At 36.6% G+C, this 57671-nt stretch carries 58 protein-coding genes and 2 pseudogenes (1 of these 60 cut by a window edge); 14 read left to right on the top strand and 46 right to left on the bottom strand.

Annotated elements, in window-relative coordinates; translation table 11 throughout:
• From proB to ACIQ2D_RS15530, 4 genes are all read left to right on the top strand, one after another.
• Window positions 1-1069 carry the 3' portion of a glutamate 5-kinase gene (proB, locus tag ACIQ2D_RS15545; RefSeq protein WP_402865569.1) on the top strand. The gene continues 26 nt to the left of window position 1, outside the view, so the window shows 1069 of its 1095 coding nt (coding positions 27-1095); its start codon lies beyond the left edge, outside the window; the stop codon is at window positions 1067-1069.
• 12 nt (window positions 1070-1081) lie between these two features.
• Window positions 1082-2347 (top strand): glutamate-5-semialdehyde dehydrogenase, encoded by a 1266-nt coding sequence (locus ACIQ2D_RS15540; RefSeq protein ID WP_402865567.1) that lies wholly within the window; start codon window positions 1082-1084, stop codon window positions 2345-2347.
• An 84-nt stretch (window positions 2348-2431) separates the two neighbouring features.
• The gene (locus ACIQ2D_RS15535; protein ID WP_402865565.1) at window positions 2432-3319 is read left to right on the top strand and encodes a DMT family transporter; all 888 of its coding nucleotides are present in this window, start codon (window positions 2432-2434) and stop codon (window positions 3317-3319) included.
• Window positions 3320-3323: 4 nt separating this feature from the next.
• Window positions 3324-4286 (top strand): carbohydrate kinase family protein, encoded by a 963-nt coding sequence (locus ACIQ2D_RS15530; RefSeq protein WP_402865563.1) that lies wholly within the window; start codon window positions 3324-3326, stop codon window positions 4284-4286.
• Window positions 4287-4371: 85 nt separating this feature from the next.
• Here ACIQ2D_RS15530 and ACIQ2D_RS15525 read toward each other — a convergent pair whose 3' ends face one another.
• From ACIQ2D_RS15525 to ACIQ2D_RS15475, 11 genes are all read right to left on the bottom strand, one after another.
• The gene (locus ACIQ2D_RS15525; protein WP_402865561.1) at window positions 4372-4728 is read right to left on the bottom strand and encodes a hypothetical protein; all 357 of its coding nucleotides are present in this window, start codon (window positions 4726-4728) and stop codon (window positions 4372-4374) included.
• A gap of 207 nt (window positions 4729-4935) precedes the next feature.
• Window positions 4936-5763 (bottom strand): ABC transporter permease, encoded by an 828-nt coding sequence (locus ACIQ2D_RS15520; protein WP_402865559.1) that lies wholly within the window; start codon window positions 5761-5763, stop codon window positions 4936-4938.
• A 15-nt stretch (window positions 5764-5778) separates the two neighbouring features.
• Window positions 5779-6720: an ABC transporter permease gene (locus ACIQ2D_RS15515; protein ID WP_402865557.1), complete on the bottom strand. Its 942-nt coding sequence runs from the start codon at window positions 6718-6720 to the stop codon at window positions 5779-5781.
• Window positions 6721-6735: 15 nt separating this feature from the next.
• Window positions 6736-8304, bottom strand: a complete 1569-nt coding sequence (locus ACIQ2D_RS15510) for an ABC transporter substrate-binding protein (RefSeq protein ID WP_402865556.1) — start codon at window positions 8302-8304, stop codon at window positions 6736-6738.
• A gap of 19 nt (window positions 8305-8323) precedes the next feature.
• The gene (locus ACIQ2D_RS15505; protein WP_402865554.1) at window positions 8324-9289 is read right to left on the bottom strand and encodes a P1 family peptidase; all 966 of its coding nucleotides are present in this window, start codon (window positions 9287-9289) and stop codon (window positions 8324-8326) included.
• A gap of 13 nt (window positions 9290-9302) precedes the next feature.
• Window positions 9303-10298 carry an ABC transporter ATP-binding protein gene (locus tag ACIQ2D_RS15500; RefSeq protein ID WP_402865552.1) on the bottom strand — a complete coding sequence of 332 codons (996 nt, stop codon included), beginning with the start codon at window positions 10296-10298 and terminating at the stop codon, window positions 9303-9305.
• Complete coding sequence (locus tag ACIQ2D_RS15495; RefSeq protein ID WP_402865550.1) at window positions 10273-11301, bottom strand: ABC transporter ATP-binding protein; 1029 nt, start codon at window positions 11299-11301, stop codon at window positions 10273-10275. The genes ACIQ2D_RS15500 and ACIQ2D_RS15495 overlap by 26 nt, the downstream gene beginning before the upstream one ends.
• Window positions 11302-11316: 15 nt before the next feature.
• Window positions 11317-12771 (bottom strand): aldehyde dehydrogenase family protein, encoded by a 1455-nt coding sequence (locus tag ACIQ2D_RS15490; protein ID WP_402865548.1) that lies wholly within the window; start codon window positions 12769-12771, stop codon window positions 11317-11319.
• A gap of 10 nt (window positions 12772-12781) precedes the next feature.
• Window positions 12782-13528, bottom strand: coding sequence for an SDR family NAD(P)-dependent oxidoreductase (locus ACIQ2D_RS15485; RefSeq protein WP_402865547.1), 747 nt, complete (start codon window positions 13526-13528; stop codon window positions 12782-12784).
• A 1-nt stretch (window position 13529) separates the two neighbouring features.
• A complete protein-coding gene (locus ACIQ2D_RS15480) occupies window positions 13530-14621 on the bottom strand; it encodes a tartrate dehydrogenase (protein ID WP_402865656.1) in 1092 nt (363 codons plus the stop codon).
• Window positions 14621-15853, bottom strand: a complete 1233-nt coding sequence (locus ACIQ2D_RS15475; RefSeq protein ID WP_402865545.1) for a M20 family metallopeptidase — start codon at window positions 15851-15853, stop codon at window positions 14621-14623. The genes ACIQ2D_RS15480 and ACIQ2D_RS15475 overlap by 1 nt, the downstream gene beginning before the upstream one ends.
• 368 nt (window positions 15854-16221) lie before the next feature.
• Here ACIQ2D_RS15475 and ACIQ2D_RS15470 point away from each other — a divergent pair, with 368 nt between their 5' ends.
• Window positions 16222-16611 (top strand): RDD family protein, encoded by a 390-nt coding sequence (locus ACIQ2D_RS15470; protein WP_402865543.1) that lies wholly within the window; start codon window positions 16222-16224, stop codon window positions 16609-16611.
• Window positions 16612-16718: 107 nt separating this feature from the next.
• On the opposite strand, the gene ACIQ2D_RS15465 is transcribed toward ACIQ2D_RS15470, so the two are convergent.
• From ACIQ2D_RS15465 to ACIQ2D_RS15440, 6 genes are all read right to left on the bottom strand, one after another.
• Window positions 16719-17153, bottom strand: a complete 435-nt coding sequence (locus tag ACIQ2D_RS15465; protein ID WP_402865541.1) for a GNAT family N-acetyltransferase — start codon at window positions 17151-17153, stop codon at window positions 16719-16721.
• A 361-nt stretch (window positions 17154-17514) separates the two neighbouring features.
• Complete coding sequence (locus tag ACIQ2D_RS15460) at window positions 17515-18633, bottom strand: conserved virulence factor C family protein (protein ID WP_402865540.1); 1119 nt, start codon at window positions 18631-18633, stop codon at window positions 17515-17517.
• Between the two features lie 12 nt (window positions 18634-18645).
• The gene (locus tag ACIQ2D_RS15455) at window positions 18646-20532 is read right to left on the bottom strand and encodes an ABC-F family ATP-binding cassette domain-containing protein (RefSeq protein ID WP_402865538.1); all 1887 of its coding nucleotides are present in this window, start codon (window positions 20530-20532) and stop codon (window positions 18646-18648) included.
• Entirely contained in the window at window positions 20532-21152 is a 621-nt protein-coding gene (locus ACIQ2D_RS15450) for an HD domain-containing protein (protein ID WP_402865536.1), read from the bottom strand. Before ACIQ2D_RS15450 ends, ACIQ2D_RS15455 begins: the two co-directional genes overlap by 1 nt.
• Window positions 21153-21975: 823 nt before the next feature.
• Window positions 21976-22617: a hypothetical protein gene (locus ACIQ2D_RS15445; RefSeq protein WP_402865534.1), complete on the bottom strand. Its 642-nt coding sequence runs from the start codon at window positions 22615-22617 to the stop codon at window positions 21976-21978.
• A 291-nt stretch (window positions 22618-22908) separates the two neighbouring features.
• Window positions 22909-23361 (bottom strand): MarR family winged helix-turn-helix transcriptional regulator, encoded by a 453-nt coding sequence (locus ACIQ2D_RS15440; RefSeq protein WP_402865532.1) that lies wholly within the window; start codon window positions 23359-23361, stop codon window positions 22909-22911.
• A gap of 160 nt (window positions 23362-23521) precedes the next feature.
• Here ACIQ2D_RS15440 and ACIQ2D_RS15435 point away from each other — a divergent pair, with 160 nt between their 5' ends.
• The 3 genes from ACIQ2D_RS15435 (at window position 23522) to hmpA (ending at window position 29112) form a co-directional block, all read left to right on the top strand.
• On the top strand, window positions 23522-24844 hold the full coding sequence (locus ACIQ2D_RS15435) for an MATE family efflux transporter (RefSeq protein ID WP_402865530.1): 1323 nt from the start codon (window positions 23522-23524) through the stop codon (window positions 24842-24844).
• Window positions 24834-27131 carry a bifunctional glutamate--cysteine ligase GshA/glutathione synthetase GshB gene (gene gshAB / locus ACIQ2D_RS15430; protein ID WP_402865528.1) on the top strand — a complete coding sequence of 766 codons (2298 nt, stop codon included), beginning with the start codon at window positions 24834-24836 and terminating at the stop codon, window positions 27129-27131. The genes ACIQ2D_RS15435 and gshAB overlap by 11 nt, the downstream gene beginning before the upstream one ends.
• Window positions 27132-27903: 772 nt before the next feature.
• Complete coding sequence (gene hmpA, locus ACIQ2D_RS15425; protein ID WP_402865526.1) at window positions 27904-29112, top strand: NO-inducible flavohemoprotein; 1209 nt, start codon at window positions 27904-27906, stop codon at window positions 29110-29112.
• A gap of 242 nt (window positions 29113-29354) precedes the next feature.
• Here hmpA and ACIQ2D_RS15420 read toward each other — a convergent pair.
• The 5 genes and pseudogenes from ACIQ2D_RS15420 to ACIQ2D_RS15400 all read right to left on the bottom strand — a co-directional run.
• Window positions 29355-29654: pseudogene (locus ACIQ2D_RS15420) on the bottom strand (transposase); the annotation flags it as partial.
• A 126-nt stretch (window positions 29655-29780) separates the two neighbouring features.
• Window positions 29781-30638, bottom strand: coding sequence for a PhzF family phenazine biosynthesis protein (locus ACIQ2D_RS15415; protein WP_402865524.1), 858 nt, complete (start codon window positions 30636-30638; stop codon window positions 29781-29783).
• 196 nt (window positions 30639-30834) lie between these two features.
• On the bottom strand, window positions 30835-31086 hold the full coding sequence (locus ACIQ2D_RS15410) for a histidine phosphatase family protein (protein ID WP_402865522.1): 252 nt from the start codon (window positions 31084-31086) through the stop codon (window positions 30835-30837).
• A 124-nt stretch (window positions 31087-31210) separates the two neighbouring features.
• Window positions 31211-31678: a DinB family protein gene (locus ACIQ2D_RS15405; RefSeq protein WP_402865520.1), complete on the bottom strand. Its 468-nt coding sequence runs from the start codon at window positions 31676-31678 to the stop codon at window positions 31211-31213.
• A 135-nt stretch (window positions 31679-31813) separates the two neighbouring features.
• On the bottom strand, window positions 31814-32554 hold the full coding sequence (locus ACIQ2D_RS15400) for a hypothetical protein (RefSeq protein ID WP_402865518.1): 741 nt from the start codon (window positions 32552-32554) through the stop codon (window positions 31814-31816).
• A 174-nt stretch (window positions 32555-32728) separates the two neighbouring features.
• Here ACIQ2D_RS15400 and ACIQ2D_RS15395 point away from each other — a divergent pair, with 174 nt between their 5' ends.
• On the top strand, window positions 32729-33022 hold the full coding sequence (locus tag ACIQ2D_RS15395) for a hypothetical protein (RefSeq protein WP_402865516.1): 294 nt from the start codon (window positions 32729-32731) through the stop codon (window positions 33020-33022).
• 543 nt (window positions 33023-33565) lie between these two features.
• On the opposite strand, the gene ACIQ2D_RS15390 is transcribed toward ACIQ2D_RS15395, so the two are convergent.
• From ACIQ2D_RS15390 to ACIQ2D_RS15375, 4 genes are all read right to left on the bottom strand, one after another.
• Window positions 33566-34141, bottom strand: coding sequence for a YdcF family protein (locus ACIQ2D_RS15390; protein ID WP_402865514.1), 576 nt, complete (start codon window positions 34139-34141; stop codon window positions 33566-33568).
• 152 nt (window positions 34142-34293) lie between these two features.
• Window positions 34294-34569, bottom strand: coding sequence for a hypothetical protein (locus ACIQ2D_RS15385; RefSeq protein WP_402865512.1), 276 nt, complete (start codon window positions 34567-34569; stop codon window positions 34294-34296).
• 376 nt (window positions 34570-34945) lie between these two features.
• Window positions 34946-35116 carry a hypothetical protein gene (locus ACIQ2D_RS15380; protein ID WP_402865511.1) on the bottom strand — a complete coding sequence of 57 codons (171 nt, stop codon included), beginning with the start codon at window positions 35114-35116 and terminating at the stop codon, window positions 34946-34948.
• Window positions 35117-35660: 544 nt separating this feature from the next.
• Entirely contained in the window at window positions 35661-36128 is a 468-nt protein-coding gene (locus ACIQ2D_RS15375) for a MarR family winged helix-turn-helix transcriptional regulator (protein ID WP_402865509.1), read from the bottom strand.
• A gap of 285 nt (window positions 36129-36413) precedes the next feature.
• Between ACIQ2D_RS15375 and ACIQ2D_RS15370 the strand changes: the two genes are divergently transcribed.
• Window positions 36414-36803 carry a hypothetical protein gene (locus ACIQ2D_RS15370; RefSeq protein ID WP_402865507.1) on the top strand — a complete coding sequence of 130 codons (390 nt, stop codon included), beginning with the start codon at window positions 36414-36416 and terminating at the stop codon, window positions 36801-36803.
• A 333-nt stretch (window positions 36804-37136) separates the two neighbouring features.
• Here ACIQ2D_RS15370 and ACIQ2D_RS15365 read toward each other — a convergent pair whose 3' ends face one another.
• Entirely contained in the window at window positions 37137-38165 is a 1029-nt protein-coding gene (locus ACIQ2D_RS15365; RefSeq protein ID WP_402865505.1) for a sensor histidine kinase, read from the bottom strand.
• Window positions 38162-38836, bottom strand: coding sequence for a response regulator transcription factor (locus ACIQ2D_RS15360; RefSeq protein ID WP_402865504.1), 675 nt, complete (start codon window positions 38834-38836; stop codon window positions 38162-38164). The genes ACIQ2D_RS15365 and ACIQ2D_RS15360 overlap by 4 nt, the downstream gene beginning before the upstream one ends.
• A gap of 227 nt (window positions 38837-39063) precedes the next feature.
• Here ACIQ2D_RS15360 and ACIQ2D_RS15355 point away from each other — a divergent pair, with 227 nt between their 5' ends.
• Together ACIQ2D_RS15355 and ACIQ2D_RS15350 are read left to right on the top strand one after the other, a co-directional pair.
• Complete coding sequence (locus tag ACIQ2D_RS15355) at window positions 39064-39831, top strand: ABC transporter ATP-binding protein (protein ID WP_402865502.1); 768 nt, start codon at window positions 39064-39066, stop codon at window positions 39829-39831.
• Window positions 39818-41698, top strand: a complete 1881-nt coding sequence (locus ACIQ2D_RS15350) for an FtsX-like permease family protein (protein WP_402865500.1) — start codon at window positions 39818-39820, stop codon at window positions 41696-41698. The genes ACIQ2D_RS15355 and ACIQ2D_RS15350 overlap by 14 nt, the downstream gene beginning before the upstream one ends.
• 386 nt (window positions 41699-42084) lie before the next feature.
• On the opposite strand, the gene ACIQ2D_RS15345 is transcribed toward ACIQ2D_RS15350, so the two are convergent.
• The 3 genes from ACIQ2D_RS15345 to ACIQ2D_RS15335 all read right to left on the bottom strand — a co-directional run bounded on the left by ACIQ2D_RS15345 (window position 42085) and on the right by ACIQ2D_RS15335 (window position 44305).
• A complete protein-coding gene (locus tag ACIQ2D_RS15345; RefSeq protein WP_402865498.1) occupies window positions 42085-42573 on the bottom strand; it encodes a hypothetical protein in 489 nt (162 codons plus the stop codon).
• A 404-nt stretch (window positions 42574-42977) separates the two neighbouring features.
• Window positions 42978-43388, bottom strand: coding sequence for a ClpX C4-type zinc finger protein (locus tag ACIQ2D_RS15340; RefSeq protein WP_402865496.1), 411 nt, complete (start codon window positions 43386-43388; stop codon window positions 42978-42980).
• A gap of 275 nt (window positions 43389-43663) precedes the next feature.
• Window positions 43664-44305 carry a GDSL-type esterase/lipase family protein gene (locus ACIQ2D_RS15335; RefSeq protein WP_402865494.1) on the bottom strand — a complete coding sequence of 214 codons (642 nt, stop codon included), beginning with the start codon at window positions 44303-44305 and terminating at the stop codon, window positions 43664-43666.
• A gap of 166 nt (window positions 44306-44471) precedes the next feature.
• Here ACIQ2D_RS15335 and ACIQ2D_RS15330 point away from each other — a divergent pair, with 166 nt between their 5' ends.
• Window positions 44472-44921 carry an SRPBCC family protein gene (locus tag ACIQ2D_RS15330; RefSeq protein WP_402865492.1) on the top strand — a complete coding sequence of 150 codons (450 nt, stop codon included), beginning with the start codon at window positions 44472-44474 and terminating at the stop codon, window positions 44919-44921.
• Between the two features lie 154 nt (window positions 44922-45075).
• Here ACIQ2D_RS15330 and ACIQ2D_RS15325 read toward each other — a convergent pair whose 3' ends face one another.
• The 12 genes from ACIQ2D_RS15325 to ACIQ2D_RS15270 form a co-directional block, all read right to left on the bottom strand.
• Window positions 45076-45546: an HAD family hydrolase gene (locus ACIQ2D_RS15325; RefSeq protein ID WP_402865490.1), complete on the bottom strand. Its 471-nt coding sequence runs from the start codon at window positions 45544-45546 to the stop codon at window positions 45076-45078.
• Between the two features lie 157 nt (window positions 45547-45703).
• Entirely contained in the window at window positions 45704-46372 is a 669-nt protein-coding gene (locus tag ACIQ2D_RS15320; protein ID WP_402865488.1) for a hypothetical protein, read from the bottom strand.
• 842 nt (window positions 46373-47214) lie between these two features.
• Window positions 47215-47625, bottom strand: a complete 411-nt coding sequence (locus tag ACIQ2D_RS15315; RefSeq protein ID WP_402865486.1) for a hypothetical protein — start codon at window positions 47623-47625, stop codon at window positions 47215-47217.
• Between the two features lie 58 nt (window positions 47626-47683).
• Entirely contained in the window at window positions 47684-48010 is a 327-nt protein-coding gene (locus ACIQ2D_RS15310) for a hypothetical protein (protein WP_402865484.1), read from the bottom strand.
• 116 nt (window positions 48011-48126) lie between these two features.
• Window positions 48127-48492, bottom strand: a complete 366-nt coding sequence (locus tag ACIQ2D_RS15305; RefSeq protein ID WP_402865482.1) for a hypothetical protein — start codon at window positions 48490-48492, stop codon at window positions 48127-48129.
• Window positions 48493-48898: 406 nt separating this feature from the next.
• Entirely contained in the window at window positions 48899-49315 is a 417-nt protein-coding gene (locus ACIQ2D_RS15300; protein ID WP_402865481.1) for an NUDIX hydrolase, read from the bottom strand.
• Between the two features lie 231 nt (window positions 49316-49546).
• Window positions 49547-50965 (bottom strand): polysaccharide deacetylase family protein, encoded by a 1419-nt coding sequence (locus ACIQ2D_RS15295; RefSeq protein ID WP_402865479.1) that lies wholly within the window; start codon window positions 50963-50965, stop codon window positions 49547-49549.
• A gap of 262 nt (window positions 50966-51227) precedes the next feature.
• A complete protein-coding gene (locus tag ACIQ2D_RS15290; protein WP_402865477.1) occupies window positions 51228-51524 on the bottom strand; it encodes a TIGR04104 family putative zinc finger protein in 297 nt (98 codons plus the stop codon).
• Between the two features lie 192 nt (window positions 51525-51716).
• Window positions 51717-51965, bottom strand: a complete 249-nt coding sequence (locus ACIQ2D_RS15285; protein WP_402865475.1) for a DUF3953 domain-containing protein — start codon at window positions 51963-51965, stop codon at window positions 51717-51719.
• A gap of 245 nt (window positions 51966-52210) precedes the next feature.
• Window positions 52211-52507: a putative quinol monooxygenase gene (locus ACIQ2D_RS15280; protein ID WP_402865473.1), complete on the bottom strand. Its 297-nt coding sequence runs from the start codon at window positions 52505-52507 to the stop codon at window positions 52211-52213.
• A 33-nt stretch (window positions 52508-52540) separates the two neighbouring features.
• On the bottom strand, window positions 52541-52969 hold the full coding sequence (locus ACIQ2D_RS15275; RefSeq protein WP_402865471.1) for a MarR family winged helix-turn-helix transcriptional regulator: 429 nt from the start codon (window positions 52967-52969) through the stop codon (window positions 52541-52543).
• Window positions 52970-53228: 259 nt separating this feature from the next.
• Window positions 53229-53798 (bottom strand): hypothetical protein, encoded by a 570-nt coding sequence (locus tag ACIQ2D_RS15270; RefSeq protein WP_402865469.1) that lies wholly within the window; start codon window positions 53796-53798, stop codon window positions 53229-53231.
• A 603-nt stretch (window positions 53799-54401) separates the two neighbouring features.
• Here ACIQ2D_RS15270 and ACIQ2D_RS15265 point away from each other — a divergent pair.
• Entirely contained in the window at window positions 54402-54713 is a 312-nt protein-coding gene (locus ACIQ2D_RS15265) for a DUF3817 domain-containing protein (protein WP_402865467.1), read from the top strand.
• Between the two features lie 360 nt (window positions 54714-55073).
• Here the strand turns inward: ACIQ2D_RS15265 and ACIQ2D_RS15260 are convergent, their stop codons facing one another.
• From ACIQ2D_RS15260 to ACIQ2D_RS22380, 3 genes and pseudogenes are all read right to left on the bottom strand, one after another.
• Window positions 55074-55931: an MBL fold metallo-hydrolase gene (locus ACIQ2D_RS15260; RefSeq protein WP_402865465.1), complete on the bottom strand. Its 858-nt coding sequence runs from the start codon at window positions 55929-55931 to the stop codon at window positions 55074-55076.
• 4 nt (window positions 55932-55935) lie between these two features.
• On the bottom strand, window positions 55936-56385 hold the full coding sequence (locus ACIQ2D_RS15255; protein ID WP_402865463.1) for a MarR family winged helix-turn-helix transcriptional regulator: 450 nt from the start codon (window positions 56383-56385) through the stop codon (window positions 55936-55938).
• Between the two features lie 458 nt (window positions 56386-56843).
• Window positions 56844-57671 (bottom strand): annotated as a pseudogene (locus ACIQ2D_RS22380) (hypothetical protein); the annotation flags it as partial.

Genomic DNA, 57671 nt, shown 5'->3' with positions numbered 1-57671 from the left:
AATCGGCAGTAGCTCCTTAACAAATGCTAAAGGGGAAATCGATAAAGTCCTTTTAATGGATCATGTGCAAGCCATTGCAGAGCTAAAAAAGTACGGACATGAAGTACTTCTCGTATCATCGGGTGCAGTTGCAGCAGGGTTTAAACAGCTTGGCTACCCTACCCGCCCAGTCACTGTAAAAGGCAAGCAGGCTGCGGCAGCTGTTGGGCAAAGCTTACTTATTCAAACATACCATGCGCTATTTAGCATTTACGATATCCTTCCGGCACAAATTTTACTGACACGTACCGATTTCTCAAAAAAAGAACGCTACAAAAACGCCTATGCAACATTTGAAGTTCTATTAGAACGTTCAATGCTACCAATCATTAACGAAAATGATACGGTTTCTGTAAGCGAATTAACATTTGGCGATAATGATATGCTATCGGCTCTAGTAAGTGGCTTAGTGCATGCAGACCAACTGATTATTTTAACGGATATCAACGGCTTATACGACGCCAATCCAAATAAAAACCCCGAAGCAAAACGCATTGATCGTTTAACAGAAGTAACGGAAGAAATGCTTGGCTTTGCAGATGGCGCTGGCTCTAAAGTTGGCACAGGTGGTATGGAATCGAAGCTTTTAGCAGCGAGAGCAGCGTTAAATGCTGGTGTCAAAGTGTTTATCGGGAATGGATCAGGTGCGACAAAGCTTGTGGACATCGTAGAAGGACGCGGTGACGGTACGTATGTCGAGCATGACGACCTAGCAGTATTAACAAACAACAAACAGTGGATTGCACTAACTGAAGTATCTGGTAAAATTTTTATAGATGAAGGTGCAGAATCTGCCCTTTTATTAAATGGAAAAAGTTTATTACCTGCTGGCATTTATAAGTTCGAAGGTGAATTTGAACATGGTGATGTTGTCGAAGTGTACGGTGTAAATGGTTTACTTGGGCGCGGTGAAGTACTTTATTCTTCAGAAGAACTTGAAATTTCAATGGGAAAACGTACAGACGAATTAACAAAATGCCCAATCGAAGTCATTCATCGAGATAAATGGTTGAAAATGCAAACAAATTAAGGAGGACTATATATGACTCAATTAACAACACAAAGTGAAGTACAACGTAAAGGAAAGCTAGCAAAAGCGGCCAGCTACTTATTAAATATCAAAACGACGGCTGAAAAAAATGATGCCCTAACAAAAATCGCAGAACAATTAGTACTCGACCAAGACTATCTAATTGAAGAAAATGCAAAAGATTTAGCGAACGGACAAGAAAAAGGTATGCCAACATCTACACTTGACCGTATTATGTTAAACAAAGAGCGTATTGAAGCGATGGCTGATGCGATCCACCTACTAGTGGAATTAACAGACCCTGTTGGAAAATTGATCGAGCGCATTGAAAAAGAAAATGGTCTAATTATTGAAAAGAAATTAGTGCCTATTGGTGTGATCGGGATGATCTATGAAGCGCGTCCAAACGTAACAATTGATGCAGCAACATTATCTCTTAAAACGGGTAACGCAGTAATTTTACGTGGTAGCTCTTCAGCAAAATTTTCAAACATAGCGCTTGTCGCAAGTATTCACCGTGCACTTGAAAAGACAGCCCTACCTGTAGATGCTGTACAATTAATTGAAGATACAAATCGTGAAACAGCTAAAGAATTATTCCATTTAAATGAATATTTAGATGTTTTAATTCCACGCGGTGGCAAAGCACTTATTGATTTAGTTGTGCGTGAAGCATCTGTACCAGTTCTTGAAACAGGTGCTGGTAACTGTCATATATACGTCGATGCGACAGCAGACTATACAAAAGCGGAGCCGATTGTCATCAATGCTAAAACACATCGCCCTTCTGTTTGTAATGCTGCGGAAAGCTTACTTATTCACCGTGATTGGTTTACTGAGCATGGCGAAAAGCTATTACAAGCTATTCACAATGCAGGTGTATCAGTTATTGGTGATGAAACAGTTTGCCAAACAGTAGACTTTGCTGAGCTTGCAACAGATGAAGATTATGCTTCAGAGTATTTAGACTTAAAAATTAGTGTGAAAATCGTAGAGAATGTCTATGAAGCTGTAGAACATATTAATCGATACGGTACAAAACATTCAGAAGCAATAATTACTGAGGATCCACTTGTAGCAGATTGCTTCTTAAACAATGTCGATGCAGCAGCAGTTTACCACAACGCTTCAACGCGCTTTACGGACGGCTTTGAATTCGGCTATGGCGCAGAAATTGGTATTAGTACACAAAAATTGCATGCGCGTGGACCAATGGGTTTACCTGCGCTTACATCAACAAAATACTATATTCACGGTGACGGTCAAATTCGCGAATAACAAAAACGCATTTAAATGTGAAGCCGGCAGATGTCATGTACTCTGCCGGTTTTTTCTATACTTTTCTATGAAAGAAGGTTGGATATGAACGTTTCAGCTATGATTAAACTTTCGGTGTCCATGGCTATCTTCGGGTCCATTGGATTTTTCACAATTCATACAGGTTTGCCTGCTATTGAACTTGTATTTGTACGCTGTATTTGTGCAACGCTTTTCCTAGGCGGTATATGGCTTGCAACAGGCGGACACAAAACGGAACTTTGGGAGAAGAAAGAAGTTATTCGTACGCTCATATGTGGTGTATTTATCGTCTTAAATTGGGTGTTTCTTTTTAAAGCATTTGAAGAAATGTCAATTTCGATAGCCATTTCCATCTATAATTTAGCACCAATCTTCGTGCTTATTTTAGGTTCTATTTTCTTAAAAGAGAAAATGACCATTCAAGCTTTAATTGCTACAGTCACTTGCTTTATCGGCAGTATTTTCATAATTGGTTTGAACAATTTTTTATCATTGGCTGATTTCATGCAATCTGGCTTTATTTGGGCTCTATTATCTGCAATTTTTTATGCACTGACAATGTTAACAAGTAAAACTATTAAAAATTTCAGTGCCTATGCCCTAACCTTCACGCAAACAACAGTCGGGATTGTGATGCTACTTCCTTTAGTTGATTTTACGCTATTCAATGGATTAACAACGACGAACTGGTTGTATATTTTAGGAACTGGCTTTATTCATACAGGTTTTGTTTATTATTTATTTTTTGATAGTATTCGTAATCTATCGACGATTGTTGTTTCTGTATTAGTATTCGTTGATCCGGTTGTCGCCATTTTACTAGATATGGCGCTACTAGATTTCATGCCTACCCTACTACAGACATTCGGGATTCTTCTGATTTTTGGTGGAATTTCATATACTTTGTATACACCAAGACAAAAAACAAAACAGCTTTTGACGGAGGAATAAATTCATGAATAAGCTTGTAACGATCGGAGAATGTTTAATCGACTTTACGCCAAGCGAACAAGTTGGTGCCCTTGCTGAAGTGAATGGTTTCACCAAAAATGCGGGTGGTGCACCTGCCAATGTCGCAGCAGTTGTTGCCAAGCTTGGACAACATGCAGCTCTCCTATCACAAGTAGGTCAAGATGCATTTGGGGATTTTCTCATCAAAACGATAGAGATGGCTGGTGTTGACACAACGTATATCGCTCAAACAACGGAAGGTGAAACAAGCCTTGCCTTTGTCTCGTTGACAAACGACGGCAACCGCGACTTCTTGTTTTATCGTCGAAATGCAGCAGATTTACTTTTTCGAAAAGAACAGCTTCCAAAAGATCTGCTAATAGCTGGGGATATTCTTCACTTTTGCTCTGTGAATTTAGTCGAGAGTCCTATGAAACATACACATGAGGCTGTAATAAAACAAGCCCATGATGCGGGTTGCCTTGTCTCTTTTGATCCTAATGTACGTCTTCCTCTTTGGCAAGACGCAGAAGCTTGTCGTCAAACCATTTTAGATTTTTTACCAAAGGCACACATCGTTAAACTCTCTGATGAAGAGCTGACTTTCTTAACACATATCGAAGATGAACAACAAGCAGTTCATACATTATTACAAGAAAAGATACAAGTACTTTTCGTCACACATGGAGCAGACGGCGCTACGCTTTATACTAAACAGCAATATGTAAAAGTTAGTGGAGACATCCTACAAGCAATTGACACAACTGGCGCTGGAGATGCATTTATCGGTGCAGTTTTAAGTATTTTACTAGAGAATAATATCACACCTATAACACTCGAACAATTTTGCCAAAGCCAGGCAAAATCCCTGCTCTCCTTCGCTAATCAGTACGCAGGAGCATCCACGCAAAAGCATGGTGCGATTGCTTCTTATCTTGCTAAGGATGAACTACCTTTTACGTTCTAACTAAAAATAGAGTTGCACCTACTTTACTAGGTCAACTCTATTTTTGTTAATCGAGAAGCGAAAAAATATCAAACACCGATTTGATTTATATACCTGTCACTACATCAAATGGAATTTCCTCGCCATTTTTATTCAAATACATATATTCATAATCTTTATCTTTTGTTAATTTAAAAATATACTGCTTGATCTCTTCATTTTGACCTTCTACTTCTTCAATGTTCACAAAAATTTTATCATCATTACTTTCGACACTGGCTGTAACTGTGCCTTTTGTATTAACAGCAATATACGCAATTTCTTCACCATCGTTAACCAGTTGAATATAATCGTCCATCCTAAGCTGATCTAGTACTTTTTGTAATTTTTTTGGTACCGAGTTCAATTCTGTGATTGCTAATTCTGAGTTACAAGCTGTCAATGCAAGTACAACTACTAGCAAAATACCCATTAACCTTTTCAGACTAACAGCCCCCTTCTCTCAATTATAAATGTCTTTCTACAAATATTACCAAAAGTATTTGCATTTGAGAATCTAAGCTCTTAACACTCAGACGGGGACAACGATTTACATAGTCTTAATTAACTAACCCCCAAAAAATATTATCAATAACAACTCTTCCCTTTCGACAATTCAACTGACAAATCCCTATGATTTCGAACGCGGATCCATAAAATCACGAAATGCGTTACTCAGCATGTAAAGCCCAAGAACAAGTAATGTAATAGCTCCCCCCGGTGCATAGATGTACCAAGGTGCGCTCATTATATATGATTGGGAGTCTTTTAACATACGTCCCCAACTTGGGTTTGGCGGTTGTACACCAAGTCCTAAATAACTAAGTGCGGCCTCCGCTAGCATTGCTGCAGCAAAGGTCACCGTAGCTGCCACAATAATTTGCGATGAAATATTCGGTAATATATGCCGGAACATAATTTTAAAAGGATTTACACCAATAAGTTTAGCAGCAAGTACATATTCTGCATCTCGGTGCTGTACGAAGCCACTACGTGCAATTCGCGCAATGCCTGGTATAGCAATAATGCCTAACGCAATCGCTGTATTAACAATACCTGGTCCAAAAATTGCCACTAGCATTAATGCTAAAATAATTCCTGGAAAAGCCATTAGCGCATCCATGAAACGCATGAATATCTCATCAATCCAGCCACCAACATATCCAGCAATAGCACCGATTAAAATGCCCAATGTCACACCTATGACTACCGTTAAGATACCCACCGCAAAGGCTGTTTGTGTCCCTTTCATAATACGGCTAAATATATCCCGACCAAATTCATCGGTCCCAAAGAAATACGCATTACTTGGCCCTCGTAATTTTTCTGGAATATTCATAGAGTTCACATCAAAAGGCGTATAAAAAAAGCTTACAATCATGACTATGAAAAATCCGAAAACGATCAGTAGACCAATGATTAAGTTAATATTCTTTGCGTATCTTTGTATATTTTTCATCGTATCCACCTTCTCTCATCGTAATCGGATTCTCGGATCTAATACTGAATATAAAATATCCACGATAAAATTTATGACGACTACTGCAACGGTAATATACATGACAATCCCTTGTACTAAAGGAAAGTCACGGTTACTAATGGCTGTAATGAGTAGCTGGCCTATACCCGGAAGTGAGAATACTTGCTCCACAATAATTGTCCCTGCTACTACCTCAGCCATTATGAGCCCAAAAACTGTTAGAATAGGAATCATTGAGTTTTTTAACACATGCTTATACATTACATTTTGCTCAGACATCCCTTTACTGCGAATCGTACGTACATAATCGAGCTGGATCTGCTCTAAAACGGCGGTTCGTACATAACGGAAGTTGACAGCAATTTGCGGAATAGCAATGGTTAACGCTGGTAACACCAATGTACTGAGAGCACCTGTCACACTTTCTGTCCACGGAATATAACCACTGATTTTAAAGAAATCAAACTTCATCCCAACGTATAAAATCAGTATCATCCCTAACCAAAATGATGGGACGGCCATACCTATTTGTGTCACTGTTGATAATGACACATCGCTCAATTTATTTTGTCTACGCGCAGCGAACATCCCTAATGGTATGGAAACAATTAATACTATGCTAAGGGTGAGTGCTGCGAGAGACATCGTTACAGGGAGCCTATCAAATAATAAGTCTTTTACAGGCATTGAAAATCGTATTGAATTACCTAAATCACCTGTCAATAACCCCTTCATCCAATCAAAATATTGTTCATAAAGGGGACGGTCTAAACCAAGCTCAGACCGCAAATTTTCAATTTGAGTAGCATCCGCTTCTGTACCTAACATTGTACGAACGGGATCACCAGGTAAGATTTGAAAAACTCCAAATGTAATCATCGACACTAGAATGATAGTTGTTATTAACAGGATGAATCGACGTAATAAATACATCATAGTGTTCATCCTTTCCTAGTTAGAGAACTGTACCTCAGACATATCATGGAACCAGAACGGATAGCTCTTCAGACCTGTTACTTGCTTATCGGAACCCCAAACAATTTGATAATCAGCAATATAAACAGCCGCTGCTTGTTCGGCTAAAATTTCTTGTGCTCGTTGGTAGTACCCCACTTGCTTCGCCGCATCTGTTTCTTTTAAAACATCTGACATGACTTGATCAAATTCTGCATTCTTAAATAAGAAGAAGTTTTCGCTATCATTTGTAGAAATGTAGTCATTTAATACTTCATATGCAGATGGACGTCCTGTTAAATCGATCGTCGTCATGGCATAATCGCGACCGAAGTAAACACGATCTAACCAAATTCCCCATTCTACTACTTCTATTTCCACATCCACGCCAATTTCTTTTAAATTTTCTACTACAATTTGAGCGATATTCGAATACATATCATTGTGTGAAGAAACCGTAATTTTTGTTTTAAAGCCGTCTGGATAGCCTGCTTCAGCAAGTAATGCTTTTGCTTTTTCCACATCACGTTCATACATTTTGTCTAAGCCTGTTTTTTGGAAATCTCCCATTGCTGGACTCATATTTGAGCCAAGTGGTGTTGCATAGCCAGCAAAGACAGAGTCAATAATATCCGATTTACTTATTGCATGGTTAATAGCTTGACGGACTTTTACATTATCAAAGGGTGCTTTGGTTTCATTAAATGTAACGACTAACGAAGAGTTATTGTTTTGATGCGATAAATTATAACTTCCTTCCACTTCCCCAACACGATGCCACGGCACACTTGTTACATCAACTTCATTAGCAATTAAGCTCATAATGGCAGCTTGGTCATCTGATTGGAACGCGAATGTTACTTTATCTAAATATGGCAAGCCTTCTTTCCAGTAATTTTCATTCTTTTTTAGTTCAAGATTTGTGCCTGGTGAATATTTCACATATGCGAATGGACCTGTTCCGATTGGATTTTCGTTATGCTTGCCTTCATTACTTTTTGGCACAATGCCTGATTGCAATGCTGTTAATGAATATAAGAAGTTAGAGTTTGGTTCTTTTAATGTGATCACAAATGTACTTGCATCAGGTGCTGCTGTGGACGCGACGTTATCGAAGTTATTTGACATCTTCTCGCCACCGCTTTTACCCATTAAACGGTCAAATGTATATTGTATATCTTCCATCGTTAAATCATCACCATTGTGGAATTTCACGCCTTGACGAATTTTAAATGTATACGTTAAGCCGTCTTCTGAGACCTCATAGCTTTCGGCAATTGCTTCTTTTAAAGAACCATCTGTTTCCGGTGCCATTAGCCCTTCAAATATATTTAAAAGCATCTGGAACGAAATTGATGCAGTAGCTTTATGTGGATCTAAAAAATCAGGGTCATCATTGACACGCACAACGATTTCTTTCGGTACTTCACTTGCAGGCTTGGCATCTCCATCTTTGTTTCCTTGGTTTGTTGTGTCATTGCCACCATCACTTGAAGAACATGCACTTATCACAAGAATAGTTAGCATTGTTAATAAAAATAAAAACCAACTCTTTTTCATCTTCATAACCTTCCTCCCCTTTGCATTATGCATTTTGTATGCTTGAATAGCTTTCTACACCAGCTAGTTTGTAAGCTGATTTGACACCTGATAGTATTGCCTCTTCCATTACCCGTGTGGCTAAGTGACCAATATAGTCAACAGAGTAGGATTTGTCTCCAGTACCTAACACAAAAATCGTATCGCCATCTAGCATCGTGTGGACGGGATAAATCGTACGTGCAAGTGCATTTTGTGTTAGCTGCGCAATTTTTTTCGCCTCTGACTTCGTTAAGTATGCATTCACTGCAATGACACCAATTGTAGTATTTGTTCCTTGCAATGCCTGTGATTGTGCATTTTCTGCCAAGTAAGCACAACTATCAATCCAGCTGCCCGTTTCTAGGTTGCGAGCACCTGCTATTATCTCTCTAGTATTAGGGTCTCTCACATCTCCCACTGCATTGACTGCGACAATCGCTCCGACAACAAGGTCTTCTTTTCCAGTGATAGATGCACTTCCTAATCCTCCTTTCATGCAAAATTGTGGTCCTGCCATTTTGCCAACTGTTGCGCCATATCCCACACCAATATTTCCGTTAGCGAAAGCTCCAACTCTCGCACTTTTTGCCGCTTCATAGCCCATTTTCGCTGTAGGTCTTACGTGAGCATCTCCAATAAATAAATCAAACAGTACCGCACTTGGCACTATTGGAATTTTTGTGACTCCTGCATCTACACCGATGCCTTTTTCCTCTAAATAATGCATTACACCTGTCGCAGCATCTAAACCAAATGCGCTGCCACCCGCTAAACAAATACCATGCACATGATCGATTGCATTTATAGGATCAAGAGCATCCGTTTCCCGTGTACCTGGAGCAGATCCTCGTACATCGACACCGCATACCGCACCGTTCTCAACAAGAAGTGCTGTACATCCGGTAATTGCATTTTTGTTTTCTGCATGTCCAACTTTCACACCTGGAACATCCGTAATGTTGCCATACATCTGACCCACTCCCTTAGATTGAATTTTCACTCTGTTTTTCATATAAAAAGCAGGCGACACGTTGATTTTCGTTCATATATTGAATGATTGGCCGGTCTTGATGACACTTCTCCATCACAAATGGACATCTTGTATGAAATACACAGCCAACCGGTGGATTCATCGGACTAGGTAGTTCCCCTTGTAAAGGAATGGCCTCCTTTGGCTCATCGAAATTGACAACTGGAATCGCAGATAGTAGCGCCTGAGTATATGGATGAAGTGGATTGGCAAACAATTCTTTTTTTGACCCAATCTCTACAATACGCCCCAGGTACAGTACAGCTACACGATCACTAATATGCTTAACAACACTTAAATCGTGCGAAATGAATAAATAGGTTAATTGAAATTCATCTTGTAGATCCATCAGTAAATTCAGTACTTGTGATTGCACCGACACATCGAGTGCTGAAACCGGCTCGTCTGCGATGATGAATTCTGGATTGATGGCAAGTGCACGCGCAATGCCAATTCGCTGACGTTGGCCACCCGAAAATTCATGTGGATATTTTTGCATCGCATCTTCTGCTAGGCCAACCTTTTGCAAAAGCTCCTTGACACGTTTCTTGCGTTGCTCATTTGTAAGTGTCAGTTGTAGCGCCATCGGTTCCTCAATAATGGCACCAATCCGCATACGTGGATTAAGAGAAGCAAACGGATCTTGAAATATCATTTGCATTTGATTGCGATACTTTTGTAATTTACTGCCCTTTAAATGTTGGATTTGCTGACCCTTATACAAAATCTCACCTTCTGTTGGTTCGACAAGCTTCAATATCGTACGCCCAAATGTTGATTTACCTGACCCTGACTCTCCCACAATGCCAAGTGTCTCACCGCGGTAAATTTCAATGGAAACATCATCGACAGCCTTCACGACCTTTTTTTCTTCCTTCATCGACTTTCTCTTCACTGGAAAATAGGCTTTTAAATGGTTGATTTCAAGTAAGACTTCCTTGTTGGTCAAAAGCTCGCTCCCCTTTCTCTGAAAATAAGTGGCAACGAACTTTATGTGTTTCATCAATCACTAGTAGCTCTGGTTGAATCGTGTGACACTGATCCATAGCGAATTGACAACGTAGTGCAAAGCGACATCCATCTGGTAACGCATAGGCAGGCGGTACAATCCCCGGAATAGAAGGCAATCTTTCCACTTCCGTATCAAGGCTCGGCATCGTTTTTAATAGAGCCCTCGTATAAGGATGTTGTGGGTTTAAAAACAGCTCCTTCACTGGTGCTTCTTCAACAATTTGACCTGCATACATTACCAGCACGCGATCAGCCGTCTCTGCTACTACACTCATATCATGTGTGATAAACAAAATAGCCGAGTGATGGTCCCTCTTCATTTTCATCATCAAATTTAATATTTGGGCCTGTACCGTTACATCTAGTGCAGTTGTCGGTTCGTCTGCAATCAGAAGTTGTGGATTATTGGACATGGCAATGGCAATCATGACACGTTGACGCATCCCCCCTGATAATTGATGTGGATACTCGCCAATTACCTTTTCTGCGTTAGCGATGCCTACTTCTTTTAAAAATTGAATGGATTTTTCACGCGCTTCTTTTTTGGACACTTTTTGATGTCTTTTAATAGACTCCATCATTTGATTGCCAATCGTAAAAACTGGATCAAGTGATGTCATCGGTTCTTGAAAAACCATACTAATTTCATTACCTCGTATATTGCTCATCTCTTTATTTTTATAGTCTAATAAGTTTTTACCGTTTAGTAGTATTGTGCCAGCTGCGATTTCCCCCGGTGGTATCGGAAGTAGGCGCATAATGGAAAGTGACGTTATACTTTTACCACTGCCTGATTCGCCAACTAGTGCGACAGTTTCACCTTTATGAATAGAAAAACTAACATCATCAACTACCTTTGCTTGTTTACCATTTTTCAACTGAAACTGAATTTTTAAATTACGTACTTCTAATAGTATGTGTTTTGTTTCTATCGGTTCCATATGCTTCCCTCCTACTCATGTTCGATTGGGTAAAGCATAACGAATTGCAATATTTTTCATTTGCGTATAATTTCGGAGTGCAACAAAGCCTTTTTCACGGCCAATTCCACTTTTCTTATAACCTCCAAATGGCATTTGAATACCGCCTGCTGCCCCGTAATTATTGATAAACACTTGTCCAGCCTGCACACGACTTGCAACATAATGAGCCGTATCTAAATCCTTTGACCAAATGCCTGCCACTAACCCGTACTCTGTACTATTAGCTAATGCAATTGCCTTTTCTACTGTGTCAAATGTAAAGACAGTAAGCACTGGCCCGAATAATTCCTCTTGCGCTAAAACATGGGTTTCGTCTAAGCCAGCAAGAATAGTTGGTTGTATATAATAGCCGTTTTCATACCCTTCAATCGTCAGCGTTTCGCCCCCCACCACAACATAGCCTTCTTCCTTTGCTTGCTGTAGTCGTGCGGAAATATTCATAAATTGACGCTCATTTAATAGTGGACCCATATCAAGATCCTCTTCTCCTGGGCCTACTTTAAGCGCTATAAATCGCTCTACTAGCTGGGCTAAAAATGCCTCTTTCGCACTCGCCTCAATTAGTAAACGCGCACCCGCTGAACATGTTTGCCCTGCATTCTGAACGATCGCACGCAGAACACCTTCCAACGCCTGTTCCATTGGTGCATCTGCAAACACAATGTTGGGGGACTTCCCGCCAAGCTCTAACGTAACTGGCACAACATTTTCTGCTGCCGCTTTCATGACTGCTATGCCCGTTGGTACAGAGCCTGTAAATGTAATATGATTAATGTCTGGATGTTTCGTTAACAATGATCCAACTTCATTGCCTAAGCCTGTAATATGTTGGAATATTCCTGCCGGCACTTTATCCGCAAACCACTTCGATATTGCATGTGTTGTTAAAGGCGTATCCTCCGCACTTTTCACAATCACTGCATTGCCAGTTGCAATGGCAGCTGCTACACTTCTAGCAGTAATTTGAATTGGATAGTTCCACGGGACGATATGTACGGTAATTCCAACAGGCTCCAGTACTACCGCATTTAAAATACCGTCTTCAATCGGAATCGTATCTCCCATCACTTTGTCTGCTGCACCACCATAAAACTCAAAATATCGTGCCGCCGCTTCAATATCTACACGCGCTTGTGATAGTGGCTTACCGACATCATGACACTCTAACAAAGCCCATTCCTCCGAATGCGCACGAATGTACTGCGCTAACTTAACGAGCAACTGACCACGTTCATATGCCTTCACCTTACGCCATTCTTCACTTTCAAATGCCACACGCGCCGCATGTATCGCTTCATTTACATGAGTCTCATTCGCATTACTGATTTGTGCCAATACTTCACCAGTAGATGGATTTGTCACATCTAATAGCTGTTCGTTATCTGCATGACCCCATTCACCGTTTATGAACATTGGAATCTTTTGCATCCTATCCCTCCTACAATCCTCGACCTCCATCAACATGTAACGTCGTACCAGTTACCATACTCGCTGCATCCGAAAGTAAATAACCAACTGCTCCAGCAATGTCTGTTGGATCAACTAAACGCCCAAGCGGCACAGATTGAACAAACACGTCCTGCTTCGTTTGTTCAACATTTGCACCCGCTGCCGTAAATTGAGACAACATTTGTGTATCTGCTGGCCCTGGATGAATTGTATTCACTCGAATTTGGTGCGGTGCGAGCTCAATGGCCAACCCACGTGAGAAACTTTCCGCGGCTCCTTTAGATGCGATATAGGCTTGCAACCCCGGACGTGGACGCACAGCTGAAATCGATGCAATCGTGACAATCGCACCTTTTTTTCGTACCTTCATATAAGGTACAACTGCTTTTGTCGTAATAAATAAGCTTTTCACATTTACATCCATTAAACGGTTCCACTCATCTATCGAGACATCTTCAATAGGTGTTGCCGCCTGCGCAATGCCAAGCGCATTTACAAGGCCATCGATACGTCCATATTTGTCATACACACTTTGAAAAACATCATTCACTTTGTTTTCATTTAGTACATTCAAATCATAGATTTGCAATGCATCACCTTCTAAATGAGCTAGTGATGTTACGGATAAATCAAGCCCAACAACGATTTTCCCTTGCTCAAGCAGATGCTTTAAAATGGCTTGACCCATACCGCCCCCAGCACCAGTCACAATCACCACTTGTTGTTCTACCGCCATATTAAACACTCCCTGCTGATGATGTTTTCATTGCTACAATCGCTTCACAGATTGCAGTACCCATTTCTTGTGTTGTTGACTGACCGCCAATATCCGCTGTTTTTACAACGCCAGCTCTTAAAACCGACTCGATTGCTGTCACAATGAGCTCTTCCACATCCGGACGTCCAATATGTCCAAATAATAAAGCAAGTGACCAAATTTGAGCGATTGGATTAGCGATTCCTTTCCCTGCAATATCAGGTGCCGAGCCATGAACAGGCTCAAACATAGATGGAAAATCTTTTTCAGGATTTATATTCGCAGATGGAGAAAGGCCAAGGCCCCCTACAATCGCAGACCCTAAATCCGATAAAATATCGCCAAATAAATTTGAAGCAACAACAACTTCAAAATCTTGTGGACGCTCCACGAAATATGCCACTAACGCATCAATATAAATGGATTCTAGCTTCAGTGTAGGCGATATTTGTGCGAGTACTTTTTTCGTGTGCTCGTCCCAAAACTTCATCGAGTGGATAATGGCATTTGACTTAGTGGCACTCGTAATTTTTGTTTTGTGATTTTCATGTGCATAATCGCAAGCTGCCCGTACAATCTTTTCGATACCAATCCGCGTCATAACTGTATTTTGAATTGTCATTTCCTGTGGTTGATTATTGTAAATACGTCCACCACTATCGGAATATTCCCCTTCGGCATTTTCGCGGAAGATGACAAAATCAATTCCTTTGCCATTTGAAAGCGGAGAAGCAATTCCCGGTAGTGATTTAATTGGTCTGAAATTTACATACTGCTGAAATTGCTTACGAATCGGCATTATTAACTCCCACACAGTCACATCATCTGGAACACGTGCGTCTCCAATAGCACCGAATAAAATGGCATCATACTGTGCAAGTAATTCAAGTGCATCGTCTGGCATCATTTGCCCATGTTCTAGATAATAATCCGAACTCCACGGAAATATTTTCGTTTCTATTTGAAGAGTCGCATCATACTCCTGGATATACCCAAGCACCTTGATGGCTTCCTCCATTACTTCTTTGCCAATACCATCTCCTGGGATAATAGCTATTCGAGCCGCTTTAATCATTCTTTATCTCCTGCCAAAAACTTTAGGGCTGCCAAGCGATAAATCGCTGTCGTCTCCGCTAGTTCTTCAATATCGACATACTCATTTATTTGGTGAGGAATTTCACGGTCACCAGCACCTACTGTCACGATTGGTACGCCGTGCACATGGAGGAATGTGCCATCTGTTGCACCTGGCACGCCGTTGTAGATTGGTTCTTTTTCTGTCACTTCTGCAACGGCCTCATAAATCGCCTGTACAACTGGATCTTCCTTCGCTGTTGCTGTCGCTGGGCGATTATCTAACACTGTCAATTCCACCTTGAAGTCTGGATCGTCCGCTTGCAGGCGATGAATTATTGCATCAATTTTCCCGAGTAGCTCGTCATGATCTTGTGCTGGCACTGTCCGAATATCGAGAGTCGTCATGCAGTGATCAGGAATGACATTTATTTGCGCATCCCCTTTTACTGGTGCTCGTAAAATTGTTGGCGTAATCGACGGCCAGTTCAACATGGGATCTTTACCTAAACGCGCCTGCTCTTCTTTTTCTAATTTTTCAAGCTCTACAATAAAGCGCGCCATACGCCAGTTCGGGTTAATGCCACTCCAAGATATCGCACCGTGCGCCATTTTCCCAAAAATATCTACCTGTAAGCGAATGGCACCACGCTGAGCAATACAAACATTATTTTCTTGTGGTTCACAAATAATTGCACCATCCACTCCGTCAGCCCAGCCGTTTTTGATGAAATGCTTAATCCCTAACATTAGTCCCTCTTCATCACAAGGAATACATAAAAGTATCTTGCCTGTAAATTCTTCCTGATCCAGTAACAAGGACTGACAAGCTGTTATCATACATGCAAGATTTCCTTTTGTATCATTTGTACCGCGTCCATACATTCGACCGTCGACAATTTCTGCTCCGAATGGATCGTGCGTCCATGCCTCACGATTCCCTTCTGTCACAACATCTGTATGTCCTTCAAAAAGAAGTGTCTTACCCGGTTTGCCAGAATCAATAATACCAATAACATTTGGTCTGCCAGGTACAACCTCTTCTATATGCGCTTCAATGCCAATTCCCCTTAGGTATTGCGCGACAAAATTAGCTACTTCTTCTTCATTGCCGTTTGGATCATTTTCACGAAATACACTTTCAATCCGTACTAGCTTTTGTGTCAGCTCAATAACTGTATTACGATCACGCACGTATGATTCAGTTGACTTTAAGCTCGCTAATGTCATCTATATCTCCTCCAAACAAAGAATTTTAGGAATTCTAGTCATTTTAAGATTGTATACCTATAAATATGAGACAGCATGTTAAGAAATCACAGATTGGTATATAGTTTTCGTTCAGCAAAATAAGCTATTAAAGTTTATATTTTTCTATATAAATTCTATATTTTGGAACATGAAGGGCGATTTCTAAAGAACTGAGGTAGGGAGTAAAATGCTATTATTACTTACATAAAGTGCAAAATGTAGCTGATCAATATCTATAATTCTCGCATTGTGACTTTTGAGAGACTAACTCGCTAGTATTTTGATTGAAACCTTTTCCAGTGAAATCCGTATAATTTATGAGAGAAAAATCGTGAGGAGGAACATTTATGCAATCCGTTACAAAGAAACGAACGAAAGCATTTTTGATAGACGTGGCAGTCTCAAGCGTAGTTACTGCTGGTGTGGAGTATTTCTTGCGGAAAAAAGTAAAAAACGAAGCTGTTCATGCTTTAGTCACTCCAACGGTCGTAATGTGGGCACTAGAGTACGCACAATTACGCCAAAATGGACAAACAATTGGTTACAAAGCAATGGGACTTACCCTTGAAAATGAAGAAGGTTCAGAACTAACATCTAGTCAGATTCTTAAACGAATGGCTTATCGGGATACAGTGAGCACGTTTGATTACTTAAAAGACCCTAAGGCATTTGAAGAGCAAGATGGAGAAATACTACCGCACGATCGCTTTTCTAGTACGGTAGTGAAGGAACTGTAAAAGGAAAAATCCCCCGATTTTCACACGGGGGATTTCATATTTTCTTAGAAACATAGCACAATGAATCCACTAACATTTCATCTATATTTCCCTAACTTTATTATCAACTAGCTAAATTGCTTTTTCATCAAAATATGAGGAATACCTGCATCCATAAATTCCTCACCTGAACGTACATAGCCTAATTTCTCATAAAACTGCTCAGCATACGATTGTGCATTCAGTTTAGATTTTGTAATACCCTTTTCTCGCACTAATTCTTCCAACTTCAGTGTGATGACCTTGCCAAGACCAAACTTACGGAATTCCTCTAAAATGCAAATCCGCTCAAGTTTTCCATAGCCATCGACTACACGGACGCGCCCTGTCCCAACAGGTTGATCATTATAGTACACTAAAACATGCTCACATGCAGCATCTAGTGCGTCAAATTCATCCATTTCCTCTTCAATCGAAACGCCCTGCTCCTCTACAAAAACTTTTTTGCGAATGGCGAAAGCTGTTTGTAAATCTTCCTCGGTTGTAATCTTTTTTGCGTTCATCTTCATTCTCCTCTTGTTGCATTCTTATTGTTACATTGTATCTCCTAGTATAAAACGACATTTGTTGCTAATACAACAACATTTTCAAGTGGGAATCCAGATTACATTTTTCAATGTGTGAATATATATATTAACATTCCTTCTAAACTAATAGAAAAAGGGAGATAAAATATACTGCGCTCGCTGGGAAATCACGCTATAAAGAAAAAAAGTAACACGAATATTTGCGATACATACAATAATACTGCTTTATGTTCGCTTCGCTCAATAAAGTACCATCGCCTTGGTGGAAAAGTAAAATGTTAAAAAAACGAAAAAAACCAACATCCTCTTACTGGAATGTTGGTTAGTTTCACATTTATTATTGACGAGATTCAGTCATTTGCTTCCACACAGAACCTTTTGCTTCCTCGCCTTGCTCAATACGGGCAATTGCCATTTTCACTTGTAGCTTGACTTCAAATTCTTTATCTTCTTCAGCAGCTTTTAAGACTTCTAAAGATTTTTCCGTGCCTACTTCATATAGATACATCGCCGCACGCCAACGTACAAGCTTGTTTTTATCTTGTAGGGCTAGTTGCATAGCGTCTTCAAATTCTACTAAGCCAAGGTCACTCATGCAGTCTCCTGCAGTTCGGCGTACCGCAGCACTTTTATCTTTCAATGCTTTTTCTAAATAAGGAACAACCGCAACGTCCTCAATCATGCCAAGGTAAACAGTTGCTAATCGACGAATCGACATTTGCTCATCCTCTAGCGCTAATCCTAACAGCGGTAAATCCTCTACTTCTGGATCTGCCATTTGATCAAGCAACTGGAAGCGTTTTTCCCACTCTGATTCTTTAAATTGCTCTACAGTTACTTTTACTTTCTCAGTTTTTTCAACCTTCTCTGTATCATTAATAGCAGCGACAATTTCAGCTAGACGTTCTGCTGAATACGTCACATCAATTTCTTGTTTAACCGCTTCTGCAATTTCCTCTAGCTCACCATAGCGCACACCGTAGTCAATCCATTTGCGTTGGAAAATGTAGTTTTCATCGACAACTTTCTCCATAATTTGATTGAAAGCATCAATGAAACGTTCGCCAACACCAAGGCGGTGCTCGCGTTGATTGTCGAACGCCTTAACTTGCAGTGGGACTTGCTTATAAAACTGTACATGAACGTAAACTTCACCGTAAAATTCATCTGCCACTTGCTGTTCCTCAGCTGAAGTAACATCTTCACCAAGTGTTTGACGAATGCTAGATAAAATTCCTTCCCATGCATATTTTGCATTACGTTCTACCGCAAAGAAGTCGGATACATGATAAACGCCCTTGACGCCTTCAATTGCTAAAATAGCCGCCGCTTCTCCTGTTGCCTCGTCTTTATTGTCTTTTGTAAAATTAAAACTTTTACCAAATGGTAACTCCGAATCAACTACAATCTTCATAGAATTTGGACTCGGTGTAGGTTCAATTGTTAGGATTTTCATATTTTTCGCTCCTTATCCGTTTACGATTTCATCTAAATACGACCATCTATCAATAAGCTGCTCATATTTTGCATTTAGTTCATCAAGCTTTGCTGTTAACTCCTGTAACTTTGTAAAATCAGCACCAGCGTTGGCAATACCCTCTTCTGTTTCCATGATTGCCGTTTCAGTCTTTTCAATATCATCTGCAATGGATTCCCATTCTTTTTGTTCTTTAAATGATAGTTTTTTCTTCTCAGATTTTGGCTTTTCTGTTTTAGATTTTTCCGCTTTTGGTGCTTCTGCCTTTACAGCCGAAACTTGGTCACGTTTTAGTAGATAATCACTATAAACATCTAATGACTCCTCAACATGTCCTTGTCCATCTAGTATCCATAATTTTTTCGCAATACGGTCTAGGAAGAATCGGTCATGCGAAATCGTAATAACGACACCAGGGAAATGTTCGATGAAATCTTCTAGCACACCTAGCGTTTCGATATCTAAATCATTTGTCGGCTCATCTAGTAATAAGACATTCGGCTGTTCCATCAATAACTTTAACAAATGCAGTCGTTTACGTTCCCCACCTGATAACTTTCCAATTGGCGTACCATGTGCATTTAGTGGGAATAAAAAGCGCTCCAGCATTTGTGCCGCAGAATAGCGAACGCCTGCTGCATCCGTTATATCATTTGATGCATCACGAATGTATTCAATCATGCGTTCATTTTCATTCATTTTCGGTAATGTTTGTTTAAAGTGCGCAATTTTCACCGTTGAACCAACATGGATTTCGCCTACATCTGGCTGTAAATCACCCGCTAGCATCTTCAATAATGTCGATTTACCGGCTCCATTAGCACCAATAATCCCTATACGGTCGCCCTGTTGAAGTAAAAACCCAAAATCCTCGACAATTTTTTGTGTGCCGAATGCTTTTGAAATTTTTTCAGCCTCTAATACTTTGCGACCAAGACGTGTTGTAGCTAGTCCCATTTCAAGCGATACATCATCAGACTTGCGCTCTAAGTTATCTTCTAACTGCTCAAAGCGTTGAATACGTGCTTTTTGCTTCGTCGAACGTGCCTTAGCCCCACGACGAATCCATTTTAATTCTGAACGATAACGGTTACGGTCTTTTTGTGCAGACGCAGCAGCCATTTCCTCACGAATTGCACGCGCCTCTAAAAAGTCACCGTAGTTGCCAGTATGACGATACATTGTTTGGTCAGCTATTTCATATATATGCGTCGATAATTCATCTAAGAAATAACGGTCATGGGTGATGAAAATAACCGCTCCTTTTAAACGCATCACCATTTCTTGAAGCCACTCTGTAGATTGTACATCTAAATGGTTGGTCGGCTCATCTAGTAAATAAAGATCAGCCGGTTCAATTAACACTTTTGCTAACGCAACACGCTTTTGTTGCCCACCTGACAGCGTCAACACGTCCTTATCAAACATTTCAATGCCTAGCTTCGTTAGTGCTGTTTTTGCAAGAGCGTTGACATCCCATGCCTGCTCTTCGTCCATGCGATGCTGTAAACTAAATAATGTCTTTTGCAGACTTTCAGACGTTGGATTTGCAGCAAGTGCAGCAACAGTATCTTCATATTCACGGTTCAACTTTAATATTGGTGAATCCCCAGCAAATACTGCTTGGAGCACAGTTTCCCCACTATTAAAAGTCGGCTCCTGTGGTAAATATGCGATGCGGTATTTATTTGGACGATCGATGTCAATTGTATCTGCATCTAATTGACCTGCTAAAATAGATAGCAACGTAGATTTACCTGTACCATTAATACCGATTAATCCAGCACGTTCGCCTTCATAAATCGTGAATTCAATATTGCTAAAGAGCGTTTTGTCGCCCACTGTTTTCGTTAAATTTTGTACGATTAAATGACTCATTACGCTTTGCCTTCTCTTTCTAATTGTAATTGATCTAAAAAGCTTACCATAAATTGATGGCGATCTTCAGCCATTTGCTTGCCCTTGTCTGTTGTCATCAACTCTTTCAACAACAAAAGCTTTTCATAAAAATGCGTTACAGACGACGTATTTTTACTACGGTACTCTTCCTCAGACATTTCAGTACGTGCTTCCTCAGCTTCGTCATACAGCTTGCGACCTTTCGCACCACCGAAAGCAAAAGTACGTGCAATGCCAACAGCACCGATAGCATCTAAGCGATCCGCATCTCGTACAATCTTCGCTTCAATTGAAGTTGCCTCTAGTTCATGCCCACCGTTAAATGACACCTGCGCAATACAATCGCGAATATGTTGCTTTTTCTCCTCGCTCATCTTTAACTCGGAAATCAGCTTCTCTTCTTGCTCTTTACTATCGGTATATTTTTTGTCACTTACATCATGCAAAAGCACAGCTATTTTCACGACCTCTTCATCTGCGCCTGGCTCTGTATGTAAAATCGCTAATGCATTTTGATAGACGCGCTCAATATGTTGAAAGTCATGACTAGCATCAAATCCTTCATAAATTCCACGTACTTTTCCTACTAATTCTTTCATAAGTTACACTCAGTCCTTTCCCTTTCTTTATTATACTGTATTGCCTGCATCTATTGATAAATATCCAACCTGATTCTCTAACAAAAGAAAATTCAAATTTTTTCAATGAAACAAACAGTATCAATTGACAAACTATTCTGATTATTATAGTATAAAAGTACAGAACAGTTCTATATGTTCTGTGTGCTCACTATTTAAGTGATGTACAGGATCTATGCAAAAGTAAGATTGTTATTGCAAGGTTTTAAACCTTCAACGGGAATTAGATTTCGTTTTATGCTTTCAAGATTAAATTAAACTCCACAAGAACAAATAAAAGTGAACACTTTCCCTTAGCAATTGAAATTTGTAAGTCCGCATAGATTACGTACAACGCGAAAATAAGTGAACAAAAAGTAAGCTTTGTCATTACGACCAAGTAGGTTTTGACCAAATTATAGATATGGTGTGGTTGATTTAACATTTAATTGATGTTACCTTCTTATGTTCATCTTGTTGGATATGTATGAACGTAGCTTCTCTATTTAAGGCTTAAATTAGTCACCAACTAACTCCTATTATTTGCCAATTATCCGTTTTATTCGAGTCGTGATTGCAAAAAAGAAGGGTCGTTTAGGCAACGTTTTTTTCCCAAAACCAGGAAAATAATTTGTTAGCGCATGCTTTAGAACGTATCGCGTTTGAAGGAAGTAGGAAATATATTGATGTTACGTATTACCCTCCCGTTGAAGGAACTGTAAAAGCTGCCCATCTAGACAGTAGATGAAGGCAGCTTTTTTTATGGTCCGAACATTATTCTCAAAGCAGATTGCTACGTTCAAAATTAATTGATTACTTCCCCGCTAGCATTCAATATTACAATTTCATAAGAGTCAATGTCAGCTATGGAATCTAATTCTTTTGAATATAACATTTCATTGACTTTCTCTTTAATTTCCATCGCTAACTTACGTGCATCTTTACCTGAACCTTTTATTGATGTATTAACCATAATGAATGGTTGAACCTCAATGACTATATTTTCGAAAACCTCATACTCTTTAAGACCTTTCGCTAAAGTCTCTATTAGAAGTGGGAATGCTTTGTCTGTCATTGAAGTTTCACCGACCAACGAAGATAACTCCCACCTCTCAAAAACAACCGTATAGTCTTTTAATGGGGAAGTTTCAATTACACGTTTCGCAATGGATGCCATATCCTTTTTTACCGAATTAAAATAATCTTTATCCGCTACAACCTGAATCACCAGTTCTTTCTTTGAAGTCGTTTTCACATCAACCCCTACATATTTCTCATGAAGTTTTTCTCTCAATACATCAATACTTCGCTCTTCTTTAGTAACTAATGATTCCTTCATCTTTTTATTTGTATCATCAGTATCAACTTCTAATGGCTTATTTATCAGGCTAAGTGAGGCAATCCCTACTAGAAGCATTCCAGCAATCATCAATATCCTTTTGAACAAATCACCCCTCCTGTTAAGAAGGTATGTCGTATAGCTCTAATTAAATACCAATAAAGCATAAGGCACTTTCTTGAACTACATAGCCGTTAGAATAACAAGTCCATCAAAAAAGGGACTTTTTGTTTAAATATCGCCTTTGTAAGTAATGTTTTTTCCGATAAATAAAGCTAAGAAACTGCTGCTATTAGAGGTATGGAAAGGATATCATAAGCTAAACCGACAATTCGTCTTACAGTAATAAATCCACTATAAAATAAACTAATTTATCATAAATTAGAAAGTTCAATTGTATTACCCAATTGGGGTAGTACAACACTTAGTGGTATTCTCCATACTTTTATTCAGTAATTGAATAGAACGGACAACCATCTCTTTCTCTTCTTGACTCATATTAGAGAAAACATCATCTAAATACTGAGTCATTTGTTGATTGATGTTTTCTGCTACTTCTTTTCCTTCCTCAGTAAGAGATAAAATGGAAATTCTTCGATCCTTTAGATCAGGTGTTTTAGTAATTAGATTTATTTTGATTAAAGATTGTACCTGTCTGCTAAAAGTTGTAATATCTGTACCTAAACTTTCTGCTACTTGTTGTATGGAAGGTTGATTCTGATGTTCAACCTCATATAGAATGTGACTCTGTACAAGAGAAATATTGTGACCACAAGCTTGACAACAATCTTTATTTAAAAAGCCAAAGCGTCGACTAAAGACTTGGAAAAGCTCTCGTAAATTTTGTTCCACTTCAAATCGCCTCTCTTTTTAGTACCTCGTATAATTCTTTTAAGTTAAAAATAGTATTTAGAATATAAATCAATTAGTTGCAAGTTGCAAGTAATTGTTGATAATATAAGTAACAGCTTATATTATCATTTTTCACACTACATATTTTAGAGGAATACACATGAAAAAAATTGATTTAACTTCTGGGAAAGAACTTTCGGTTATCCCCCTTCTATCTATACCGTTAATAGGAAGTTCCTTATTACAATTTTTATATAACTTTATTGATATGCTCTTTGTTGGTGGACTTGGGCCTGATGCTATCGCGTCAGTGGGATCTGCAAGTTTTTTTATTAACTTAGGATATTCAATCCAAGCAATGATTGTTGTTGGTGGAAGTATAAAAATTGCCCATTCAATGGGAAGTAAAAATGATATAGAAAGTACCTCCTATATCGGGATTTCCCTGTTTTTAAATTTTCTCTTAGGAATTATTACGATACTAGGATTCTTATTCTTTGGAAATCAACTGTTAAACTTTTTAGATTTACAGAATGATGCCGTTCAATCCAATGCCTATCAATACCTTGCCGTATCTGGATTTGTACTGTTTTTTTCTTATTTCAACACATTTTTCATTAGAATGTTTAGCAGTTTCGGGAATAATAAACAGAGCTTCTATATTAGCGCTTTTGGACTTTTACTCAATATCATTCTTGATCCGATTTTCATCTATACGTTGGAATGGGGAGTAATTGGGGCCGCAATTGCCACGTTGATCGCACAAATACTTATGCTTATTTTATTTTTATATCTAGCCAGAAATGTTTTATTTCAAAAAGATATACTAAAAATAAATTACCATAAAGCATTCGAAATAATAAAATTAGGTATTCCGATGTCAACACAACGTGTACTTTTTACCGTAATAAACATTATTTTAGCTAAATACATTGCTTCTTACGGAACAGATGCAGTTGCTGCACAAAAAATCGGTCTACAAATTGAATCTGTTACTTTTATTGTAATGGGGGGCTTAAATGGCGCTGTAAGTAGCTTTATCGGCCAAAATTTCGGAGCAAAAAAATATCTTAGAATTCTAAATGGTTATCGTATTAGTTTACTTTTAGGCATTTCATATGCCCTTCTCACGAGCATAGTCTTTATCTTCTTCTCTGAAGAATTAGCTCAATTTTTCACTAACGATACAGAGACTATTGCTATCACATCATCCTATTTAATAATTATAGGCTTATCTCAAATATTTATGGCTATGGAGATAATTTGCAATGGTGTATATACAGGTATAGGACTTCCTAAAATACCTTCAGCTATATCAATTGTGTTTACTCTCATACGAATACCTTTAGCACTATTCCTAATTCCTATCTTCGGATTAAACGGTATTTGGTGGAGCATCGCAATATCTTCTTTTGTAAAAGGCATATTATCGCTCATAATTTTAAACGTACTATTTAGGAGGAAATACCAAAATGAGATATAGTCTATTTTCCAATCTTTCAAATAAACAAATATTAGATGCTAACTTCGGGATTGAAAGAGAAGGATTACGTGTTACTAGCAATGGCATACTTTCTTTAACCCCACACCCTGAAGTTTTTGGTGATAAAAAAGAAAACCCTTATATCACTACCGATTTTTCTGAAAGCCAATTAGAGTTTGTCACACCAGTATTTCATAACACAGGTGATGCCATTGATTTTTTGGATTCTTTGTATAACATGGCTGCATTAGAACTGGAGAATGAGTATATTTGGCCGCAATCCATGCCGGCTGTAACGCCAGAGGATCAAGACATTCCAATTGCTACATTCTCTAATCTCGGAAAAGATGCACGTTATCGGGAGTATTTAGAACAAAAATACGGAGGGAAAAAACAACTAATTTCAGGTATCCATATCAACTTCTCTTTAGGTGAAAAATTGATAGACGCTTTATATAGCAAAACTAAAAAGCAAATTTCACTACATGATTTTAAACAGGAATTATATTTAAAACTTACTCGTAACTATTTACGTTATCACTGGTTATTAGTATATTTACTCGGTGCCACAAATACTATTCATAAAACATATGAGCAACAGTGTGTTGAAACACTTCAAGAAATTTCAGCGGAAACGTACTCTAATGAAAAAGCAGTCTCATATAGAAACAGTATCTGTGGTTATCAAAACAAAGAATTCATTACGCTCGATTATTCTTCCATTGATAAATATGTTAATTCAATAAATTCTTATATTCATAAAGGTGTGCTTGAAGATATAAGGGAGCTATATTCACAAATACGCTTAAAGAGTAAAGGAACCCCCTATTCGGCTGAAAATTTACTTAACAACGGTATTGAGTATTTAGAGATTCGCACTATCGATATTAATCCTTTTGTAAAAAGTGGATTATCTGTTGAGGACTTGAATTTCATACACCTCTTTTTATTATATTGTTTAGAAAAAGACGAACTAATATATGATAATTGGCAACTTGAGAGTGAACAAAACAGCAAAAAGGTATCTATTGAAGGACAAAATCTTCAACTTACTCTCCTTCAAAATGGTTCAGCCATTTCATTACAAAATTGGGGTATAGAAATTATTCATGACCTTCTTGAGATGAATCAACAGTATGGACTCCCCTTTTATAATCTGCTCAAAGAAAAAGAGGAATTACTTACTAACTATCAAAAGACTTATTCATATCGTCTTGCTAGTCTATGCAAAGAAAAAGGTTTTATAAAAGCTCATTTAGAACTAGCGAAAAAATACAAAAAAGAAGCTTTCTCAGAACGTTTCAAGTTAAAGCCTTATACAGATATGGAGCTCTCCACTCAGATACTTTTAAAAGAAAGTATTAAAAGGGGTATTCATTTTCACATTTTAGATCGAAAAGAAAATTTTATAGAATTAACCAAAGGGAAAAATACACAATATATTAAACAAGCAACCAAAACGAGTAAAGATCAGTATGTCACTGTATTAATCATGGAAAATAAAAGTGTGACTAAGCAAATTCTTAAGAGAAATAACATAGTTGTTCCTGAAGGAGAAGAGTTTTTCGATATTTTTTCCGCTAAGGAATCGCTTGATAGTTGGATTGGAGTCCCACTCGTAGTAAAACCTAAATCAACAAATTTTGGTTTAGGCATATCGATTTTTCCTAATGGGGCGAATGAGGAAGATTTGATCAAAGGTTTAGAAATAGCTTTTAGTGAAGATTCAGCTATTCTTACTGAACCTTTTATTAAAGGTAAGGAATATCGTTTCATGGTAATTGGTGATGAAACAGTCGCTGTGCTTCACAGAGTCCCTGCTAATGTTACGGGAGATGGAACATCCACGATTCAACAACTAATCATCGAAAAAAACGTCGATCCATTAAGAGGTAAAGGGTACAAAACGCCGTTAGAGAAGATTGAAATAGATGAAAATATGAAGCTCTTCTTGCAGCAAAAAGGACTTACAATTAATACAGTACTTCCTAAAGGTGAATGTCAATATTTACGTGAGAACTCTAATATCTCAACTGGTGGTGACAGCATAGATGTTACAGATCAAGTACCAGAAGTATTTAAAGAAATTGCTGTTGAAGCATCACAAGCAGTAGGTGCAAAAATTTGTGGCGTGGACATGATGATAGAAGATTTGGAAGATGAACATTCCCCCTATGCAATCATCGAATTGAATTTTAATCCTGCAATCCATATTCATTCTTACCCTTACCAAGGAACAGAAAGAAATGTAGCAACAAAAATCCTTGAACTTGTTGAATTAATATAAGAAAATGATTTTTTGTATTAAAAGTCAAAAGGTACCGATATTGTGTAATTCGTTCTTTTTCAGAAAAATAAGAAGTAACTAGTCAAATAAAAAGAATTAATATAAATTAAGTTGTGTAAATATACAGTAGTTGTTTTTTGCTCCGAGTGGACGCTTTCCGCGGGCTTGGCTTCAATCTCCTCGTCACTGCGTTCCTGCGGGGCTTTCAGCTCAAGCTCATCCCGCTGGAGTCGCCACTCTCCGCAAAAACCAACTATTCTCCATATAAATGACGAGGCGACAAGCTAAACAAAAATAGTATTCTTTTACGGCTATTCTAAAGTACTCATAAAACAATAGAGTTTCCATTTTTTATGCAAGGCAAAGCAAGACCCGCCACGTAGACTTCTGTGGGCATAAAAACCGTATCCCCCTCACCCCATACTATTTCTACAATACCTAGACATCCTAGTACATAGTTTACCTTCATAATTTTTTCAAAATAATAAAGTTGTCGACAACTCCTCAATCGATATTAACTCGTTACTTTTATGTCAGCCTAATTATTTCAATACATATATTAGATTATCTGCATATAAAGTTATGCTCATATTATTCACTAAATCACTATTTTATTTTACCGAAATAACGATAAGAGGATTGTAAAACAATTTCACACTAAAGAAGTATTATAGATATATGTTTGTGTCTATTTTGTTAAATATGTATTTTAGATATTGCTTTAATTAGTATATAGGAATAGTATTTAAACCAACGAAAGGACGTGTCCATCATGTTAGATCAACACACAATTAACGTCATTAAATCAACAGTACCAGTATTAGAAGTTCATGGAGTTGCCATTACAAAAACTTTTTATAGCAACCTAATCAAGGATAATCCATCCTTATTAAATATTTTTAACCAAACAAATCAAACAAAAGGTCGTCAACAAGGTGCTTTAGCAAATACAGTTTATGCTGCTGCTATGCACATCGACAACTTAGAACCAATTGTCCCTGTAGTGGTACAAATTGCACATAAACACGTAAGTCTTGGTGTTTTACCAGAGCATTACCCAATCGTAGGTCAGTACCTACTTGCAGCCATTAAAGAAGTATTAGGTGATGCCGCAACAGACGAAATCATCGATGCATGGGGCAAAGCATATGGTGTTATTGCAGACATCTTCATTTCAGTAGAAGAAGATTTATATAAAGCTGCAGAACAAAATGGTGGATGGCGTGCATTTAAACAATTCAAAATTGATCGCACTGAAAAAGAAAGTGATGATGTTACATCATTCTACTTAAAACCAGTGGACAGCTCAAAAGTACCAGCATATAAACCAGGTCAATATGTATCTATTCGTGTAACAGCACCAGGCGAAGAGTACATGTTAAATCGCCAATATACTTTATCACAACCAAGTAATTCACAGGAATTCCGTATTTCTGTCAAACGTGAAAGCGAGCATAATCCAAAAGGGAAAGTATCAAACTTCCTTCACGAGGCTGCCCTTGGCACAACAATTGATGTTAGTGCTCCAGCGGGTGTATTCTCATATGAACCTACAGAAGCACCAGTATTATTCATTAGTGGTGGGATTGGTGTAACACCGTTAAATGCAATGTTCCAATCTATACAAAATAAAGAAAACGTTACATTCATTCAATGTGCACGTAACGAAAATGTCCTTGCTTTCCACGAAGCAATTCAAAATAAAATGAACGAATTAAACGGTCCAACAGGATTAAAGAAACTGTTCAGCGCGTTCAAAAAAGACAGCAATTCACATCACAAAGTGTTATACTCTGACAAAAACGAGTACATAGATGCAAATGTACTTCGTCCGATTTTAACAACAGATACACAAGTTTACATTTGCGGACCAACACCATTTTTAGAAGCAGCAATTAATGCTTTACATGAATGTAATATCGCAGACAGCCAAATTCATTATGAATTCTTCGGCCCTGCACTACAATTAAATACAAAGTAAAAAATGGACTAGCCCCAGCTACAAGTATGGGCTAGTTTTATTTTTGGCTCTGTGACATTTGACATTCTGTGCCTGTATTAAATTCTCTTAAAGCATCTGTGTATAAAATGAATAATAAAGGCTCGATTTTTCAATAGAATCGAGCCTTCAGATTGAAGACAACACATTGTTCAATTAAATAATGTGTTTGTTTTTTTATCTATTTCTCTATTTTTGAATTAAAACACAGAAAAAGGAACTTAATCTTTCGTATCCAATTCTAAAAACCAACGGTATGCCACATTAACCTCTATGTCTTTAATTGTTTGCCTCATACTCTTAATACCATATAAAAATTAAATTAATGGTAACTTGATTAATAAAACTAGATCTAAGCTAGGTCTACCATTATTTTCATCTTATTTATCTTCTACTAATTCATAAATAAAATTGAAATCAACATACTTATCAATATCTCTTAACAAATGTTCCTGTGGAACTAGGTCATCTAAAGAATAAAAACCAATTTGATCTCGTTTACTCATATCTTGTTTTTTCAACATCTAAATCAGCTTCTATCTGCATTTATCAAGAAAAAAAGACAAAGTATCGAGTTATCAGATACTTTGTCTACAGTCTGAGGTCGAGAAATTATTTTCTCAACCTTTTTATTCGGTGTTTTTTTATTTTCACTCAATATTTTCTACATTTAAACACTTAGTTTCACAGTAATAGCCTTTGCCGCCAACATAAACTTTTTCTATTTCATTCTTGCTATTGGTTGCTAATTTAACTAATATTTTGGAAGGCGAGTGTAAAGAATAACCTTGTTCAAATACATAGACTTCTTTTTGCAAGTAGTGCTGTTCATAAAGGTAGCAAGCTAATGCACCGTTTGAAGTTCCAGTCGCTGCTTCTTCATTGATGTCGTATAGTGGAGCAAAATTTCTGCATATAATTCGATTGTCATTAAAAGTAAATAGATGCATCCCGACAACATTATAATACTTGCTGATTTCTTTAATTTTTTCAAAATTAGGTTGCAGTGCATGTAATCGTGTTTCACTTTTTATAGGAATTAAAATATCTTTTAAGCCCGTGGAGACAATTTGAATTGGGTATTTATTGTCTATAGCTTTTATGTCAAAACAGTCGATGAACTCGTTTGGAGATACAACATCATAGAATATCGGTTTGTTTTGTTCCATGAATATGATGTCATCTTTTATGGTAATAGTTAGAACACCGCTGTTCGTTTCAATCGTATAGCGATTCCTGAAAAGTTTATGTAAATGCATCAGTATCACGAAAGAGCCAATTGTGGCATGACCACATAAATCAACTTCTTCTTTTGGTGTAAAATACTCAAATTTATAATCAGCAATTTCAGATTCTGATATAAATGCGGTTTCCGCATAGCCCAGTTGTTTGGCTATTGCCATTTTTTGAGTAGTGGTCAAGGTATTCTCAATAAATACCACTCCTGCTTTATTTCCGCCTTTATGATCCTTGCTAAATGCACTTGCAACATAAACGGATATTTTCATAAGACACCTTCCTTCCTCACTTATAGTAAATTTTAGCATAGAAAGCACTACATATAAATGTGACATAAAGCAAGTGACAAACTATATTTTAGCATCTGGACTCTCCAAAAATAGTTTGTCTACAGTCTGAAGGCTCGATTCTTCAATAGAATCGAGCCTTTATTGTATAGTCCCACCATTATCCATATGCTACAGCTTAGCTTTCATACAGGTTGAATATTAAACTCCCCTGCTCAATCATCATCATTTCGTTACCACCTTGTGCGACTCCCTTGACTGTTTGAACTGCTCTTTTGTATGGACTTGAAACGACAGTATCTATATTTTCTTTTTCTAGAATATGATTAATTCTTTCTACAGCCAGACTTTCTTTAGATAAAGGTCTTCCTAATTCATCCGGTGAATATGTAGAATGTTCGTGTCGTACAAAATACAGATTAGTAAGCAAAATTACAATCCCCCAATCTTTATCACCACAACAAAAAAGTAATTTCAATATAACAAATTGTTTTTCTTTGTTTTATCGAAACATTCAGTTATTTGAGTAGACAGTGATAATATTCATATGGAAATTAAACCAATCGTAATACCCTTTGTATTTGTCCGAAATGATGTTCATCATGCTCTGCTATACTAAAAAAATAACTAAAGAGTGTTAATTCGACCTCTCCAATTATGAAGTCTTGGGTCCATAAATCTTCTTCTAAATTATCAATTGCATTTATTAGGTTTTTCCTACCTTCAATAAATACCTCAATCGTTTCTTCCTTTGTCCTTCTTTTACTGTCTACGGATGCTTGGTTATTAATCTGTTCAGTATCTGGACCTTTTGGTAATTGAGTCTCTTTAAACAGGTATGGGATACGCTGGCGTAAGACAAACTCATCCCAAGGAATTAGGTGTCCAATAACTTCAGCAATCGACCATTGCCCCTTATCTATTGGGCTTCTCCATTGCTCCTCAGATAAATATTTTAAATCTTCCACCCTATCAACGAAGTCTTTAAAATGAAGTAATATTTGTTTCTTAGTTTCATTCAAATCGTATCAACTCCAATTTAATTGAAATTCATTTTTCAAATCGAATTCGAAGTTACTGATGTAATTCCCTTGTTGTACTAATCTGCATCGGCAGCTTGATCTAAAACATCTTATACCTCGTTAGTGAAACAAGATTCATTTGTATTGATAGCAAGTCTCATATTCATCTTCCATCAACCAGTTTTGACAAGCTAAACCACTATCGTGATAAATCTCTTTCCCAATTTCCAATTCAATACTTCTATTTGAATTTGGATACTCAGGGTCTTCATTTTTAATATATAGAGTATTTTCACCCGTCCACTCCATAATTAATCCTACGATAAGTAAAATCATATTTTCTTTATTATGTTTTATTGATTCCACGAGGGGTATACGGTCCTCATCGTCGATAACAGTTGAAACTTGTTCAATTAGTTTTTCAACTTTCCCTAATTCGGAAATATCCATTTCTGCTGTTAGCAAAGGAGTGGTTCTTGAACAAAGATTCACATTAAATGCGCCATTGGCTTCATGTGCATATACTAAATACGCTGTATTTAAATTAAATTCGTAACCACAACTAGCTGAATATCTTTCCGTATAAACGGTAACTTGTGTCTGATTTAGGCCCTTCCAGGATTCTTCCACCTCAAATTTTACAGCGATGGGATCAGTAGAAGATAGATTGAACATACTTTTCTTTTTATCCACGATTTCAACAACTTCCCCAGCGAAAACAGCTGCGCTTTGTTCCAATTCTTCCTCCACAGTATAAGATTTCGCACATGAACAAGCATAGCTAGTGATAGGTGAAAAATTGAAAAGGAAAAAAAAGGTTATCACAAACAAAATAGCGTACTTAACTTTATTATAATTCATACCAATTTTCTTCAAATCTTCATCCCCCTTTTATCTTAATAGACGATTCTCAACAACTAAAGTTACAAATATTCAGTCTTCAATTAATCTGTAACGCTCGTTGAATCACAATCTTTAAGGAAAAAACTTTTTATACTTAATGATATGATAGTTATATTTTATAATTTTCTTAAGGAAAGAGTTGGTGTTGTGTCAGATTCAATATGGCTTTTATTAGTTTTTATTTTGGTACTAGTTATGTCCATTGGAATGAATTATTTCGGGATTAAGTATACACGGCATTCAAAGAAAATGAGAATATGGGCAGCGATTATTCCCCTCTTACTGTCACCTATTATTTTCTTTGGTTTGCTTAGCATTTCTTTATTAATTGATGAGGGGGGCTTTGGTGCAGCATTTATCGCTGTTATACTGACGAGTGGCTTTATTTTAAATGCTTTAATCATTTTATTATCTGTTTTTTTTATGCCTTCTAGGTCTTAATGATTTTACTCGTACTAACGGACTTGCAGGATATGAAATATTATAAGCCGGCGTTCCAATATATGTTTATTATTTTTTGAGAAAAGATGGAGTTTCCTTTGTTAAAGATTGTACTGAACATAAACGCTACATTAATATTTCAAGAAATTCATAACTTATTCCTTTCCAAAACAAATGAGCTGTCCCAAAAACATAAAAAATGCAATTCGATTTCAACTCGAATTGCATTTTTTACTATAAGATGAGGTAACGGCGCGAAACTCCAACGAGAATAGCTTGAGCTGAAGACCCCTCACCCGATTTTCACCATGATTTTTTTAGAATTAATGAAGAAAGGGCTTATGAGGCAGCCGCTTTATTAATTCACTGTATATAATAAACTTCCATCATATTTTTGCGTATCTATTCTTATGGGAAGGCAAGCCTAGGTTTCCTCATAATCACTTACAGTGCGGTCGAGATGGATTAGAGCCTATAGGAAAAATGATTGAATAGTTTGTTTTTGTATTGTTGTTATTGTCCTAGTGTGCTCCTTCTATGCCGTTAAATGATATGAAACTTTTCTAGGTAATACTTTACGATAGCTAAATATTCCCTGGTGTAATACTTTATCCGAAATTCAGGAGGTGTTGCGGCCGGTAAGCCGGTAACAGAAAGACCTAAATCTTCGCCTATGGATTTTGAACGGTATAGATGGAATCGATTCGTTACAACTACAACTGTGGAATCTTCGTCTATATAGTCCATTGAATACTTGAAGTTTTCAATAGTACGAGTGGAGTTAGACTCGGTAATAATACGTTGCTCATCGATGCCTAATTGCATTAGAGATTCTTTGATCACTGAAGCTTCTGGAACAATCTCATCCACCCCTTGGCCACCAGAAGCAATCGCTATTGTATCTGGGTTTTCTTTTAAGTATGTAGCTGCGGTCTTAATGCGCTCAAATAATAAACTTGAGGGTTTGTCACCGTCTAAGCGTGTACCTAAGACAATGAGATAATCCGCATTATCGATTGCAGTGTCTTTACCTTCAAATACGATAAGTAAGTGTAGGCAAAGGAAAAAGGCTGTTATTAACGTTAGCAAAACAATGATGGGTTTGAATAGCTTTTTCATTGTTCCTCCTTTATAAGCAGTAATGATTGACATTATATAAGTTATCGATGGTATATTGCAATATGTAAAATGTGGAGTATGTGAAGATTTATGCGTTGGTGCACAAAAAAAGCAGAAGAATTAGCATATTCTCCTGCTTGGTAATTTATTGTTTAGACATAGCTTTTGTAGTTCATGTTTTTTCCGATAAATAAAGCGAAGAAACCAGCTACTATTAGAAAAAGGGAAAGGATACCATAAGATAAACCTACAAACCCTCTTACATTAACAAACCCACTATAAAATAAAGTAATGGCAACAACAATTGATACAAGGCCTGGTAGTATTTTTATTAAAAAAGGAAATTCTTTATTTCTAAACCATCTTGTAAGTGCCAAAATAATAACCACCGGTATAAAAGAAAGCAATAAAGGTCCTAAAAGCATCATAAAATCCACCTCTTCCAGTTAATTCTTACACTTTTATTTTAACATAAAATTCAGAATTTGTTCACAAAATTTTCACATTTTTATTCTAGAGTGAATATTGATGTTCTTTTCGGTTCTTTTTACTCTTTTATCAGGTATTGTGATTGTCTTTGACACACCAAAAAGCTCGCGGAGACTATAGGTACAAACGGCATAGCGAGAGTAGACGAAGAAAAAGCGCATGCCGACTAATTGGCTGCGCATTTTCTTAATACTACTCTAATGAACAATAATACCCCGTTAGCATTATAAGAGGAATTACTTTTTAACATATTTATGTAGTAACCATTAAAATAAATGGTAGAAGTAAAATAGCTAATTCACAAATCGTTAATAATCATCCGACTTTTTTAGCCAATTTATCTTTATCACCTTTAGAAGAAGATTCATCATATCCAGCAATAATCGATAAATCTTTCTTATATCCGATTAGGTATGCACTGCCAAAACAAATGATACTCACGAAGATACTCAAAAACGTACCACCAATCACTTCGGCTAACTCCATTCCAAATCCACCTCCTAAAGATGCCCTTTTTGGATTCAAGACCCCTTTTGGACTTCTTCTTCATTTTTCCACTTCTGATAAGTATAGATAAGTTGGATACTCCCAACTAATATTAATAAGATTGAAAAGAAATATGTAATTCTTAATGGTAAATCTATGATGAACATTTGAATAATTAGAAATGCACTCATTGGAATCATCCAAATTGTTCTTTTAAATTTCTCTTTGTAGCTTAACTTCCAATAATTTATTTTAATTTTCTTCACTTAATCTCTCCATTTTGCCCAGTTTATCGAAATCCACAACAACAAATACCTACTTCTTTATATTTCTTGAAATACATACTTATTTCATTAACCTGCACCGTTAACACAAGTAGCGATCGCTCTAGTTGAACAATTGTATGCATTACTTTAAGTACATTTCTTCACAAACTTTAAACTGAAAGTAACTATTAATAGAACTGTTCAATAAAAAAACTTGTAGGACAAAATCTAATTTCAGACTTTGTCCTACAAATCCAAAGATTTACGTTTACATTTGTTTAACTTTTATTTAAAATCTTTTTTGTTAAATCCAAAAATAAGTTTTTTTCATCATCTGTAAGATTTTCAGTAACCATATTTTCAACGGTTCTCCAAACATTTAGGACTTCTTCTTTTATATCCATTCCTGCCTGAGTAAGGGAAACTAGTGTTACTCGTTTATCCAAATCAGAACGTTTCATAGTTACAAATCCAACTTCTTCCAATCTACGAACGGACTTTGCAACTGTTGAATGATTAATCCCCAAAGATTTACCAAGCGCATTTTGTGATTGATTGTCCTTTTGCCATAGCTGCATTAACATCATTTCCTGTCCTGGAAATAATCCAACTTTTCGTAATAAGTCAGTTGCTGTTGAACGATGGTAGCGAGCTAGTGCGATAATTGCGAAATTTACAGGGAAATCTGAAGCAGTGAAAATTCCATCGACTTCAGAAAGAGTTTTAGGACATTGATTTTCTAACATAAAGGCTACCCCCTTTAAAATTATTGATGGCTCTTTGTTGGATACTCCATATATCCTACAATAATACACCATTTTGAAGTCGTTCTACTAGGTCTAGGTTTGCTAATGACCAAGCACCAACTTGAGCAACAAAAAATTACTTAGTTGTTTTGTCACTATAACTAATATGTATCTATGAAAATTCTTTTGAGTTGCATCCTTTAAGGTTATATGATATTTTTTATGTTGCCGGCAACACATATAGTAATAGTAATTACTTTTTTTAGTAAGAAGGGAATATTAGTAATGAAAAAACAAGATTTAGTTTCAAAAATTGTTCGAATTATTTTTGGCGTAATGATGGTAGGATCGGGCATAGGTATGATCATTTTAGGTGGATTCCCGATTGAGTATGAAAACGTATCTGCGAATCAATTTATGATAGCAATGGTAGATACGGGCTACTTTGTTCTGTTTTTAGCTTTAGTAAAAATTGTTTGTGGTATCGCATTTATTACAAACCGTTTCTTACCGTTAGCATTAGTCATCTTTATGCCAGTTTCAATCAATATGGTCATGTTCCATATTTTCTTAGAACCAGTAACAGGTGTCGGAGCCTATATGATTTTAGCAATGAACGTATTTTTAATGGTTAAAAACATTGAATCATATCGTCCGTTATTAAAAATGAGATAAACAGAGGTTTTTTTAAAGGCTGTTTTCTTAAAAGTTTTTGCTGTTAAAACATAAAGACAGAATTAATCTACAAAATGTGTAGAATGAACTCTGTCTTTATGTTTTGTTTTTTTGTGAATCGAATATTTTACTAAAGCCCTCGTTCGTATTATAAATTCAGCCAGATTAAATCTGGTTGACTATTTTTCATTCAATTTATAGATTGATAGTCGCCAGGATAAAACGGAAGCTCCCGTGGGACTTGATCCCTCAAATTAAATTACCGTAACTTTTGAAGTCCACTAATAGATATCAAATCGAAGCATACGATTGTCAGGTTCTCCTTGTTAAAATTCAATTGAAATAATAACGATTTCTCATTATTGGAAAATGAATAATGACTTTTGTGTACATACCTTCTTGGGATTGAATAGAAATATCGTGCCCCAATTTCAAGGCCATTTGTTTTGCCAAGTATAAGCCCATTCCAGTAGATTTCATATGGGTTCTTCCATTAGTACCTGTGAAGCCTCTTTCAAAAACACGGTAAAGGTCTTCTTTTTTAATGCCAACCCCTGTATCATGAATGATTACTCGTTTTTCATTACTGTCCTCTTCTATTACAACATAGATGCCTCCACCTTCATTGGTATACTTTAACGCATTGGTGATGATTTGATTGATTATAAAAGCAAGCCATTTACTATCACTTTGTACAAAGTGCTCCCCTTCATCCATATGAAAACGAATCCTTTTGGTGATGAAGTGCTTCGCATATTTTTTTACACTATTCTTGATAATACTTTGTACAGATACGTCCGTAATGAAATAGTCTTTAGAAAAAGAATCAATGCGGGAATAATATAACGCTTGTTCTACATAGTTATCAATCTTGGTCAGTTCATCTTCCAATTTATCGACCAGGAAGTCAGTTGTTTTGCCAGCGCTGTTTTCCATCACTAAATGACTTGCAGCGATTGGCAACTTTACTTCATGAATCCAAGACATGATGAAGTCTTGATGATCACGTTTTTCTAGTACTAGTTTTTGTAGTTGTTCCGCATGATGTGCATGTACTTTTTGGATTAGCTGGATGTATAAAGCTTGCTCATAACTTTGGGGTTCAGGCATTGCTATGTGAAAATCCTCCTGTTTACTGTCGATTAAATTCTGCAACTGAAGGTAGAAGGAACGTCGATAATAATAGCCGATAATCACATACAAGCTTACAAAAAAGAAACAAAAAATATGTGTATAAAGAAGGTTTTGAGAAGCCAACTCCCAATCATCATTGACGATCATAATTAATGAAACAAAAAGCATCAAAATCACATAGAGAGTGAGAAAAAATCGCTTATCTTTTAAATAATGAATAAAAGTCATTCAATCATGTACCCGCTTCCCTTTTTCGTAGTAATGAAATGTTCTTTGCCAAGTTCCGCGATTTTCTTGCGTATACGTGCAATATTTACGGTTAACGTATTTTCATCTACAAATCTTTCATCCGCCCAAAGGCTACGCATAATTTTACTCCGACTTACGACATTTCCTCTATTCTTCATGAGAAGATGCAATATAATTGTTTCGTTTTTACTTAACACTACTTTTTGATTTTTATAAGAGACTTCATAGTTTTTCAAGTTAAGTACCACACCATCATGCTCAATGACCGTTAGCTCAAGATCCTCTGTATACGCGTACGTACGTCGTAGAAGCGCATTTACTTTAGCCATCAAAACGTCCAGATGGAACGGTTTATTAATGAAGTCATCCCCTCCCATATTCATTGCCATCACCATATCCATTGGTGTATTACGAGAGGAAATAAAAAGTATCGGGGCTTTAGAATATTCTCTTATTTTTTGACACCAATAAAACCCATCAAATGTGGGCAAATTAATATCCAATAGTACAAGTTGAGGATTCTCCTGTAAAAAGACTTGTAATACTTGATCAAAATCTTCTACTTTTACGAGCTCCATTCCCCATTTTTCAATTGTTTCACCGACCATATCTCGTATGGTCTTGTCATCTTCTACAATCATAATTTTCATCGTTGTTCTCCCAAATGCTTTTTGTAAAGTTAATTTGTGCTTGAGGTAGCATAGTTATGCAGTTCTCACAGCACTTCTCCCCATCATTATAGTGGAAAAATGAATTTCTGTAGTCAAAATGACAGAACTGTAAGGTTAACGCTTTAACTGAAAGGTTACTGAAGTGTTGCGTGGTATAGAATAGAGCATGTAAAGAGAACACAACTTCGAAATTGGAGGAAATATAGATGAAAACAATCGTAGAAACTACAAATATCAAGAAAGTATACGGAGATAGAGGACAGACATTTACCGCATTGGACAATATAGATTTCACCGTTCGTGAAGGAGAGTTTGTTGGTATTATGGGACCTTCGGGTGCTGGTAAATCAACACTTTTGAATATTTTGGCTACCATTGATAAACCTACGTCAGGGGAAATATTGATTGATGGAACTAGCATATTAAATATGAATGAAGATCAACTATCTGCATTCCGTCGTGATAAACTCGGCTTTATTTTCCAAGATTATAATTTGTTAGATACTTTAACGGTCAGAGATAATATTATTCTGCCATTAGCATTGGCGAAAATAGATGTAATGGAAATCGATCGAAAACTCTATGAAATAGCCGATCGTTTTGGAATTCACGACATCTTAGAGCAGTATCCATATGAAATTTCAGGTGGGCAAAAACAGCGTACAGCTGCTTCTCGTGCGATCATATCGAATCCTAGCTTGATCTTAGCAGATGAGCCGACAGGTGCATTGGACTCTAAATCGGCGACAGACTTATTGGAGAGTTTGCAAGGTTTAAGTAATGAAGAGAAAGCAACCATATTAATGGTTACACATGATGCCTTTGCGGCGAGCTATTGCCAGCGTGTGCTCTTTATTAAAGATGGAAGTATGTTCACGGAGCTTGCAAAAGGAAATACAACGCGCAAAGAATTCTTCAAAAAAATATTAGATGTATTATCTGTTCTTGGGGGTGGTGCAAGTGACCTTATTTAACCTAGCCAGAAAAAATATTAAAGGCAATATTAACAACTATTTGCTTTACTTTTTCTCTATGGCTGTTTGTATCATCATCTTTTATACATTTAATTCTCTGTTATACATTCCAGAAATTCAAAATGTCGACCCTTTTTTGGATAGTACTATGTCACAAACTTCTCTCATTTTAATAGGGTTCATCATCGTCTTTATTGGCTATTCGAATGCTTTTTTCACTAAAAAAAGGAAGAAAGAAGTCGGCTTGTATTCCCTACTTGGTGTAAAGAAAAAAACAATAGGACGCATGTTATTTTTTGAAAATATCATCATTGGCGCAATGACGTTATTAACAGGGCTCGTACTAGGCATCATTTTATCCAGATTGTCTACTATGTTGCTGCTCAAGCTTTTGGGTGCCCCGATTGAGGTAAGTTTTAGTATTCCGCTGGAAGCTATTTTAACAACGACACTTGTCTTTACAATGATTACTATTTTCACATCGGTTCAGTCGTATTTCTTAATTTACCGATTCCGATTGATTGAATTATTCCATGCAGAGAAAAAAGGCGAGAAAGTCCCAAAAGCCTCTTTCTTTTCTGCTGGCCTTGCGTTTGTATTACTCGCAAGTAGTTATTGGTTGATGTTTAATGGCATGGCTATGCTTGCGATACCAATTGTGATCATTGGTACTTATTTATTATTCCGCTCTTTGACAGTCTATCTGTTAAAACGTGCACAAAAGAACAAGGCCAAATACTATCACGGCATCAACATCATCGGCACTTCTCACTTATTGTATCGAGTTAGAGGAAATGCGCTGATGCTTACAATCATCGCATTGCTTATTACAGGCGCACTACCATACATTCAAGCCGCTCTTTCTGAATACGCTATGACTGAAACAGATGCCCGTAGTTCAGCTCCTTTTAGTTATATTTATCTTTCAAAGGATGAAGCGATCGATCAGCAAATCAATCGTATCATTGCAAATGATAAAAACCATCCAATTACAGAACAACTCGATATCCCAATTATTTCAGTGAAAGGGACTACTACAGCTCCATTTCAAGACAATCATGATCTGACCATTCACTTAATGGCTGAACAAACCTTTCATCAAGTGAAAAAAACATTGGATTTAGGGGATATACCACCCATATCTGGCGAACAAGCTATCGCTTTTAAATATTATTTCATAAATCAATCGCTTGCTGATTTTAAGGGACATGACATCGAAATTCCCTTACCTCAAGGCAAACAGACATTGACACTTGAAAAGCTCGAAAAAAAATCAGTAAGACTAACAGATGGTGAGGAGTTTTTATATCTTGTCGTTGATGAAAAAATGTTTAGTGAAATGGCTAAACAATTCAGCCCTATCACTTTTAAAGCGTATGAAGTAGAAAATGAAAAAACAGCAAAAGAAACAGCTGAGACGTTACAGAAATTATCTGATGAGACTATGCAATTGCTGACGTATTATGACAAATATACGTTAATAAAAGGACTCACAGGCATGAAAATGTTTATTGTTAGCTCATTAGCATTAGTCCTCTTAGCCGCAACGGGAAGTATTATTTATTTCAAACAAATCTCAGAAGCACATGCGGATCAAAACCGTTATGAGATTTTACTAAAAATAGGTGTAAGTAAAAAAGAAGTAAGGTCAACAATCACCAAACAAACGCTATTTGTATTTATCCTGCCTTTACTGATTGGCATACTGAATGGAGGCATGTTACTTCTATCAATAGTTTTCGCATATGACATGGACATAATCGAAAATATCCTTTATTTCCTATATGCGGTCGCTGCCTATGGCGTCATCTATCTGATTTATTTCATGTTAACGATCACCTCTTATAATCGTATTGTAAATAAGTAAATCAATTGGCATCCAAAAGTTTCTCTTAGCATTAGTACCGTCTAATTCAGTTGAAAAATTCCAATACTTGAAGATGCCCCCTGCAAAGGATAACCTTTGCAGGGGGCATCTTGTTTTCTTTCGATTCAATTCCTAAAGATTGGCGGCTTACGGACCAATCCTGCTCTGTCGACATAATAGAATGTTCATGGAACACGTCAGACTCAGGCTGCCCTGTTCGTAATAAAGCGTCTCCACGTGTTGTAGAAACGCACTAGCTAGTTGGATACAAGTCAAACCATTGAATCTACTAATAACCGTCTAAAAAAGGCGCTAGCTGTCTTTTTGTGTGGATACATCGTGTATCGACTATTGAACGAAAGCCCCAGTTCCTTTAATAAGGAAAATTATGTATACCTCACAATGTCGTCTGCTCCCCATATTGCTAAACTATCATTAGGACAAGCAACTACTTCCCAATGCTCATCACCTATAGCAGTATCACTAACGCCTACTTGCCAACTTTCATACTGATCATGCTGTCCCCAGATGAAGAGAACCTCTCCTGTTTCAAACGTTAGGAATAAATGCGGACTTTCAATAGACAAGGAAACATCCACAATTTGCTTTAATCGCAATTCACAAATTATTTTTAAGGATTCAATCGACTCCATTTTAGGGAGTTCATTGAATACAGGAATATTTTTAGGCATCGACTTAAATAAACAAATCGGACTTTCAATATTAATGTAAATTTGACCATCTATTCGCTTTGAATTATTGTCACTCTCTGAAAGAAGTAACCTCAGTCCATAAAAGGTAAGTCCCTCGAGTCTGGTTCCTTCACATAAAAAACGTAACGTTCGTAAAGCAGCATCTCTTTCTGCTTTGTCCATATGTACCACCCTTTATCTATCAAATATATATCCCTTAGTCGAATAAGCAATGCTAGAATCTATGCACTGTTAGGGGAAAATTACATTCAAAAAGAAAATGAAAAATACGATTATCGTGATAATAATAAACTCTTTTTCATCGAAATTGTTAGGTTTACTGAATTGTTTTTTTTACGTCTATATTTACCCTGCACCTTTAATTGTAAGTATTTTCGATCTTCCGACATCAAAACAAGCCCCCCTTTTGCAATCGTCTTCTCTGAATTTCCATCTATACATTTATTCTATAACTGGTACATAATAACCTTCTTCAACTAACTTCCTCCGTTCGTTCCAGAAAGAAAAAAAGAGCTGCCTAAGCAACTCAGTGACCTTCAATTAACGCATTCCGTTAGCTAATTAGTTCATAAACCTAATGAATGAGATTTTATAACCTCTGCACCAAATTCCAAACAATGGCTACAAATAGAAACGCCTAGTCCCTTAGCTAATTCCCCCACTTCTTCTTTACTTCTTTGACAAAATGAACAAGTCGAGACTTGTTCTTTAGTGCTACTATTTTTTTTGGGCGAAGTTTTCTCTAAAGCATTGTATACTTCATCAATTGCTTTCGGTTCAATATAATCGAAATCTCCTTTTAACTTCCCGGCAATAGTTGTATAAGCAGTAGCCATTCCTTCATAAAAACGTTGTCTTTCTAATTGTTCACTACCTTTGGATTTTTCTTCACATAACAAACTTAGTTTCTCTAATTCCAAAATAGTATCTTCAATTTTTGCTCCTCGAAATGTTTTCTTTCGGAAATCTTGATCCATTTATTACACCTCCACTGTATTTGTATACATTCGTGTACATATATAGTGGAGGTTATGCATTAAACCAAAAATCATGCCTGCATACTAAAAATATTTTCAACTACCCACACCGTATGTTGGAAAAAAAGAGCTTACTAAACAACTCAATGCTCTTCAAGTAAGCCACTCCGTCAGCTTAACAACTTTTTTAAGTCTATTCTTGGATAAGTTTTATCATAGTGAGTTCCATTATAGCGATAATTTGTTTAGGATTAGAAAACAAACCAGCATTATATTTAGCCTTCAAACGGGGAATATCCGAGCTTACTTAAAGCTAGTGCCATTTGATAATAACCCTTACTATTTGGATGAACCCCTCCTTTTGATAGAAAAGCTTTTTCATTTCCCTTAAATACGCCATAAAGATCAGCTACTTTAACATTCATTTCCCGACCAAAACGGTTAATCGATGCATTAAACGCTTTAATACCCTCATCTGCTATAGGAATCTCGGGAAATGGATTGTATAAATTCGTTAACCGTAAAATGTATTGATCTTGTTTGTCTAGATGGTGAATTCTTTCTAATATTTTTGAGTAGTTCTTCCTTGCTTGCTTAATAGCCTGAGCTATAATTTCTTCATCATTATTTCTCATAAATCCTTTGGCAGCGTTTATTAAGTCATTTCCCCCAGCCGTTATCGTAATGATATTTGCACATTTTACAGCTTCTGTAGCAGTCGGGGAATAAAGCATTGCTAAAACATCCTCTGTCGTTGCTCCTGACCTTGCGTGTTTTTGATAGAAAATACGCCTTTTTAAAATTTGCTGACTCATGCCTCTATAATATTCAACAAATCCTGGGTCCAAAAGATGAACACCGATACCCACAGTAAGGGAATCACCGATTGCCAGATAACGTAAAGGATTGAAATCCATATTTCACCTCAAATGATTAGTTGTACTCGTATAGTATTCAAATCGGTTACGATTCGAAACTACGGGGTTGTCATTCACCCAGGCACGAGGGGCAACTACCCCATGGATGGAAGGAACATATACTTATATGAAGGTCTTACTATTAAAATGGAAAGAAGGAAAATGAATGCCAAACGGAATGCATCAGGTTGAGGTGGGGGTACCGATCAATAAGGTGTGGGATTTTGTGAAGGATATGGATAACTGGGCGCCACTTATTCCTGGATATATTCAACATCGGAAATTAACTGACCGTCAGTCCACTTGGGAATTTTATAGTAACGTTGGCTTCATAAAGAAAAAGATTAATCTAATGGTCACTATACAACAATGGATTGAACCGACAAGGGTTACTTTTAATTTAGCGGGTTTAAATGAGGAACTTTCAGGCGGTGGTTATTTCCTGGCAGAAGTAATAGATAAAAAAAGAACGAGGATGACAGGCTTTCTTGAAATCACTGCTGGTGGCGCAATGGGACCGATGGTAAATAAGTTATTAAAGTCTTCTCTTCCTCAATTAACGAAAGAAACGACTATTGCTATCGCCACAAAAGTGGAGAAGCTTAATAGAATTTAAAAATGGGCCAGTCCTCCGTTACGCTACAGCGTGTGGGGACTGACCCAAATGGTTTTAGATAGTATTTCGGTCATACAGTGTTCGTCCATAGAATAAATGACAACTTGATGAAAATGCTCTACTACAACGCTGTCTAGTTATTATTGAGAATAGTTTATCCTCTTAAAGTTGCAATGATTCTACTTGGTTTCAATATCAAATCAAAAGCGTCTTCAATATTCTTACATACAATGTCGGCTTTCATTAAAGACTTTGCGGAACATCCTTCATCTCCAATTACGATAATTGATATGCTGCAAGCTACAAACATTTGTCCATCATTAAACCCATTTCCAATACATATGCATTGTTCTGCGCCAAGTTTATCTACAATGTCTCTTTTATTTTCTGCAGCATTTGAGTTATCAAATACCTGTATTTCAATAGGCATATTCGCACATTGATTCCTGGCAGTACCATGGGTATCAGCAGTTACTAAATGTACCCTTATTCCTTTTTTATGAATAGCCTCTATTTTCTCTTTTACTGAAGGGATCACTTTACCATCACAAGCGATCGTTCCATTATAGTCTAATAAGAGATTTTTAATTTTTATGATGCCTCTTCCTGGTATATTAATTTCCACTATAACATCTCCTGATCCCCAGTTTATTCATCCATGCGTTTAGTCATAGACGTTTCTTCAGTGTGCATTTGTAATCTTTTAAATAGTATAGTTCTAAATCATGTATTGTAAATCTTCCATGCAGAGTTATATACCTAAAACTTAAATTGAACTAATCTCATAACTTTCTTGTTATTTCTCCTGACTTAATAATAATTGTGACAAAACCTGCTTGACCACCATCTATGTGGTCCTCCATCTGCGACACATCTATGTCTGTCTCAATTATCACTCGTTTACGTTCTTTCCCTCTTAACATGACCTCATATGGGGGGGCGTTATTCATAAGTGATACCATTCGTACATCATCTTCGTATGGATAGTGTTCAACAAATTCAATGGTGAATTGGTTACTATTTCTACTGTAATTTTCAAAAGGGAGTTCACATACTCCATGCAATGTTGTCTCATTTTTCATTTCAAAATTACAAATGCTTTCCTGACTCTCATAAGATATTGCGTAAATGCCAGTTGCAATAGTTTTTTGAAAAGTACTGGCTACATATGGAGGTGTAAAAATCGCTACCAGAATAGCAATCACTACCCCTCGAACATGATACTTTTTTAATGATTTCACTAGTAAATATAGGCTTACAATTAGTAACAATAACGATGTGATTCCAACATAATGGAATCCATTTACTGATTTAATAGGAATATTTAATGCCGAAACTACTACCTTGCCATAAGGGTTTTTATGAGGGAAGGGGAAATTCAATGCCATGGAGATAAAAAAAGGAACTAAAGCAATGTAAATAAGTTTCTTATCTTTTATCAATGGAATCACGCCTAACTATTCGTAGTTATTTAGAACATTGCTAACAGCATGTTTTGTTAGCAAAAATATTTAGTGCTAACCATAAGTTTACCATTGTTAAATCAAAAATTGGATATGTTTGGTGATAATTCTTATTCAACAAGCGCGCAAGATTGCTTAAGTATCTTTAATTATGTAGCTATCCAATGTGGTTTTAGTTTAACTTATTTCTAATAAATGCAAAAAGGCTATACATAATTGTGTATGTTATCGTAAAAGCAAAGAAGTTAGCTAGATTTTGAGAAAGTACTATAACTAAAATTACATAGAGAAACACATTAAGCAAAACTAAAGTAACGATCGTTCGGATCAACAGGCTGTAGTTTTTTGATTTATTTCGAAAATCCAAAGTTATAATAAGTAACCCCATAAACAATACAAAAAACAACCCAAATAGCGATACGTATAAACTATTTTTCTCGATAAAAAAACTAATATTAAAAACAGCTGAAGATAAAGCAACAAAAAGTAAAATACTAACCCACGTCTCAGTTTTTGTTGTCCATTTCATCTTTATTTCCTTTCTGAAAATAATTTTTTATAAGATTTGGCCCACCTAAACTTAGCGAACATCTCGTAAGTAAAATCAACAACATTGACCAATGGTAATATTTCTCACAAATATCTCCTATCAATCATACAAAACATTCTCTTCTCATGTTTCATACCTTATTGAACTATCCGTACCATTTGTTCAATAAAAAAAGAGCTGCATACACAACTCAATGATCTTTCATACAATGCCCTCAGTTAGTTTATTTGAAATTGTTCACAATGTTGTAAGGTCCTAATAGTATAATCACAAGGCTCAATCAGCTATTTTTATATTTCTTTAATAGTACTATATTAAATGCATAGAAAAATGCACCATTTACCAGGGATGCACTGATGATTAAAACTATCCAAATAAAAATATCACTAAGCTGTAAACCAGACATAATATTTATACGGGCTAGTATTGTTATAACGCCAACTATTAATCCTGCAAAGAAAAAATAGAATAGATTTATAAAAAATAAACCTTTTGATTTCGTGTGCAATCTAGGAAGAAATCTTTTTAAATAAAAGAACTGAGCAATATCTAATAATAGCACCAAACAAACTAGCCAGAGAAAACCAATTGGCGGTGGTTTATCTGCTCCAGCAAGAAATATTATGTTCCATCCTAAGAAAAATGTCCCAACATTAATTATTATTATCATCTTACTTATTTTGTCATCCATAAAACATAACCTCGATTTTAAATAGTAGCTATAAAGAATAATCATATTATCTCTAATTCTAGCCAAACGCAATAACCATAAAACGAACTACTACACCTAAAGCAATAAAGATATTAAAACAAATTGGAAGCACTTTATTTAATTCAAATCCAAACTGCTTCAACAAAGAACGATACAAGAAGAAAAAAATTGTTAAACAAATAAAATAAAATACTGGAAAACCCACGCTAAACACAAGCTTTGCACCTACACTTAAATCTCCGGGTGGGCTATCAGCAGCAGTAAAACGGATACCACCAAAAAGAAGCACTAATATCCATTGGAAGACATAGGTAACCACTATTGTTACAACAAAATAAAATAAATAAGACAGCCATTTTTTCATTTTCCCACCCCTAAGAAAAGCACGATATAAATTACTTTCTAAAAACTAATTGTAAAACCAATCGATATAAATTTTTCACCTAACCTATTGCACTAGTGACTCAATTTTTCCATAAGTTATTTATTAGAAATATCGTCAATCGCTTGAATAGCTAGTTCCAACGCTTTAATTCTTCTTTCTAAAAGCGTTCTTTGGGGACTACCAGCCTTTGACCTACCATAACTATTCTCAATCGTTGGTAATAAACCAGTGAGAATCTTGTGAGCTTCTTCTAAATCTTCCTGGGTGTAAGAATGGGGACTTTGATTCCAAACGTTTTCTAGCATTATGAAGCCGATGGAAACAGCTTTGAGTCGTTTCTTGACTAAGGTAGTATTAACGCCTTTCTGAGTCATCTGGGCCAAGGCATTTTCGAGTTTACTGATTGTCGATTGTAAAGATTTTATTGATTCTAATTTAACTACATTTGATACGTTTTCCATAATAGTACTGCCCTTTCTTCGTTACTGAATTATTTTGTTTGATATTTGATAAAATCGTTAAGAACTTGATTTCACTCGCAATATTTTAACATAAAAAACTAACTCTCTTTGAGAGTAATTCTCAACAATCTGGCCCATTGTTGAACACAAGTTAAATAACACTCTTCAACTCTCCTGCGCCTTTTTTAGCAGAAGCATAGTCCTATTTACTTTCTAAAATACCTATAAAACGTTCAACACCTGGATAACTTTCCCCTAAACTCGTTATTTTTATCGTTTCCCTACAGATTTTCAGGAACGTTCCTTAAAGGTGCGTTTCATTATATGAAGGATAAAGCAGGCTCCCACTATCCCCGACTCTCTAGAGCACCAAACTACCTCGTTAGCGAAATAAGAAATCGTGTGATTATTCTTTTTGTAAAGTATATTTTGCACCCGATTGATTAAGCAGTTTTGAAATTCCTTCTGGATGATAGGGCATTAATCGATCTGCTTCTTCTAAACTCACCCATTCAACTTTAATGATATTTTCTTCAGGGGGAATTTCTTCAGGTCTTTTTGTAATGTGACCATGATATGTAATAAAATAAACATGATTTTTATCGATAAAAGCCTCGTTCAGAGCAACAATATTCCCAACCTTAATATCATATCCTGTCTCTTCTTTAACTTCTCTTACAGTGGCTTCTCGTAAGGTTTCTCCTACTTCAACTGAACCGCCTGGTAGAGACCATGTACCATTCTTGTTGAATACCATTAGGATTTTGTTTATGTCTGTATCAAATAATAGTGCATATACAACATCAACTCGCTGCAAATCCATTTCTTTCTCCCTCCTTCACAACAATATACTTTCTACAACCTTACTTAATTAATCTGTCCCGTTAGCCATCCATGAAGCGCAAAAATCACCACTTCACCACAGAAAATGAAAGATTATTACGTTCTTTCATGGGATTTTAAGTGTATTATTTCACAAAATATTAGCTGATTTAGTTCAAAAAAAGACAGAGCGCTCGTAAAGTCTCTGTCGTTTAACAAGTTGTCTATTGATTCAGTCTGGATCTGTTAGTTCAGAAACCGGCACAAATGTAAATCCTTGTTCTTTTAAGTATTTTAACATTGGTTCTACTGCTTGTGCGGTTGTTTCATGAATATCGTGCATGAGTATGATGGAACCGTCTTTTACATTTTCTTTCACAATTTTTAATATTTCATTTGGGTTACGGGACTTCCAATCCAATGTATCGATAGTCCACAAAACTGCCGGGCTGCCGGTAGCGTTTTGGACTTGTTCGTTAATAACCCCATACGGTGGGCGAAACGCAGTAGATTCTCTCCCTGTAACATTCTTTATGATTTCATTTGTTTTTTCGACTTCCTGAATTCCTGCTTCCTTACTTAAGGTAGAAAGGTCTTTGTGATTCCATGTGTGATTACCTAATTCATGTCCTTCATCGGCAACCTTTTTGGCGATTTCAGGATAGAAATCAACCCTGTTTCCCAGCATAAAAAATGTTGCCGTCGCATCATATTTATCCAAGAGATCAATAATCTTCAAAGTGTTTTTCGGATGAGGACCATCATCAAATGTAAGTGCCACTCGTTTCCCATTTATTGAAGAATTTTCACTTGTTTTATCTTCGTTTCCTATTTGTTTATCATCAGAATTGTCTTGCTCTCCCTTTTCTTTATGTTCAATCAGTAATTGATCTTTCCACTCATCTGTAAGTAAATCTCGCATTTTTTCTAATGGGATAGAGATTTCTGGCATGCCTGCTGCTCCAGCGGTTACTTCATATTTATTAAATTTAAATACAGCTGATTTATCAGTGAAGTACAGATTTGGAAAATGATTTTCCTCATTCATTATCCAGTCCTTTAAGTCTTCTTCAAATAATAATGGACCGTATTCTGTTGATTCCTTGAACTTTGCACTTATGAGCGTATATAGTTCTTCTCTATTTTGTTTTGTATCATTGATGATTTTTGTTGGTTGAATAAATTCACCTTTCTCTACATCTACCAAGTAAACCTTAGCTGTTTGTTCAGCATTTGCTCCTACCACATAACTTTCTTCAGAAAAAACAATTGAATAGGTATTTTTAGCGACTAAATAGATATCCATCGTCAAGTACAAATTGGCTACATGATTTTTTATATACTTCTTATTCTCATCGACAGTTGTTAAGAAAGCTTGTTTAACGGAAGATACATAATCTTCAATTTCTTTATTCAATTCGTTGTTTTTAAACTTCGGATAATGCATTGCAATGTGATACTTTTCTTTATCTGTGATATCTGTAATTAAATCCACTCCTGGATATTTAGAATATTCCACTAGCGTTCCAGTTGTTTTCGTTTCTTTATTGCCTTCATCCTTAGTATCTTGTAGTAAGTAGTAAATAAGATAGCCAATTACGCACAAACCAAGGATAAACAAAATACTATACGTTACTTTCGTTGGTCTCATAACCATCACTCCCGTTGTTTTCCTGTTCGTAATATTTTGCCCGAAATATTCACTAGCATAACAACCAAACTAATTCTTATTAAGACAAAATAACAATTTTATGAAAAAAAACGGGATGAAGGCATTAATTTTGTTGAATAGCGACAGATCTTTCACAAGAAAACTGCCCCGGTAGTTCAATAAAGAAAAAAAGAGCTGCCTAGGCAACTCAAGCTTCCCTTAGCTTAATAAGAGAAACCTTATTTCACTATAAATATATTCATTATTTCGAATTGTACTTCACAAAAAAAGGAAATAACAAAAACATAAAAACACTATATATAATCATTATCGAAAAAGTATAAGAAAAGGATAACGATAATTGTCTTGCAATGATATAGCCAAATATCCACAAGGGTACAACTGACAACAAAGACAAGATAATTCTTGAAAAGAATGTTACCCTATGATTCGTGTCACATTGATTGCATTGAATAGGTCGGTGTGCTAAAAAAATAGAGCTTACGATTGTACTCCATTTAAATTGAGTATTACACTGATCACATTTCTGTAGACTCATCTATTCATCCCCTCCTATGTAAGCACCTTTACAACAATCTTATCAGTTTCCCTGTTTAAATTGGGTTTAATCTCCAATTTACTTTTAAACTGATCTGCCCCGTTCGTTCAATAAAGAATAGATAGCTGCTTATTCAACTCAATAATCTTTAATTAACGCACGTCGTTAGTCGAGTATACTTCTATGAATTAATCATAATGCTTTAACTGCAACGAACAAAATGAATAACGAAATGCTCAAATAGATGAGACCCCTCAATAAACTGTTAGTTCTTTTATATTCTCGCAATCCTATTATCAGTAACATTGCACCCATGAGTATCAACAGCAATGGTTGTAAGTTGAAGTTTTCCGTAACCTTACCATAAACACCAATTAAGATAACAGAGATCGCGAAAAATATTTGGAAGAACACTAAAATATCAAGCTTTTTTTCTGTCATTTTTATACCTCCAACTAATAAACTGCCATCTTCAAAATGTATCTTTGCTCAACATAATTGCACTATTAGTATAATAATACCTTATTTCCACACCTGTTGGATAATTATTCCTGCTCCATTTAACTAAAGCAAATTTATAGTGCTCTTTTAGAATTTTATAATACAGTTATACTTGTTGATGAAAATGAACATAAACAAACAGCCCAAGGATGAACGCCTTGGGCTGTTTGCTATTTTAGACAAAATTATGCTTTTAGTGCTTCGCCGCTGAATACTTTAAGGTCCATTGGTGCAGCCATGAAAGTTGGCGCTTTTTGAGTGAAAGCAGTGAAATGTTCGCTCGTATTATGGATTGCAATAGCTTCTAGACCTTTCCAAACTTCAACCATTGTATAATGGCAATCTTGTTCAGTCGATTTCATCAAATCGTAGCTAATGTTACCTTCTTCAGCTCTTGATGCTGATAGAAGTGTTTTAACCTCTTCCAAGAATGCTTGTTCTTGATCCGGTTTTACTTGAAGTTGTGCGTGAATAATAATCATAGGTATCCATCCTTTTAATTAGATTTATTAATGTCAGTATTCACTGATATTGTCTTGCATGCGATGAAGCATGTTTGATAGGAATTCCAATTCCTCTGGGTTAAAATCATGAAGCATTTGGTTCACGAAACGAACCTTTTCTTTTTTGTAACCGACAATTTGTTTACGCCCTTCCTCAGTAAGGCGAACAAATATCACTCGATTATCGGTAGGGTTTCTTCGTCTTGTCACCATGCCGTTTGCCTCAAGTTGTTTTAGATGACGAGTAATGGCACCACTATCAATATTTACAGCTTTTTGAAGGGTGGATTGATTAATTTCTTCCGTTTCATAAAGCTGGTGTAGCAATTCATAGCGTGATGCACTAATGCCTGTACACCGTTCAAATTTAGGGCTAATTTGGTTATTAAGCCCTTTAAGCAGATGTAAGATTTGTTCCTGATTGGATAGTGAACATCTCATCAATTGACCTCCTAAGTAATGTATGAGGCCAACATATAAGAGTAACTACAATTTATTGACCTATCAATAATTGACCCGTCAATAAATATAATGCAACATGATCTAACATGCAACCAAAAGGATCCCTCGATAAGATTTTCTTGAATTAACCTGCGCGTTCTTTCAATAAGAAAAAGAGCTGCCTAAGCAACTCAATGTTCTTCAAGTAAAGACCTCGTTAATGAAACAAAAACTCGGTACCTCTACCACTGTTCATTTCCTATTGCCGTATAAATAAGCCGTTTTCTTCAACAATTTCTTTACACATATTAAAACCGATTACCGTCTTAGAATAAACAGGAAACGACAAATCATAATTCCCTATGATCACTGTATCCAGAGAAGGGAAGAAAAAATCTACAAAATACAGTTCGTTCACTGAGAGTTTCGTTAAAAAGGCAAGGGCTTCATCGTCACCTATTTTATAAATCCCCTTGTTATCGGAAAATAATTTCCGAAAAAATTTAGTCTCTTTTCGATTTAAACAACTTAAGATAAACTTCAATTTTTCTTTTCCAACTGCTTTTTTATTAACGTGTACATATACTTCTTTTTCAGCTATGTAAAATAGATTTCTAAGGGTGCTAACAAATTTAGCAATGTGCTGTAAATTATGACTTCTCCCTAATAGCTCACTTGCTTCTTCTTCATTAAGCACACGATCAAACACATCCATAATACCGCTAAAATCGTATAGCTTACTTGGTTCTTCGAGAAGATGAACATTAAACTTTTTAAACTTTGAATGAAGTACATTAACCTCATAATTTGTTGCCAATAGTAATTCCATAAGTTCACCCCGCTGTTTGCTTGTACTAACAATCCATGACTGACTTCTTCAACTAACTTGCCACGTTAAAAGAGTAAGTCATCAATTTTTAAATCACTGAATACTGCGTGTCTTAAAATATTTTTTAGTCAATCCGATAATGAAGCCACATACTATGGCTATCCCGAAAAACGTGGTGCCAAAAAAGACTACTGGGGACCCTATAATCACGAACATCACATCGGTATGACTCTCAGCTATATACCGCTTCGGCCCATTAAGCTTGTCGAATATCGTTTTAATATATGGCCATCCATAGATACTGAAAAAATATAATATATGTATAAACAGCGAACAAAAAAATGCCTGCATAATCGTTTTCATTATAAACTCCCCTAGTCAACTGAATTACAGGAAGGAATCTACTCCTACCTTGGTTATATACCATCAATATTTTCTCTCATCTTCCCTATAAATCAATAAGTATGTTACATGTATTCTTTTCATTTTCTACTATCACTTCCAATCTTCTAATCTAATTATAAGAAAGCAGATTCTTTGTTCATTCAGCCACATCCCCCTATAATAAGCGATGGAAAAAATTTTAAGGAGATAGTACAAAACATGAAAAAATCAATAGCACTTTCCGTATTCCGGATATTTGGCATATTGGATGGTATTTCATTCCTCTTTCTATTGTGCGTTGCGATGCCTCTAAAATACATGGCTGACATGCCAATGATAGTTACGATAGCTGGAAGTGTCCATGGATACATTTTTGTTGTATATATTATAACAATTATTATCGCTCAAATATTTGTTAAATGGCGTTTTTATTGGAGCGTATTAGCACTAGCAGCTGCATGGGTTCCCGGCGGCAATATCGTGCTAGACATCTACATTAAGAAAAATAAAGAGAAATTTTTAGGTAGCTAGTATCATTTGAATAATTGTAGTTTAGTAGCTTTGAAATGTGATATTAAAGCTACTTTTTTTGTATCTTCTGCTTATATTGATAGGATAACTATTAATGTTTTCCTCTAATTCCCCCACATAAGTCCGTACATAATCAAAATCACATGACAGAGAAACAGAAATTCTTTATTAAGCTAACCATTCCATCTGCAATCATCTCCGCTGAATTTCCATCTATCATCATTCTATAACTTGTGCATAAACACTTTCTTCAACTAACTTCCGCCGTTTGGCCCATAAAGAAAAAAGAGCTGCCTATGCAACTCAATGATCTTCAAGTAAAGTACGTCACATATTTTGATTTTTTATATGTTTCATGGTTCACCCAACGGATAAGCCGTTCATAAAACAATATACAATTTCTTCTTCTAACTGACTTAATGGACGATTTAGTAAAGTAGATAGCTCATTTACCAAATTTGAGTGGTTACTTTTATGTTTTTCTGTTAAATCACAAATCAACTTCAATAACATCATATAACCCATAAAATCAGCTTTAGATAATGGAGATTCATGTGAAAGCACGTAGATGTCGGCATCAAACATTTCAATCGTTTCTAAGAGCTGTCTAACATGATCAATCGTATAGTGTGGTTGTTGTGCGTAAATGCTTGGGTACAAGCAGTCCCCTAAGAAAAGTACTTTTTCTTCCTCTACATAAATGATTGATGAGTCATCAGCATGATCGCCACCTACATGTTTGACGACACACCGAATACCACCTAAATCAATCTCAAATTCATCTTTAAATGTAATAGTCGGTAAAGTGATGGTGATATTTCTGTCTATGCCAAATTCTTTTTTGATCATGTCTGCACAAAACTGATTCTCTACGCCTGTTTCTACACGATGAGCTAAAGCTTCGTCTGACCAATCATAGTCCACCATTTTTTCAAGATGCATTTTCGTGTTTTCATGGGCGATGATTACGCTATTCAACTGATTTGCTCCAAAGCTATGATCCCAATGCCAATGTGTTAATACGACAGAATGATCATTCGTCATGTGACAATGATCGAGTTCACTAAGAAATAACTGAGCATGTGTATCAGAATTTCCTGCATCGACAAGTAAAGTTTGGCGACGCCCACAGATGGCAGCCAGTATTGGTCGGTCTGTTGCAGGATCATGCGGTAAATACTGTATACGATTCGTTAGTTGTTTCAACTGTTTTCCCATCATCTTAGTCCCCTTTGTGTGTTGTAGGTCCGACAATCTCATCTAATGTATCAAGAACATGTTGCAACTCTGTTAAGCTTACTTTCGAGTAATATTTTTCTATAAGCATTGCGTCAATCTTGTGCAGAAGTTGCGAAAACGCCTGCCCCCTATCCCCAAGATAAATAAAGGTTTCTCTACGGTTTGTTGCATTCTCTTGACGATAGATCATGTTCATTTTTTCCAACTTTGAAATGACTTGGCTAACAGCACTTTTTGAAATATCAAAGTGTTGGGCAATATCATTTGCAATGGTCGGCTCATGACGAATGATGTAATACATGATAATTTCCTGTTGAGGCGTTAAGTGATAGTTCGCTAATTCCTCCACCTCTTTGGTTTCTTGTAACACTAACAACTTGAACTGCTCAAATTTTTGATTGATTTTGTCTATTATCATTGAATAATCCAGCAAAGATGTATCATCCCCAATTCATGGTAAAGTTTTTTAATTTAGTTAAGTTTACTTAACTGTTAGATACTTGTAAATTATTAATTTTATTAGGTATATATGGACCGTTGACATGACTTGAGGTTGATTTCCGTTCCGGCTGAGCGCTTTCCGGAGAGCGTCCGATGAGCCGATTCGGGGCAACATATGTTTATGGAGCGAAAGCGAAGCGTCAGCTAAAGGATGTTGGTTTCAAAGGCGTTGTCAAAGGATGACGTTTTTAGCCTTTGTTCCCCTCATCCGCGCTCCAGGGGGAGACGGAAAAGCCAACGGACAGGGAGATACAAAATTGCTGTCCGTCATACTTCATGGAACCGCAGTATACGGATCTGTATATACGGTGGGGTGAGAGGACGGGAGTTAATCGCTCCCTCCTCTAGTTCATATTTCCCTTAAAATATTCAGGAAGTTACTTTCTATGATTAAGGTAAATTAAATAGGATTGTTGCAGTTGCACCATTTGCCAAAGCGCCACCAGGAGTCGTTACTTCAACACTTAAAATATTACATTGACTCACGGAGAAATTAGCTGTTACTGTTGCACAACAATTTGGCGAAGCAGCAGTACTCGGCCCTATGATTGTAGCAATAATTCCCGAAGCAACAGGAGCATTAAATCCACAATTAGTACTTATATATATTTGCGCTGTCACCGTTTGCCCTGCGTTTAAAACGTGATCTCGAATGTTAAAAGTTAGACTCGTAATAACTGCATTTCGGGGAACTACTATCGTACTCCTTACAAAACTTGCTGATGAACTCCCTAAACCTAGGAACTCATTATTACCTATTGATTGATCTGTTGCTAGAAATACTTCCATTACTCCCGGGCCTGTTGCGCCTGTTGCTCCTGTTGAACCTGTTGCTCCTGTTAAACCTGTTGCTCCTGTTGCTCCTGTTGCTCCTGTTGCTCCTGTTAAACCTGTTGCTCCTGTTGAACCTGTTGTGCCTGTTGTGCCTGTTAAACCTGTTGAACCTGTTGCTCCTGTTGCTCCTGTTGCGCCTGTTGAACCTGTTGCGCCTGTTGCTCCTGTTGCTCCTGTTGCTCCTGTTGCGCCTGTTGAACCTGTTGCTCCTGTTAAACCTGTTGAACCTGTTGCGCCTGTTGCTCCTGTTAAACCTGTTGAACCTGTTGAACCTGTTGAACCTGTTGAACCTGTTGCTCCTGTTGCTCCTGTTGCGCCTGTTGAACCTGTTGCTCCTGTTAAACCTGTTGAACCTGTTGCGCCTGTTGCTCCTGTTAAACCTGT

This window comes from Lysinibacillus sp. NPDC097287 (genome assembly GCF_044761695.1).
GTDB lineage: Bacteria > Bacillota > Bacilli > Bacillales_A > Planococcaceae > Lysinibacillus.
The sequence above is the reverse complement of the archived record's forward strand: the minus strand, read 5'-3'. Positions and strand labels throughout refer to the sequence as shown.

Bases quoted from the DNA above. Each gene is read 5' to 3' on its own strand.
- ACIQ2D_RS15370 (WP_402865507.1), top strand. From the start codon at position 36,414: ATGAAAAAACAAGATTTAGTTTCAAAAATTGTTCGAATTATTTTTGGC.
- ACIQ2D_RS15375 (WP_402865509.1), bottom strand. From the start codon at position 36,128: ATGTTAGAAAATCAATGTCCTAAAACTCTTTCTGAAGTCGATGGAATT.
- ACIQ2D_RS15285 (WP_402865475.1), bottom strand. From the start codon at position 51,965: ATGACAGAAAAAAAGCTTGATATTTTAGTGTTCTTCCAAATATTTTTC.
- ACIQ2D_RS15305 (WP_402865482.1), bottom strand. From the start codon at position 48,492: ATGGAAAACGTATCAAATGTAGTTAAATTAGAATCAATAAAATCTTTA.
- ACIQ2D_RS15330 (WP_402865492.1), top strand. From the start codon at position 44,472: ATGCCAAACGGAATGCATCAGGTTGAGGTGGGGGTACCGATCAATAAG.
- ACIQ2D_RS15520 (WP_402865559.1), bottom strand. From the start codon at position 5,763: ATGAAAAATATACAAAGATACGCAAAGAATATTAACTTAATCATTGGT.
- ACIQ2D_RS15355 (WP_402865502.1), top strand. From the start codon at position 39,064: ATGAAAACAATCGTAGAAACTACAAATATCAAGAAAGTATACGGAGAT.
- gshAB (WP_402865528.1), top strand. From the start codon at position 24,834: ATGAGATATAGTCTATTTTCCAATCTTTCAAATAAACAAATATTAGAT.
- ACIQ2D_RS15455 (WP_402865538.1), bottom strand. From the start codon at position 20,532: ATGAGTCATTTAATCGTACAAAATTTAACGAAAACAGTGGGCGACAAA.
- ACIQ2D_RS15390 (WP_402865514.1), bottom strand. From the start codon at position 34,141: ATGAAAAAGCTATTCAAACCCATCATTGTTTTGCTAACGTTAATAACA.
- ACIQ2D_RS15265 (WP_402865467.1), top strand. From the start codon at position 54,402: ATGAAAAAATCAATAGCACTTTCCGTATTCCGGATATTTGGCATATTG.
- ACIQ2D_RS15540 (WP_402865567.1), top strand. From the start codon at position 1,082: ATGACTCAATTAACAACACAAAGTGAAGTACAACGTAAAGGAAAGCTA.
- ACIQ2D_RS15270 (WP_402865469.1), bottom strand. From the start codon at position 53,798: ATGGAATTACTATTGGCAACAAATTATGAGGTTAATGTACTTCATTCA.
- ACIQ2D_RS15275 (WP_402865471.1), bottom strand. From the start codon at position 52,969: ATGAGATGTTCACTATCCAATCAGGAACAAATCTTACATCTGCTTAAA.
- ACIQ2D_RS15415 (WP_402865524.1), bottom strand. From the start codon at position 30,638: ATGAAAATATCCGTTTATGTTGCAAGTGCATTTAGCAAGGATCATAAA.
- ACIQ2D_RS15465 (WP_402865541.1), bottom strand. From the start codon at position 17,153: ATGAACGCAAAAAAGATTACAACCGAGGAAGATTTACAAACAGCTTTC.
- ACIQ2D_RS15360 (WP_402865504.1), bottom strand. From the start codon at position 38,836: ATGAAAATTATGATTGTAGAAGATGACAAGACCATACGAGATATGGTC.
- ACIQ2D_RS15280 (WP_402865473.1), bottom strand. From the start codon at position 52,507: ATGATTATTATTCACGCACAACTTCAAGTAAAACCGGATCAAGAACAA.
- ACIQ2D_RS15515 (WP_402865557.1), bottom strand. From the start codon at position 6,720: ATGATGTATTTATTACGTCGATTCATCCTGTTAATAACAACTATCATT.
- ACIQ2D_RS15530 (WP_402865563.1), top strand. From the start codon at position 3,324: ATGAATAAGCTTGTAACGATCGGAGAATGTTTAATCGACTTTACGCCA.
- ACIQ2D_RS15495 (WP_402865550.1), bottom strand. From the start codon at position 11,301: ATGGAACCGATAGAAACAAAACACATACTATTAGAAGTACGTAATTTA.
- ACIQ2D_RS15485 (WP_402865547.1), bottom strand. From the start codon at position 13,528: ATGGCGGTAGAACAACAAGTGGTGATTGTGACTGGTGCTGGGGGCGGT.
- ACIQ2D_RS15450 (WP_402865536.1), bottom strand. From the start codon at position 21,152: ATGAAAGAATTAGTAGGAAAAGTACGTGGAATTTATGAAGGATTTGAT.
- ACIQ2D_RS15490 (WP_402865548.1), bottom strand. From the start codon at position 12,771: ATGCAAAAGATTCCAATGTTCATAAACGGTGAATGGGGTCATGCAGAT.
- ACIQ2D_RS15315 (WP_402865486.1), bottom strand. From the start codon at position 47,625: ATGGATGACAAAATAAGTAAGATGATAATAATAATTAATGTTGGGACA.
- ACIQ2D_RS15510 (WP_402865556.1), bottom strand. From the start codon at position 8,304: ATGAAGATGAAAAAGAGTTGGTTTTTATTTTTATTAACAATGCTAACT.
- ACIQ2D_RS15535 (WP_402865565.1), top strand. From the start codon at position 2,432: ATGAACGTTTCAGCTATGATTAAACTTTCGGTGTCCATGGCTATCTTC.
- ACIQ2D_RS15335 (WP_402865494.1), bottom strand. From the start codon at position 44,305: ATGGATTTCAATCCTTTACGTTATCTGGCAATCGGTGATTCCCTTACT.
- ACIQ2D_RS15365 (WP_402865505.1), bottom strand. From the start codon at position 38,165: ATGACTTTTATTCATTATTTAAAAGATAAGCGATTTTTTCTCACTCTC.
- hmpA (WP_402865526.1), top strand. From the start codon at position 27,904: ATGTTAGATCAACACACAATTAACGTCATTAAATCAACAGTACCAGTA.
- ACIQ2D_RS15435 (WP_402865530.1), top strand. From the start codon at position 23,522: ATGAAAAAAATTGATTTAACTTCTGGGAAAGAACTTTCGGTTATCCCC.
- ACIQ2D_RS15460 (WP_402865540.1), bottom strand. From the start codon at position 18,633: ATGAAAATCCTAACAATTGAACCTACACCGAGTCCAAATTCTATGAAG.
- ACIQ2D_RS15385 (WP_402865512.1), bottom strand. From the start codon at position 34,569: ATGATGCTTTTAGGACCTTTATTGCTTTCTTTTATACCGGTGGTTATT.
- ACIQ2D_RS15300 (WP_402865481.1), bottom strand. From the start codon at position 49,315: ATGGATTTGCAGCGAGTTGATGTTGTATATGCACTATTATTTGATACA.
- ACIQ2D_RS15260 (WP_402865465.1), bottom strand. From the start codon at position 55,931: ATGGGAAAACAGTTGAAACAACTAACGAATCGTATACAGTATTTACCG.
- ACIQ2D_RS15340 (WP_402865496.1), bottom strand. From the start codon at position 43,388: ATGGATCAAGATTTCCGAAAGAAAACATTTCGAGGAGCAAAAATTGAA.
- ACIQ2D_RS15380 (WP_402865511.1), bottom strand. From the start codon at position 35,116: ATGGAGTTAGCCGAAGTGATTGGTGGTACGTTTTTGAGTATCTTCGTG.
- ACIQ2D_RS15475 (WP_402865545.1), bottom strand. From the start codon at position 15,853: ATGACATTAGCGAGCTTAAAGTCAACTGAATCATACGTGCGTGATCGT.
- ACIQ2D_RS15470 (WP_402865543.1), top strand. From the start codon at position 16,222: ATGCAATCCGTTACAAAGAAACGAACGAAAGCATTTTTGATAGACGTG.
- ACIQ2D_RS15505 (WP_402865554.1), bottom strand. From the start codon at position 9,289: ATGTATGGCAACATTACGGATGTTCCAGGTGTGAAAGTTGGACATGCA.
- ACIQ2D_RS15295 (WP_402865479.1), bottom strand. From the start codon at position 50,965: ATGAGACCAACGAAAGTAACGTATAGTATTTTGTTTATCCTTGGTTTG.
- ACIQ2D_RS15290 (WP_402865477.1), bottom strand. From the start codon at position 51,524: ATGAGTCTACAGAAATGTGATCAGTGTAATACTCAATTTAAATGGAGT.
- ACIQ2D_RS15345 (WP_402865498.1), bottom strand. From the start codon at position 42,573: ATGGACAAAGCAGAAAGAGATGCTGCTTTACGAACGTTACGTTTTTTA.
- ACIQ2D_RS15310 (WP_402865484.1), bottom strand. From the start codon at position 48,010: ATGAAAAAATGGCTGTCTTATTTATTTTATTTTGTTGTAACAATAGTG.